The organism is Nostoc sp. ChiSLP03a, assembly GCF_034531215.2.
GTDB lineage: Bacteria > Cyanobacteriota > Cyanobacteriia > Cyanobacteriales > Nostocaceae > Nostoc.
On sequence record NZ_JAVRBQ020000015.1, the window covers coordinates 1 to 46116 of the forward strand.

Sequence of the window (46116 nt, forward strand, 5' to 3'; positions counted from 1 at the left end):
GACACTGTTTGTAGGCGTTTTTTCAGTTCCTCTTCGCTCTCGGCGATCGCAATTTTAAATGGGCGGCTCATGGTTCTGTTAACTTACCTAGTTTGCTTCTCCCCATTATATGCAGATTCATTTTTAATTGGTATAAGGCAATAACTTTCAAGATTAAATCGCAATTTTTTATAAGTGGTTCATACAAATGAACTTGCTCACTATAGTATCCCCAAGTACCTAGCTGATCATGTAATAACTGTTTAGTTGGAGTATCAAGACGAGTTAATAGTACTTTACCAGATGCTTCCCAGTTCTCAACCTTGCCAAGATGGTGAAACGCTTCCAAATAGCGGCGAACTTTCTCTAAGTTGACAGCATCAGGTGGTGGCTCATCCTCAACAGTAAGGTAATATTCTACTGCTGTGTAATCTGCAAGTTGATCAGTTGTTACTTCATCTAAATTTATTTTCAATTGGGTAAAAAGCAATTGACCAATGGTTTGTGAATTAGTTGTCATACTGGTCTACTCTAATGTTTTATGCTTTGCAATAAATTTTTATAGTGTTCCAGTGCCACGCTGCGAACTAAATTATGTTGTCCCAAAACGCGTTTATTATTGTGGTTAACGGATTCTTCAGCTAGAAAACGATTACATAATTCATCTAATGCTCTTTCTTTACGCTCCTCGTTACACTGCTGATCCTCTAAACGCTTGACAAAATTCACCAATTGCATCAGCCACCCTTCTTTTTGCACAGGAGCGCGATACACTGAAGCAGCACAAATCAAAATATAAGCATCTTTGACTTGAGTTTCCAATCGTTCAAAAACAGCTTTTAGTCGTTGTCTATTGACCTCTAACCGAACTCTCTGCGTCAGTTTATGTAATTTCCAATCATCATCTGCTCCCACAATTTTTCTAGCATTTAACTCTGCTTCTGCTAAAGCTTTTTCTACTTCTGCTATTTTGCTGCTCACCTCATTCCAGTAGGCTTGCACATTACTATTAAAAGATTCGCAAATTTCTCCAATAATCACTCGCAAAACTAGAGGATGTCCCTTGTAAGCCTTTCCAATCCGCAACAGTAGGGGTCTATCGGGCGACTCTTGGCTGATATCTAACCCGGTTGTCTCGAATAAGATAATTTGTTCTGATTCATCTAGTCCATAGAGTACTTGACGATGCCAAAAAAGTCCGTAACGGTAGTTAACCAACTTCACTGGCAAATCCTGTGAAGTTACAATTAGTCGACTTTGACAAGATTCTGCTGACAATAAGCTGACAAAGAATTTTCCCCACCACTCATCAGTAAAATCTCCCCAGCCTTCTTCTTCATTTCCCGTCAATAGTGCTTCTAGAGAATCAATCAACACTAGCACCTGATTCTCTTGCAAGTATTTGACTAATCTCCACCACAATCGTTCTGGCTTTTCATCTTCTGCTGAGAGTTTTTCTCCCCACTCCTCTAGCCATTTAGCAGCAACACTAGCAAAATCTTTGGTTTTATTCTCGTTATTAAAATTCGCTCTCCTGAACTTTTTTTTCCAGTCTCCAGAGAACCAGTTTTGTAACTCCACTGCCAATCGTTCAGCCAAAGCTGTTTTACCAATTCCTGTGAGTCCCAAAATTAGCAATAGGCGACACGATCCTCGAAGCTTCTCACTCAGTTCAGTAACTAGCTGTTTTCGACCTACCCAGTTATGGTCATAAGCAAAAAACTCTGGTCTGGAATCTGGCTGCGATGCTGGACTGTTATCAACAATATCTTGCCAATTTATCCCTATAGCTTGACAAATAGAGATAAACGTATCTTTCTGAATAGGCATTCCTCGTCGAAACCGCTTTAAAGTTGCTTCGGAAGTTTGAGCAGCATCACACCAGGCGGCAGCTGTTGCATCCCAGCCTTTGTTTTTTCTTGCTTGATCAACGATTTCTAGCCCTTGTTTAGATGCTCTCAGGGAAACTGCCATATTGAGGTGCGATCGCTTTTGTAGGTAGATATCAATAGCTACCGTTTCCAGACGCCGCTTTCCAGATTTTTGATAGTAGATTTACTTAGCAAATAATCTATTAGTTTTGGCTCACTTTTGGTTCACTTTATGTATTAGCGGCAAAGGTGAGCTAAAAGTGGGGCTTTTGAGCACGGGTATCTCAATGAAACTAAAGACATCAACAGTAAATGAGAAATAACCCACCAAAAAACCTGATTTCTGCATAAGTATCGGAGATATCCAAATTTCAGGAGAATAACCTATGTCTCAATCACAAATCAAGGCTCATACCAGTCAACCAAGCACAACAAGTCTACCGTTTGATCCAATTCCGTTATTGCAAAGCAATAGCCCATCTGGGATTATTCTGAGCATTGCAATTTTACTGTGGGTTTTGCGCCCTGTGATGTTACAGCAAAAGTCGGATACTTCTGAAAAATCAGCTACTTCTGAGAGCAAGCCTACCAATTTTGGCAAAAGAGCGATCGCTTTTCTAATGCAAGTTCTGAAACCAGATAGCTTTGAGTAGTTAAAATACTAATGCTTGTGGGCGATTTGCATTTCTGAGAGCGATCGCCCCTCACCCTATCCTCTCACGTCTAGCGCCGTACCCATATCAACATTACTTTCTAAAAAGTCGTTATCCTTAAGAATCTTATAGAGATTAGTATCTTGCTCTAGCAAGCAAGCGTGTCCACAATTGGGCAACACTACAATCTTGTTATTTGGTAAGATGTTCCCTATGCGGTTGACTTCGCTTACAGAAGGCAAAAGGCGATCGCTAGCACCAGCAATTAACAAAACTGGTTGAGTTAAACGCCTTAACTGTTCCTCATCAACATCAAACTCTCGCAGTAAAGACAACCGCCAAAGAACGGTTTCTGCCGGTACAGAACGCATCGTTTTTAGCAGATCGTGGCGATCGCTGCGAGAAATGCGTGACAAAGATGCTAAAAATGGCAACAAACCTAGTGCGCCAATATCATACAATCCTGATGGCACTAGGTAAGTTAATTGGGATGCCCAACTTAACCAAGGGCGAAGACGAAAAGATGAAGCTGGGTTAATTAGAACAATTCGCTTAAATAAATCGGGTGCTTGGATTGCCACTTTCATTGCCAAGCAACCACCAAAGGACTCACCACACAAGTAAACTGGTCTTTGAGAGCTTTTTTCTAATTCGGCATCGATCAAGTCCAATACACTCTTAGTTAGGACATCCCAGGTGTTAAGGTCTTTGCGGGGGAGCGCCAAACAACGGACATCAAAGCCAGCTTCTAATCCAGCAGTTTGCGATCGCAATAGTTGACCAGTTCCATCCATTCCTGGCAAATATACCAAAAGTGGATACTCTGGCTGTACTCGTTTAGGAGTTAGAAAACAAGGATTTAGCTCAACTTCTGTGATAGTCATTGGTCATTAGTCATTAGTCATTTGTACTGAGTTTCGACTGCGCTCAACTACCGCGTAGTCGTACCCCTCCGGGGAAGCAAGCTACGCGTAGCGTCTCGCAGAGAAGTATTGGTCAATGGTATAAAACTTTTGCACTGTTGATTATTGCTTTCAAGTAAAGTTCGGTGCTTCTTACCTAAAACAAACGTCTTTTTAGAGCAAGACATTGAAAGTCATAAGAACAATCCAAAATCCCAAATCGAATGGCTCTAATAGCAACCTTGACGCAGTAAATTGCTAATTTCGCTCTGACAGTGTTCTGTCAGTTCAGTCACAACAGTTCTGGCTTGTTTGCCATGATATTTTTTATGATGTTGGGGCGTAATCCAATAAGGACGACCGATTAACACCGCAACTCGACGATAAATTACCAAGGGATGCCAACCATTTTGTTTAAATAAAGGTTCTGAAGGGTCGAATACACTTAAAAGTCTTAATGGGAAGCCATTGGTGTTTACTTCTTCTAAGGAAGCGATCGCGATCGGCAAAATAGCTAAATCCTGCACATTTGCTCGCAATGCCAAATGGGCAAATCCCCGCTGAAACTCACCCACCTGGCTTGGCTGAGTAAATTTTACCATCGGTGCAGTCCCTTCTGGAAATACTCCCACCATCTGCTTGGACTGCAATAGCGATTGTGACTGCGAAAAAAAGCTTTGCTGGCGGTTTTGAGTTTCTTCCAAGGGAAAACACCCCAATTGACCGGTGACAATCTCCCGCATGACTGGAACTTGTCCCATGTAGTGATGGCAAGCAAAGCGAATCGGACTCGATAACGCCGCCATTAAAATCAGTGCATCCATAAAGCTGCGGTGATTGCTGACTACCAAAACGCTTGCATCCTGGGGAATGCGGTCTTCGTAATAGCGGAACATTTGCGTTGAGAATGCCGCCACCAAAGCGCGAGAAATCTCTAGGGGGCTATTTCCACTCATACTTAATCAATATATTTTCCGGTAAATATGGCAATTTGTCTGAATTTAATTTTTACATTTCTTTACTATTGCCATGACCGTCTTAAGATAGAAATATCTAATCTCCAAAAGTAATTAGAGTTTCTGTATTCTCGATTATGTATTCTCGATCACAATAATATCTAATATAAACTATTCAAAAAAATTATGATTAGTTAGTTTCCATTTTTTAGGTAAAAATGAGTTTAATTGATGCGTATTAAAAAACAATTCTGGACTTGATAAACTTGCTAGTATGAAGATGTTATTGGAAAAAATGGTAATAATGTTGTATAATTACCTGGTTTTGCCGATAAAAGGTAAGATGTAAAACGTTTTAATAAGCTAATTTTTATTTTGTATGAATCTAGTGAAAAAAAGATGAATAAAAAAGAATTTACATTTGCGCTGACCACACCCCTATATTATGTAAACGATGTCCCTCATATAGGCAGTGCTTACACGACGATCGCAGCCGATGTAGTGGCACGATTTCAGAGATTACTGGGACATCAAGTATTACTAATTACAGGTACAGATGAACATGGGCAAAAAATTCAGCGAACGGCAGAAAGTTTAGGGAAAGCGCCACAAGAATTCTGCGATGAAATTGTCCCTAGTTTCGTGAGTTTATGGCAATTATTAGATATTCAATACGATCGCTTTAGTCGGACTACTGCGCCTCATCATCAAGCGATCGTTAAAGAATTCTTTGAGCGAGTCTGGGAATCTGGTGACATTTACCAGGGACAACAACAAGGCTGGTACTGCGTATCCTGCGAAGAATTCAAAGAAGAACGGGATCTGCTAGAAGGATACCGTTGCCCAATTCATACTAACAAAGAAGTGGAGTGGCGAGACGAACAAAACTATTTTTTCCGCTTATCAAAATATCAAACTAAGCTGACAGAATTTTATCAATCTAAACCGGATTTTATTCAACCAGAAAGTCGGCGCAACGAAGTCCTCAGCTTTGTCAATCAAGGACTGCAAGACTTTTCCATTTCACGAGTGAATTTAGATTGGGGCTTTCCCGTGCCAGTCGATCCCAAGCACACTCTCTATGTCTGGTTTGATGCGCTGCTAGGTTATGTCACAGCATTACTAGAACCAGATGCAGAACCAACTTTAGCAAATGCTTTAGAAACATGGTGGCCAATCAACTTGCATCTAATTGGTAAAGATATTCTGCGCTTTCATGCAGTTTACTGGCCAGCAATGCTGTTATCGGCTGGCTTACCTTTGCCAGAGAGAGTCTTTGGACATGGCTTTTTGACCAAAGATGGTCTCAAGATGGGCAAAAGTCTGGGTAATACCCTTGATCCTGTGGCATTAGTTAAGAGCTATGGTAGTGATGCCGTTCGTTATTACTTCCTTAAGGAAATCGAATTTGGCAAGGATGGAGATTTTAATGAAGTTAGGTTCATTAATTCTCTGAATGCAGATTTAGCAGATAAATTAGGCAATTTGCTCAATCGCACTTTGAGCATGGTGAAAAAATACTGTGCTGAGAATAAAGTACCATCAATCGGCAATGAAGCGATTCCTGACGAAAATCCTTTGAAAGCCATTGGTTTACGTCTAGGGGAACAGGTAAAACAAGCATACCAAGAGCTAGCTTTCAGTCAAGCTTGTGAGGCTATCCTTTCACTGGTGCAAGCCAGTAATAAGTTTATTGATGAACAGGCTCCTTGGTCATTATATAAACAGGGACAGCAGGAGTCGGTGGAAAAGGTTCTCTACGCAGTTCTAGAATCAGTTAGACTAGCAGCTTATCTGCTATCCCCAATTATTCCGAACATTAGTAGCGATATTTATCAGCAGCTAGGCTTCAGAATAAATTTTAACGATCAAAAACAAAGTTCAGTTCATGCTCCTTTTGCCACCCATGCTACATGGGGACTACTATCGAGCAAACAACAGTTGGGTAAACACCAACCGATTTTTAAGCGAATAGAACCCCCGAAAAACGATTAGTCCTTATCAAACTCTGATTTTGTTCAATTTTTTTATTTTCTCACAAAATTTATCGTGGCTCAATTTCAATTAGCCGCGGAACATTATCATAAGCCGCTGTGACTAGCATCTAAAAGTTGGTAATTTGTATCAAAAATAACAGGGATAAAAATTGAGGTATCACAACAATGTTGAATAATTTGGAAAACGATTCAATATTTACGCCAGAACAAGTTTTGGAAAATCGGGGTAGGGTCGCCATATTTATTGATGGCTCAAATTTATTTTACGCTGCATTGCAACTAGGGATTGAAATCGATTACACGAAGCTATTATGTCGATTAACAGGAGGTTCTAGATTACTGCGTTCTTTTTTCTACACTGGTGTAGATCGGACAAACGAGAAGCAACAGGGGTTTCTGCTGTGGATGCGTCGCAATGGCTATCGAGTCATTGCTAAGGATTTAGTCCAGCTACCAGATGGCTCTAAAAAAGCTAACCTGGATGTAGAAATAGCAGTAGACATGATGGCACTTGTAGATTCTTATGATACCGCAGTTTTAGTTAGCGGTGATGGAGATTTAGCTTATGCGGTTAATTCAGTCAGCTATCGTGGCGTGCGGGTAGAAGTTGTGAGCTTGCGTTCCATGACCAGTGACAGCTTAATTAATGTAAGCGATCGCTACATTGATTTAGAAGCCATCAAAGAAGATATTCAAAAAACTCCTCGCCAAAGCTATCCATACCGGCCTTTATCTGGGATCGGTTTTTTGGAAGACCCCAGAAGTAGTGATGGACACCTAGAAATCCAAGAATAATGGCGTATCAATTTCATAAAAGAGGGAGATGGGGAAAGAGAAAAATTCAAAATTTTTCCTCCACTCCCTCCTTTCTTATTTTACCTTTGACCTTTTTATTGGTATTTGGTTTAGTTGGCTGTGGGGGTAAATCCCCGCCAACTTCCCAACAAAATACTGCTGATTCATCTAACAAAGATAGCAATTTGACTTTCTTTGATGTCACTTTAGAACAAGCAGATGAAGTGGGAAGACCTATTTGGAAAGTCAGGGCTAAAACCGCAAAATACACCAAAGAAAAACAAATTGGTCAGGCTGAAAGTCCTTATGGTGAACTATATCAAGATGGAAAAATTGTTTACCAAATCAAGGCAGATGTAGCAGACATTGAACAAGATGGGAAGCAGTTGTTTCTAAAAGGTAAGATATTTGCCACAGATCCTAGTAATGGGATTGTGTTGCAAGGTAATGAATTAGAATGGCGTCCTAAAGAAGATTTGTTGATTGTTCGTAACAAGATTAACGGCAGCCATAAAAAACTACAAGCAGTAGCGCAGGAAGTGCGAGTTAAAACCCGCGAACAACGGATGGAATTTTCTGGAGGAGTAGTAGCAAATTCTATCGATCCCCAGATGCAAGTGAGAACTGAACATTTAATCTGGAATATTAAAGAAGAAAAACTGATTGGCGATCGCCCTCTAGAAATCGATCGCTACAAAGATAATAAAATTAGCGATCGCGGTAAGGGTAATTCTGCCGAAGTCAACTTAAAAACAAAAATTGCCACTGTCCAAAAAAATGCTCAACTAGACTTACTAGACCCACCAATGCAAATCGCTAGTAACTCTATGACCTGGAACATGAACGTAGAAACCGTAACTACAAACTCACCTACGCGAATGTTCCAGCGTGCTGAAAATGTCACAGTGACAGCCAATCAAGGTGAAATGAAAATACCCCAAAAAACCGTTTACTTAAAAGGTAACGTCAACGCCGTTGGTCAGCGTCGCCAGTCTCTAAGATCCAATACATTAACTTGGTATTTAGACAATAAGTTAGTTGAAGCTCAGGGAAATGTTGTTTACCGACAAATTGACCCACCATTAAATTTTGTGGGTGAAACAGCAGTTGGTAATCTGCAAACAGAAAATATTCTTGTCAAAGGTGGCAGTTCTAGCGGTAGGGTAGTAACGGAGATTATTCCTCAAGAAAGAGCCAATCGTCAGCAGTAAAGTTAGGGTGAATAGGGCCTACCTTCACCGAATTTTAGATTTTAAATTTTGGATTTTGGATTGAAGATTCAAAATCCAAAATTTAAAAAGGTTTGAAGCCCACGCCACTTGCTTCTCCTGTCAGAGACGCTACGCGAAAAAGCCAGGAAACCCGTCCAACGCAGTGGCTCCCAAATTTAAACGCGAGAATAAATCTAAAATCCTTGCATCCAAAATTGATTGACAAGCCCCTGACTTGATTGTTGGGGTCAATCTAAAATCTAAAATCTAATCTAAAATCTAAAATCTAAAATCCAAAATTGATTGACCCAGAAATTTTGGGTTGGTCGAGTACTAGACTAGGATCTTAATAATACAAGTCTTTTGATAGCCCATGAATGGATCAAACCGATTAGGTAAGGAATCCTTGCCAACATCCCAGCAAGCAGAACATTCCCACCATCACGATACAGACCACGAGCATACAGATGATACTCATGGAACTGGAGAGTCGGCTCATCCTCACGTCCATAGCGAAGAGTCTTTACGGCGAATTGTCAATCGATTATCGCGCATAGAAGGACATGTTCGAGGTATTAAGTCAATGGTGCAGCAAAGTGCCCCTTGTCCTGATGTTCTACTGCAAATTGCCGCAGTGCGGGGCGCGTTGGATCGGGTAGCGCGAATTGTTTTGGATGAACATTTAACTGAGTGTATTGGTAGAGCTGCACAAGAGGGTAATATTGACATTGAAATTAAACAGTTAAAAGCTGCTTTAGATCGATTTTTACCTTAAAAATTAGAAAAATAAAAAAATAACTAGCACAACAAGATATTTTGTAGAGATACGATATTTGATGTATTGATTCAGGCAGAGGCTTCTTTATGCCAAAATTAACATAAGCGTCTCACAGTCATTCTACTGTGTTTAGCATTATTTACTTTAGCGATCGCAGCAGGGAATAAAGGATTTTTAGCAATTATTGGAGACTAGGTTTAGTGAGGCGCTTGATTTGTCTTTCAAGTTCAGACATAGCCTTTTTACGCGTGCGAGTAGCATTGTAACCAAAATATACGCTAACGACTAATTCCTGTGATAACAATAAAATTCCTGTTTTTTTGGAATAATTTATTTTTTGGAAGTCCCTTAAAGGGAGCGGTAAAAACGTTTTTAATTTGCACAGTAAACATCAATTTAAGTGTTAATTTTTTTTAAAAAATCCTGAAATTAAAATTAACAACTAACTAATTAATTATCATATGTACTTAGATATATCCGCTATTCATAACTTTGTACTGTGTAAATAATATAACATGAATACACTTATAGAATATTACAAGCAACGAGAAAGTCAGCTGAAAAGCCTGCTGAATGAAGCTAATACACCCGGTGAAGTAGTTGAAATAATCCAAAATGAAATTGACAAGTTAGCAGATAATAATGGCGAATATATCAGAGGATTGGCTTTACCACAGATTCGTCGTGTTGCTCGTAAATATTTAATAGAGCTAAAACCAGCCATTAATCTGTTAGCAACGCTTAGACCGGAAGATTCAACTCTAAATGCCGAATTAAATCACTCTACTCAACCGAATTACCATCAAAGTTACCCACTTGTTATAGCTATAGCTGGGACTAGTGGTCTAGCAGTAATTTTAGTAAATATTGTTAGAAGTTTACTTATTAAAGATAAAGAACAACAGTCAATTTTATTGAATGATTTTTCAAACAAACTTCAAAATATTTGTCCACCATTATATCCTAATATAAGTAAACAATTTCCTGATTTTTCTACAAAACTTAGTGATATTTGTACTGAAGTTAATGATCTGCAAATTAAGCTTGATTCATCTAACTTAATTAGTCCATTTTTTATTGGATTAATTTTTGCTTTATTTGCAATAATAACAGCGATATTTTTTCTACGGGCTAAGAAGAAAATACAAACTTCATATAAAACAACTAATTTAGAGGTAAGAAATAATCAAATTAGCTTTAATGGAGTTGATGAAATACTAAATTTTTTACTAGACAAATTTACTACTATTGATAATGAAATTGCTAAAGAATCTAATCAAACTGAATTCAAACCTCCTGTTCCTAAGCTAGAAGACCACTCAGACCTATTAGAATATTTGCAAAATCTTTTAGGAGTAGCCAGTAGAGAACAAACTGAAATTCCCACCTCAACGAACAAGCGAATTGACGAAATACGTGATTTTCTAGATTTTCAAGGTATGAATGTTGAGTTTTATCAGCATGGTGTAAGTGATCCATCTAAATTTCAATTTCTGCCGAGCGGATCTTCTGAAGCTAAAGAATATATAACTTTGAAACCAGCTTTCATCAAAAATGAACAAGTTCTGCTACGAGGACGAGTAGTGAAACCTGAAAGTTGATAAGTATCAAAATTCATCATCAAAAATAATTTATTGTTCTTAAAAGGTAAAGCAATGAGTCAGGAAAAAATCAATCAAATTCAAAGCATTATAAACGAACTTAATGATCGTACATTTGAAATTATTGGATTTGATTTGGGACATGGGAAAACTGCTCTTGCTAAATTAGTGTGTTCAAACACATATTCTAATAATCTAGAACCTGCAATATTAAAAATTCAGGGTCAAACACACATCATGACTGCATTGGCATATGATCAAAAGACAGGAAATGCGGTTATTGGCGAACAAGCTTTCGATTTAGCAACAGAAAATAGTGCTGATGAATTTGAAATTTGCTTTAAATCTAGACCTTCTAATCAACAAGCATTTCCACAAGAAGTTATAAAAAATTTTGTTCAAGAAGTTAAAAACCAAATAAAAACTCAACTAGTTTCATCTGATGGACAGGCAATATTTTTTGTGGGTTGTCCATCAGGGTGGTCTAATCAAGAAGCTGAACTTTACAAACAAATACTTGAGACTTGCCTGGGTCAAGGCAAAGTAGTTGTGATTAAAGAGTCACGCGCTGCTTTTATTCATGCCTGTGAAATTGGAAATATTCAACTAGAAAAACTAAAAGAATATCTTCGGCAGGGTATACTTGTAATAGATATTGGTTCATCAACTACTGATTTTACATTTGTTAAAGACAAAAAAATCAAAGATTTAGGAAGTAATGAATATGATTTGGGTGGCTCATTAATAGATAAAGAAATTTTAAAACATAGTATTACACTTAATAGAGATCAGGAAAAACTAAATATTAAACTACAAAATAAGCGACTGAGGCAAATTTGCGAGATTAGGTGTCGAACCACAAAAGAGCATTATTTTTCGCTCGCCAATAAACAAAATTATCAAAGACGTTATGTATCATCTGTGACTGAAATTCTTGATGATACAAACCTTGAGTTTAGTGCGAAAGTTAACGGAGAAATTATTGATAGAATTATCTCTCAACCTTTAGAAGAATTGGGGAACAGAAGTTGGAAAAACTGTTTTTATAGAGAATTAATTCAAATAAGACAAGACCTTATGAATGATAATGATGAAGAATTTGAACTTAATCAAATACTTCTCACAGGTGGTGGTGCAAATATGGGTTTTATTAAAGAAATATGCAAGGACGTTTTTCCTAAGGGATCTCTAGTATTGGAAAGCGATCATGAAGTTTGCGTTGCTAAAGGATTAGCTCGTTACGGAAGGTACTGTATTGGTGTAATTGGGCTTAAAAATGAAATTGCAAAATTTTTAGATGAAGACTTGGAAAAGCTTATTAAAGAGCAACTATCCGATACTTTTTGGCATGAATTGATAAAATTGCTCCAAGAAGGTTTGATTGAAAAAAGTTTAATTAAAAATTGTTTGATTGCTTGGCGAGATGGAGAAATAGAAACGCTAAATAGTCTTAACCCTTATTTGGTTGAAAAATTTAGTAATAGGCTAAGAGAAGATAAAGCTAAGAAAATCATTAGAAATAAAATGAATCATTTGCTGAATAGGATTAAGAAGAAAGTTTCTAATTTTTCAAGAGGATCATTTAGTGAACTATATCAACATCAACCTGTTGAATTAGAATTAACTTTAGAAAATATTTTCAACCAGCTTGATAGGCTTGAATTTGACTTATTCAACCCTGATCAAGTTAATTTATTAGCTAATATTGCTGGAATTTTTTCTGGAGCTATTTTTGCAATCGGTAGTGGTTTTCTGGGCTGGTTTGCTGCCGTCGAACCCACCAATATAGCGTTACTGGCTGGAATACTATCTTGGAGTGTTGCTCAGTCAGTCACAGCATTAACTAATTGGAGCATAGACGAACACCTTCAAACACTGATAAAAACAGCAAATCTTCCTATAAATCTTCGTCAAGCGTTTTTGTCTGAAGACAGAATGACAACAATAGTAAATAATATCAGGACAGACATAAAAAATCAAATTAATCAAGAAACTATGCAACCGCAAGCATATATATCCTTAAATAAGCAAATAATTAACTTAATAAAGACAAATTTATCAGGTGCGATTAATAAAGAAATAAATGAAGATGATTGGCTACTTTAGTTAGTCATTATAGTTGTCAGACAATTTAAACTTCAATAAGTTGCAAAGGTTAAACAAGTGGTAGAAGATTCTAGTAATATCGGTTCAAATCAAAATTTGGACACAATTAATTTCGATGTAACGAATGCTATCTGTCATTCGTTACTATTCATTTTAGGTCGTCAATATCTAAATGATTCTTTTATATCCAAAGATAATTATATTAAACCTATTAAACAACCAGCATTAGCAGGACAACTACAACTTCTCCAAATAGCATCTTTAGATAATTCAGATATTACATCGGTACAACAAAAATTATTAGCTTTACAAACCATCCTTTCTGCTTGTCATAATGATGAAAATAAAGAGTTAATTTTTCTCACATCAAGTTATAAAGGAGAAAATAAGACCTATTTTGGTACTCGCAGTAAAAATAAAGAATTTTTAGAAGATATGAAATATTTATTAGAAGCAAATTTGCTAAATCTAAAAATAGAAGATTTTGATAAAAATAAAATCAACATTACTAACAAGACATCGCTATTACAAGATTTACAATATGCTACAGCATTGACAGGTATTCCCTCACCTAATTTCGGAATTTATCCTAATTACTCCCCAATTGAACACTTATCTGCTAGTTTACGTGATTCACCTTTTATGTATATGGTAATTGCCAAACCAATTGCTGAAAAACAAGTGAACCAAATTATTGATAACCTATATGAATTAATGGGTCAAGTATATTTTTTAGGTAAGGTAATGCTTGAGCAGAAAATTACAACAGAATTATCTAATAAATCTGAGCAATCTGTAAGTCAAGAAATTGCTAATGAAACAGAAAATGGTACTACTACCGAAAAGTCTTTTGAATCAAGCCTCGGTTTATCTTTACAAGCAGCTATAGAAACAGCTATAGAATTAGGGCTTGGCGAATATTTTAAACCACTTAGTTTAACTGCGAAATTAGAAGGTAAGGCAGAAACTAAAATAAGCACTAATCAAACAAATACAGAAAAAAATGTAATAAAAGACACTATAAAATATGGAAATGTTTCTAATGAAGCCACGGAAGATAAACGAATGACGGAACTAACTTTTAGTCGAGAATATATTAATGTAAGAGCGCAGGAAGCGCAACAACAGATTCAACAATATATTGAAAGGTTTAAAATGTCCCGCGCTTTAGGGTGTTGGAATGTTGGTGTTTATTTTCTAGCTGAAAACCCAAACATTGCTCAACGCGGAGCAAAACAATTACGAGGTTTACTCAGTGGTACTAGAAGTTTACTTGAGCCTATTAGAGTTCATGATCTAGACTCTGTATTAAATATGCCATTTCCTAATGATAAACCTGAAATAAAGTATACTGTTCTCGATGCACTGAAAGATTTTCAACAACCTAATTTAGCCTTAGTTGAGCCAAATAATCCTAACCTAAATCTTCAGCATCCATTAGGTTCTGCTTTCAATGGTCTTACTACCCCTCTTACTACAGAAGAGTTAAGTATGTTGATAAACTTGCCTGGAGCGTTATCTCAGAACAGACAAGCAACCATTCAATAAAACAGTATTCGTCATGAGTATTAGCGCTCTTACATCATTCTAGTACAGGTCGGCAGAAATAAACACACCATATTGGTGGGAGAATAAATAATCAGGTTAAAACCTATGAAACAAATTAACTTTCTTTTGTCTTCTCAAAATCTGCGAACATTCTGCTTTGCTCGACTGATAATAAAAAATTATACCAATTTAAACTTTAGATATCTCCTTTAAAAATGACTTTACAAGAATATAAGTTTAACTATTATTTAAATCTCAATATAAACAAACCTATAATTCTTTTATTGCACGGTTTCATGGGAAACATTAATGAATTTAATGAAGCCATAAAATTACTAGCTGAAGACTTTTCTTATCTTACAGTTGACTTGCCAGGACATGGTAAAACCCAAGTTTTAGCAGGTAATCAATACTATAAAATAAAACCCACTGCTCAAGCAATAATCAATTTATTAGATGAATTAAAAATTTATAAATGCTTTTTAGTTGGTTATTCAATGGGTGGAAGATTGGCTTTATACCTAGCCCTGAATTTTCCAGAACGTTTTTATAAAGTTGTGCTAGAGTCAGCCTCCCCAGGTTTACCAACAGCAACAGAACGATTAGAACGGATTAAACTTGATACACAAATAGGTAGAAAATTAACAAGAGCCTTTGAAAAAAGCGATTTTGCTGCTTTTCTCTCAAATTGGTACAATCAGCCGATTTTTGGCGATATAAAAAATCATCCAGAATACGATCGCATGATTGAAAGCCGATTGCAGAACAATCCACAGGAATTAGATAAATCACTGAGCTTTATGGGTACTGGATGTCAACCACCTTTATGGGAAAATCTACAATACAATACAATTCCCATGCTTTTACTAGTTGGTGAATACGATCAAAAATTTATATCTATTAATACAGAAATGGCTAAAATGTGTGAATTTGCTCAGATAAAAATAATTAGTAATGCTGCACACAATATCCACTTTGAAAATACTTTGGCATTTGTGGAAAATATCAAAAGTTTTTTATCCGCAGCAAGTTAAAAATTACGATAATCTTACTACTTTTTTACTGCCTTCCTAGAAGGAGTTGGGGATGGTGGCAAATTTGGGAGTGTTGGTTGTTTAGCTGCGGTTAATTCTTCTTGCAACATTTTTTGATAAACTTTCGGCAAAGAGCTACTAACAGAATTAGTTTCTATACCATATCCCAAACTTGTCCAAGTGGGAGAGAGCCGCCGCAAAACATCATTTAACTTTCCCTGACGCAACAGTTGCGAAATATTAGTTCCCCAAACTTTAGAATCATTTAACCAACGGTAAACTACGACATCTTGATATTCTGGTTCAAAACTATAAGTAGTCCAAAACATCATTCGCATCGGCTTTGGATGATAAAGAGGGGCTAAACGATACCAAGTAATGTTGATAATTTGATATCTGCCAGCAGCGGTAGAACAATTACCTGTGTTGGGGCCTGTGACAATTGTGACGCATATCTCAGGATGTCGGCTCAGGTCGTTGACTTGCTGTCCACCATATAACAGCGAATAGGGACGGTTTCCACTAGCCTCACTTGCCGAGATAGTTCGCATTAAAGCGCGGATATAAGGGTCGCCCTCTTTCATTACCAAAGGCGCCTGTTTATTTTCAAAGATGGGATCGGAAGGCGATCGCAAGTCTCCAATATACCATTGCAACAAATACACAAAGCCCAAAAGCGCAGCTATTGGGCCGATAAGTTTTTCAGCACCTTTGAATTCAAAGCCTTTCAGAGTCTGACTCCTTCAAATTCACTCTTTTTGCTAACAAAAATCACCGACGAACTGATTCTAGTAAAGTTCACACCTGATTGTTAGTTATTATTTCCGATTTGCTGATTTTTTGAGGAATTAGCAAAAAAGAGTATAAATACAGGAGTTTGCAAGTAACTGAGATACTCCCAAAAATCCCGACCCTGTATAAGCTCAATCACTTTTAGTAGCATCTGCTCTCGGTAATAATTGCTTCCTTGCTCAAATTGGGCGATAAGTCGATACAACCTGATGGCAAAGGTTTAGATTTAAGTTGACACCGATTCACATCTGTGAACCCTTATAAAAGGTCTGTATTAAGACCGATTGAGAACTGCAATCAGGGAGATTGGGTAATTAATCAGTCTGTTCCTCTAGCCCGCATCAACTTCGTATTTTAAAATACCAGGATTTTCCTGAAGACACTGTAGATAACAAATGTTACTGTGGGCTAGTTGAAAACCAAGAGGCAGATAGCCTTTAGCAATATTGAATCTGCTTTGTGTTTTTACACAATAGTCATAGTCATGGGCACAATATTCAAGTAGCTTGAAATATGAAAATCACTCATATTCACCACCAGTTTGAAAAATTATGGTTAACCGTTTTACTTCCGTGAGTACTGCTCTCACACTTAAGGTAGTTGGAATAATCTGCATTTTGTCGTTTTTCGTTGACTTTTTGATTCTGTTATTACCCTTTCAACCCACCGATCGGGTATGGCAAATCAATTTAGGAACAGCGCTCGTCGATCGCGGAATTGTCCCTCTAGTCGGTTTGGGGCTTCTGTTTGCTGCCTATTGGATTGAGAATGCCGATCCAGCAAGCGATCGCCCCCAAGGTATCGATTTAAGATTTCCTGCCGCGATTATCTCCAGTATTTTAGGGTTGATGTTCTTGCTGATTTTTCCCCTGCACCTAAATAACGTCAATCAAGCAAAGGCTCAAACACTCAACCGAATCACCCAAGAAGCAGATCAAGCAGAAACTCAACTGAACACTCGGTTATCGCAATTGCAAGCACAACTGAATACTGAACAAGGAAAAGCGCAACTAGATCAACTGCGAAACCAAACCAAAGCTCAGTTTAGTGAAATCCTCAAAGATGACCAAAAATATAAGCAAGCAATTGAAAGCCCTCAAATTCCCGCAAATATCAAAGAGTTACTGAAGAAGGCTAAAACAAATCCCCAAGTACTTGACAAAGCTATCGAACAACAAACAGATGTTCAAACGCTGCAAACTCAACAACTGAGCCAAGTTCGCCAGCGCCGAGACGAAGCACTGCAACAAGCTAAAGATACTGCTTGGAAATCTGGACTGCGGATTGGTATTAGCAGTTTGCTATTGTCAATTGGTTACATTATCATCGGCTGGACAAGCTTAAGAGGTAGGGGTGCTGTACAAGGTGGTAAACCTAGAACTGCCACACGCTAATCCACTATTGGCATGGCAGTAGGAAGTATCCAAAAATTATTGACGGCTGATACTGCCATGCGTCTAATAGCTAATAACTAATAACAAGACAACGATCGCTGAGTAAAATCGCTATAAAACTTGAGTAATGTTCTCAATTTACATACTGACATATAACGAAGAACTAGATATTGCTGCTTGTATCGAATCAGCGATGTTATCAGATGACATCATTGTTGTGGATTCATGCAGTAGCGATCGCACTGTGGAAATCGCCAGTCGCTATCCCATCCGCGTCGTCCAACACGCTTTTGAAAGCCACGGACGCCAACGCACCTGGATGTTAGAGTCTATCCCTCCGAAGCATCAATGGGTTTACATTCTCGAAGCTGACGAGCGTATGACACCAGAACTATTTGCAGAATGCGAAAAGGCAAGTCAGAATCCAGACTATATCGGTTACTACGTGGCTGAACGCGTCATGTTCATGAATAGTTGGATTCGCTACAGCACACAGTATCCCCGTTACCAAATGCGACTCTTCCGCCACGGTAAAGTATGGTTTACAGACTACGGTCATACTGAGCGAGAAGTTTGTGAGGGTGCAACTAGCTTTTTAAAAGAAACATACCCACACTACACTTGTAGCAAAGGTTTGAGCCGCTGGATTGACAAGCACAACCGTTATTCTACGGATGAAGCTCAAGAAACATTGTATCAGCTAGAACAGGGAAAGGTGAACTGGCAAGATTTATTCTTTGGCAAATCGGAAGTAGAAAGACGGCGTGCCCTGAAGGATTTATCTTTACGTTTGCCCGCCAGACCGTTGCTACGGTTTATATATATGTATTTTATCTTAGGCGGATGCTTAGATGGACGCGCCGGAGTCGCTTGGTGTACATTGCAGGCATTCTATGAATACCTGATTTTGCTCAAAGTCTGGGAAATGAAGTATTTACCAAAACCTAATTTAGATACAACAGCAATTTTGGTACAAGAGAATACACAACAGTTGCAATGCGCGGATTCTGAAACTACACAGGTTGATGCGGCATGAAGAGGGCTGGAGATTAGAAGGATTTTTTGTATAGCGATGCCTACGGCAGTAAACTACGCAAAATTATAGGGCGCACAGATGTGCTAAACAGATCCCTGACTTCGTAAAAGTTGTCGGGGATCTTGTTTTTTATAATTCAAGACTAGATAAAAGAGACTTCTAAATAAAAACATCCCAAATTATTTTGTGGGACGGGTGTCCCCATCTCTTCTATATTCAAGGCGGGCAGAATACTCACCCCACAAGATGGATAATTTCTTTATTGAGAATTCCTAATAAATTAATATTTGTAACAGAATATTTTCATAAAAGCCATCCTTGCTCAAATGTGAGTGACTGACCAGATAAAATAGTTTATTAGCTTATCCTGTAGTACTTTCACAATTATAAGCAGCTTTTGATTAAGCACGATAAATTAATAATACCTCAAAAATTGCAACAATTCTTTACAATTATTATAAAAAAGTAACATCCTCTAAGAATAACCAGTTGCCATCGGATTGGTTAATGTCTATGTGTATGCTTATAGGAAAATAGCTGATTTCCAGCAGCAGGCAACTTGCTAACGTTTTAGACAGTTACTTGCGGCAGAATCTGCCAAAGTTAAAGCCTTCGGAATTTGACGAATCTGCTGGTATGGATACGAATAACAAAAGTTCCTCTAGCTTAAAACAGGAGAATCGGGGCTTGGTAATCAATCGCCTAAAACAGGACTTAAAAAACGACCTGATTGCTGGTTTGTTGGTAGTAATTCCCCTAGCAACCACTATCTGGCTGACAATTACCATTGCGACCTGGGTAATCAACTTCCTCACCCAAATTCCCAAACAATTGAATCCCTTTGATGGATTAAACCCATTTTTAGTAAATATACTTAATTTATTAGTAGGATTGGCTGTACCACTACTAAGTATATTACTGATGGGCTTAATGGCTCGGAATATAGCTGGGCGGTGGTTGTTAGATTTTGGTGAGCGATTATTACAGGCAATTCCTTTAGCCGGACAGGTATACAAAACTCTCAAACAGCTTTTAGAAACAATACTAAAAGATTCTAATGGCAAGTTTCGCCGGGTAATTTTGGTAGAGTATCCTCGCCGAGGAATTTGGGCGATCGCTTTTGTTACTGGTGCAATCAGCAGTGATATCCAAGCCCAGATGTCTCGCCCCGTGTTAAGTGTCTTTATCCCCACCACCCCAAATCCGACTACCGGATGGTACGCAGTCGTTCCTGAAGACGAGGTGGTGAACCTTTCTATGTCGATTGAAGACGCCTTTAAAATAGTTGTATCAGGTGGCATTGTCGCCTCCAATACGCCTTTGGTTTTCTCCAAAGAGTCCACATTGGAAGTGAAACACAAAGAGATTGAGCAGCAGGTTATTCCCGTTGAAGAAACGTGAAGAAGGCAGGAGGCAGAAAGCAGGAGGTTGGAATCAAGAATAGCGGCTCACACTCCATCTAATTCCAAGCCACCAACTCGGAAATTTTAGCGATCTTGATTTAAACTCCAAGAAAAGCTCTGGTTGCGGCAAGAGATATAGGAGTGTATTTCTCTTGCCCTCTGCCTCTTTGGAATCAATCTGGCATAGTCACAAGCAAATGCGTAATGTTGTTGTTTAACTGTGCCAAAATTGATAGGCTTATAAGTTTGTCTTGTCTAATTAATTCAGTTCTCGCACAATCACCCCTCAGTTTTATGCAACCTCGTAAACCCCAGCAAATTGCTCGTGAATTGGCGCTTTTAAGCCTTAGCCAATTGCCGATCAACCCAAAGAAATTAGATAAATTGGAAGACGACCAACTAGTATCCAAGTTGGTGCTAGGAGCAGTACGCACTCTGACCTCAGAAGTACAAGATACACTCGATAATGCCGCAGGTGAGCTGCAACGCAGTAACGATCGCCTCTTAAGCAGCCAAACTCGGGCCTGCGACCTCAATACTGCCAGAACAATGCTTCAAGAAGCGATCGCCTGCACCCAGACAGCAATCAATCAGTTGGGTACAGCAGTTGATTTCCCAGTATTGATTCAATTAGCTAATCAGGACAAGGGAGTTCGGAATTACGCTAAAGAGCTTGTAATCACCGTCAACGAAAATCGAAACATTATAGATGAACTCATATCTGCTGCCTTAGTAGATTGGCAAGTAACTCGTCTCGCCCAAATTGACCGCGATATTTTGCAAATTGCCGTGGCAGAAATGAAGTTCTTGGGAGTTCCAGACAGTATCGCCATCAACGAAGCTGTGGAGCTAGCCAAACGCTACAGTGGAGACGATGGTCATCGGTTTATTAACGGTGTTTTACGCCGAGTCACTGAGCAGAAAAAAACTGCGTAGTACTGCCGCGGAATTCATAATTTCTTTACTGCCGTGGGAAAAAGTCTGTAGCCCCTTCTGCGGCTTCTTCCAAGCGGAACCTCTTCCAAAGGGAGATGCTGCGCAAACAGAGGAAACCTCTTGTTGTAACGATTTTCTTTAAACTGGCGTTGAAAGGTGAGGATAACCCGGAAGTTTTCACCCCAAGAAAAAGTACAAAGTTAAATTAAACTCATAATTTATAACTTAATAACTCATATAACTAATACTGCTGCAATGGTTTTTAATTGGTTCCGTCGTCAACATAACGATTCCTCTAACACTCCCTCTGATAAGAAACAGGAAGAAACTCCTCCTGCAAAAGAACCCCAACCAGAGCCAGCCGAAACCTCAACACCAACTGCTGAAACTACACCAGACACAACGGCAGATTTATTGGCATTTGCGAAAGCTGCTTACAAAAATATTCAGCAAAAACAGCAAGTCGAGGTAGTAGAAACCCCACCCGATCCAGCAGATACCTTAGCACCATCAATACAACCTGAAACCGCAGAAACGGCAACTGCGGAAATAACCGAACCAGAAGCTACTAATACAACCGTAGAAACAGCACAGCCAGAAGTTATCCAAGCTGCTAGTGAGGAAGAAATTACAAAAGATTCTTCAGTGGCAGCAATTGCTGAACAGCCTGATGTTTCCACCACAGAACTCACGGCAAGCGAAGTTGAACCAACACCCACCGAACCACTAGCTACGTTAGAGGCAACACAGCCAACAGCACCAGCTAACTTATCCTTTTTAGAACGGGCGGCGGCAGAACGGCAAGCCAAGCTAGAACAACTAATAGCCACCGCCATTGAAGTTCCAGAACCGGAGGTAGTACAGCCAGTAGCGACAACCTCAGAAACAAAAGAGGAAATTCCCGGATTGGTTTTTGATGATGGGTTTGTCTGGTCAGCGAAAGTTCTAGCAGCTCAAGGTAGGAGTGCAGAAGACGTTTCGATTGAAGAAATTACCTGGCTGAAAAAGCTCCGGCAAGGATTAGACAAAACTCGCCGTAGTATTCTCAACCAACTGAAGGCGATCGTTGGTCAAGGGCCGCTAAATCTTGCTGCTGTGACGGAAATTGAAGCGTTGCTTTTGCAAGCTGATGTTGGTGTAGAGGCGACAGACTTTATTATCAATGCCTTACAGACAAAACTGCGAGAAGAAGTTACCGCACCTGAAGAAGCGATCGCTTTCCTAAAAAAAATCCTCCGGGATATGCTGGATGCACCGAGCAAAACATCCCAGAAAACTACCTTTACCCCAGAAAAAGAAACCTTAAATATTTGGTTAATCACTGGGGTAAATGGTGCCGGTAAAACCACTACCATCGGTAAAATTGCCCACTTGGGACAAAAATCTGGCTATAAATGCTTGATTGGCGCAGCAGACACCTTCCGCGCCGCCGCAGTGGAACAAGTAAAGGTTTGGGGTAGTAGAAGTGGCGTGGATGTAATTTCCAATCCGGGAAAAAATACAGATCCGGCAGCAGTTGTATTTGATGCGATCGCAGCCGCCCAAGCGCGTCAAACCGAATTACTTCTAGTAGATACAGCTGGGCGACTGCAAAACAAGAAAAATTTAATGGACGAACTCGGTAAAATCCGGCGAATTATCGACAAAAAAGCCCCAGATGCCAAAGTAGAATCTCTTTTGGTTCTAGATGCAACTTTAGGTCAAAATGGACTGCGGCAAGCTGAAGTTTTTTCCCAAGCTGCCCAACTCAGTGGTGTTGTCTTAACCAAGCTAGATGGCACTGCCAAAGGCGGCGTTGCCCTTGCCGTTGTACAGCAGCTAGGTTTACCCATTCGCTTTATTGGTGCTGGCGAAGGAATTGAAGACCTACGCCCCTTTTCGAGCTATGAGTTTGTCGAAGCTCTTTTGAGTGGTTAATTGAAAAATTTCGAGTTAAAAATTTTTCTTACCAAACTTAGGACTTACGCAATATTGTATTATTCTCTGGGAAATACTGCGTGTTGGCGTCAGACTCTGACAGAGAAGGAGGTTCGATAAATTAAGCTTTTTAGTTATTTTTGCGTAAGTCTTAAAACTGATAAATTTAGGGATGACCGATCTGGTATTATCACTTGAACTAACTAGAAACAGCTCAAGTCCTAAAATTATGAATTTGTCACAATAAATAGGTGACTTTTGCTAAAATTTCTAGCTAATGCCCTTTTTAAAGTCTGAAATGGGCTTTTTAAATGTAGCAGCACGATATTTAGTTGCGACATACAATAATCCCCTAGATTTTCATCTTGCAGCAATTCAAAAGGGAATCGAGACGCTCATCTCCACCAATACAACTTTATTGTGGGATAGACAGCAGTCCCAATGGTGAGCAGTGCGTTGGGGAACTAGCGCGAGTGATTTCAGCGCTGCGGGAGGTTTATTCCTCCATAGGTGTTTGGTGTTGGCTATGGCTACTTACTCGTGCAACGTCTATCGAAAGGTTGGAATTTTGATGGTTAAACGTAAAGACTCTTTCTGACTTTTGACTTAAAGTTCTTAGAAGATATTTCTTCTATTTTTAGTGTCATTTCTTGTATTCATATCTTACACTTACCAAATAACTTAAGTAAGTCGCTGTGAATATTTATCATCAGGTTCAGGCAGGAGGCAGGAGGCAGAAGGCAGAAGGAAAGAGGGTTTTAGTCCACTTTACTTTTATTAACATAGTTTGATTTTTCCCGCCTGTTCTACTTACCCCTAGAATAAATTACAGGCTAATGGTTTAACTTTGTTACCTCTGACTAAGAAGATAGAGTTACTTCACTTTTATCCAGTTTTGATGGATTTAAATTTTGCGTATTCAGCAACTCAAAATTCACAAAACGAGAAATTAAAAATGGAAAAGCTCAATCTTGGCGATTATCCGAGCATCTATGGTATACAAATTAAATATTTGAAAACTTATTAACATATTCTCAAGTTTGGAAACGAGTGTAGTTCTGTTTTTGAGCAAATCAAGCTCGATTTGAGCGCTTATAGAGCTTTTTACTCAAAAGACTTCTAGTCTTCTAGCTGCTTCTACCCAAAAAGTCCCTCTGAGAGCGTTATAAATTATTTTTTGAATAAAGTATTTTTCTAACTTTAGAGATATGCTTTGGTAATTAAGTTATGAAAAAATGAAAAACTTTCTGATATATCAGCAAAAGTAGTAATTTTTACGGGTAGAATTTGGACTAAAAATACATGATTTAAAATTACTAATAGTCCGTCAGAAATAGAATAAGCAAATAAAATACTTATAAAATTTGCCTGTTACGTCTTTATACTCTTGCTAAAATGGCAAGTCTTGTCTAAATATGGTTTAGCAATGCCAAAGCCAAAAGATTTATAAATAATCTAAAATCTGCCAATATAAAGTGCAATAATACCCGTGCCTGTGTCTCAACTGCCCTCTCAACCCATTGATAATAGTAGTAGTGCCGCGACGGATGTCACACCAGTCGTGGCACTCAAAGAACTCGTGGCAAGGTTACACCGGGAACAGAACAAAATTCAAGATTTGCTAAGTTCTTTAGGATTTGCCCTGAGAAGTTTCAATAATTTGAATCAGTTTTTAGAACTGATTCCGCTGATGGCAACAAGAGTGACAGATGCAGACGGTAGCGCCCTGTTTCTCTACAAACCTAATGGTCAAGTCAGGTTAGAACAGTTACATTGGCAAGATAGTGGCCAGCGCAAAAATATCCGCAAAGCGCTAGAAATAGCCAGTAGTCAAATCACGCTTTTACCCAATGCTGCCCCCCTAGCGAATGCCACAGGGATTTTGGATGACCAGATGCATCGCTATTTGGGGCCAGATGTGCAAATCTTTGGTACGGCGATTCTGGTAAAGCATACAGAACGGGGATGGCTCTATGTCTTGAGCCGCGATCCAGAATATAGTTGGACAGAAACCAGGCAAAAGTTAGTTAGGTTAGTGGCAGACCAAACAGCAGTAGCGATCGAAAACGATGAACTAGCTGTAGAACTAAGAAAAAAAGAACGCTTAGACCAAGAATTAGAAATTGGCGCAGAAATTCAACGGCGACTTCTACCACGTCAATGCCCTACAATTCCCGGTGCAGTCCTGGCTGCACGCTGTAAACCTGCCAATCGCGTCGGCGGAGACTACTACGACTTTATTGCTACCAATCATAATAAGATTCAGCCCAAGATCAAAGGTGGCAGCGAAACTAGCCGCTGGGGTTTGGTTATTGGAGATGTCATGGGCAAAGGTGTCCCCGCTGGGCTGATTATGACGATGATGCGGGGAATGCTACGGGGAGAAGTGCTACATGGTAATTCCCCAGCCGGAATTCTACAAAACTTAAATAGAGTTATGTATGCGGATTTGGAAAATTCCCATCGCTTTGTAACACTATTTTACTCAGAATATAACCCCTACAGCCGAATTCTGTCTTATAGCAATGCGGCACACAATCCTCCTTTATGGTGGCACGCAGCGACAAAAACTGTCACCCGTTTAGATACTTTGGGAATGTTAATCGGTTTGGATGCTAACAGCCAATATGAAGATGCACAGGCACAGTTAGAGCCTGGAGATACAATTATTTACTATACAGATGGCTTAACTGATGCCGCTGCTGCTGGTGGTGATCGCTTCGATGAAGACAATTTTGTTACTGGCTTCAATACTGCTTGTAAATACTGCAATGGGCCAGAGGAGATTGTAGATTACCTATTTGACCAAGTTCAGCAATTCATCGGTGCTGATAAACAAAACACTGATGATATGACACTAGTTGTTTTACAAATCTTATAATCATTGACTATTTATACTCGATCGAGTCCATTAGTCAATGCTTGACTTTATGGTGACAGAGGATTCACCACAGTGATTACACTAAATTTAATTTTTTATTTATTTTTCTTTAAATTTTCGTAGCGATCGCCCAAATGGTTGCACATCAACCTTTTTTGTGAACTTGTTTGTATTTAGCCTTTAGGATAATACATAAAAAATGATCGTTAGAATACTTTTCTGTTCAATTAAAAACTATATATTTTGCACATCTAGCACAGTAGGAAACGCCAAGGGGGAGAGCAGGTAAAAGGTAAAATGTACAAGGTAAAAAGTAAAAGGTAAATTTACTTCTTCATTTTTGCTTTCTTTCTATCCTTGTGACGCAAGCATTTGGTCTGCTCCCTTTTGGCGTTTTAATTTTTCTTTCTCCGCCGTAGCAAGTTCACAACAGCTACGACGGAGTTTTGCTTTCTTTGTTTATTCGTCCTAGATTTGGTTTTTTAAACTTCCTTGATATTTCAGCCAATAAACTTCATTTAATAATTGGTCAAGATATTTCTGAAAAATATTTTAGATGAAGAAATTAAATCGCTATTCTTGCGCCCCAGCTTTTTGCAGACTCCGCACCACATTCTTATAACCATTAAATTCTGCAATCATCAAAGCAGTATAACCGCCCCGGTTTTTCAAATTCACATCTGCCCCAGCTTGGAGTAATAACTGCACAATTTCACCATAACCTGCTGAAGCAGCCCACATCAATGATGTGGCCCTTGCTGAGTCTTGAAAATTCACATCTGCCCCCTTTGCTAGCAGCAAATGTACGATCTCTTTGTGTTGGCGTTCGGTTGCCTTGATCAAAGCAGTTTTGCCATCATCCCCTGGAATATTGACATCAGCACCATAATCTAACAACACTTGCACTGTTTGGGTGTGTCCTTGTGATGCAGCCAACGTCAAAGGTACTTCACCAAGACTTTTCTCATTTATATCTCCGCCAGAACGTACCAGTGCCTCGACAATTTGGCTATGTCCCTGCAATGCTGCTACAAGGAGTGGTGTATCGCCCAGATGGTTGCTAATTTGCACATCTGCACCCCTGTTAAGTAATATTTGCACGACATCAATGTAGCCTTCTACAACGGCAAGGTGTAAGGCAGTTTCTCCATCTCGATCTTGAAGATTAATCTGGGCACCTCGATCTAGTAAAGCTGCTACGATCGCACTGTGTCCAGCCGCTGCTGCTGCCGATAGGGCAGTTCCACCATCAGCGTTTTTCACATTCACATCAGCCCCTGCTGCTAACAGTGCTTCCACAATCTCCAGATGTCCCAAATCTGCCGCTAGCATTAAAAGTGTCTCACCCTCTTCATCTGGGATATTGACATCGATACCAGTTTGGAGAATTGCTTGTAAAACTTCTATTTTTCCCTGCTTAACGGCAAGTTTCAATGCCGTATCATTATCTTTATCAGCAATATTAACTTCGGCACCAGCAGCCAATAAAACTCGCACTACATCGATATAACCTTTGAGGACTGCTGCCATTAATGCTGTACTGCCATCTTCATTAGTGGCATTGACATCTGCACCTTTAGAGAGTAAAAGTTGCAAAATGTCAAGCTGTTTGGCACTAGCCGCCAACATCAAAGCCGTTAAACCATAGAGTTTTCTCGGCAAGTTGATATTTGCCCCAGCATCGAGCAGCGATCGCACAATTTCGGTGTAGCCTAAATTCGCAGCAAACATTAACGCCGTGGTGCCTTGGCGATCGCACGCGTCCACTCTTGCACCAGCAGCCAGTAGCGCACACAGTCCCTTAATATCACCACTTTTAGCAGCTTTGAGCAGCAAAGTATTATTGTTTTCAGTCATGGATGAGATCCCACACAGGGAGTTTTGTTCGTCTACCCTCAAAATTTAGTCTGAGATTGTTTATCCACTTTGGCAAGAGGGCAAAGGAAAATAGTCGGGCGAGTCTCTTTTAATTTGTGCAAATTTAAGCACAGAAAATAGAGTTATGCTAATTTTTATGAAGATTTAATTATTAAGCGAGAACGCGATGAGTCTGGAACTTTCTACATCGGTGAAATATTGGCTGAACTTCTTCCATCCGGTGCTTATGTGGGCGCTATTAGTACTCTCAATTTATGCAGCCTATTTGGGATTGCAATTACAGCGTACCAGAAATGCTCAGGGAGAAGAAAAGAAAGAACTGATTAAAGGTAGATATAACGTCAGACACTACCAAATCGGGTCTATACTCCTAGCTTTGATGGTGACAGGTGCGATTGGTGGGATGGCTGTCACTTACATTAATAACCAAAAGTTATTTGTCGGGCCTCACCTACTAGCAGGACTGGGTATGACAGGTTTGATTGCATTTTCTGCTGCTTTGTCCCCTTATATGCAAAAAGGGGCAAATTGGGCACGTGCAACTCATATTTTGATAAATTTCACCCTTTTGGGACTTTTTGCTTGGCAGGCTGTTACTGGCGTGCAAATTGTCCAAAAAATTCTCACTCAAGCATAGTTAGCAAAGTAGGGTAGCACAGCTGTGCTACCCTACAAACGTACAAATAATTTAGAATTATTGAATTTTTTGAAATCCTATCAACGCTTTTGCTTAAAATTAGCAGGAAACGGTATTCCCAAAGATTTATGAAAATCTTCCTGAACTTTGCGAGTTAAGCGGCGGGAGACTTGGCGGACAATTTGATTAAGTAAGCGATCGCCTGTAGATTGAACTATAGACTTGGGTAATCGCTGAATAAATCGGGGAAAGTGAAGATAAACTATCAAATCCAATTCCCATTCAACTCTTGTAACCTTATCAATGCTAGTGGAAACATCGGTTTCTTTTAACTCTAGAGATGCCCGATAATCTACGTCATAACCAGGCGGTTGGTAGTCAGGAATGGGGATTGTACGGATGCGGTAAATACCCTCCTCTGGGGGCAACAATTCCAAACCTATTTTCGGTTCTACTTCATAACCAAAAGAACCAAAACGACCAATTGTTAAACCATAGCCATTTTCCCCAAGTGATTGTACCTTCATGGGTTCAGCGCAGCGCGAAAACCATGAGGCGTGAGAATTGAGATACTCAGCAACCTTCTCTACTGGGGCAGCCATTTCCATAAAATCTTGATAATGACCGTAAAATTTTGTCAGCGTCGCTACATTTGGTTCTGTTAATGTGTCCTCAGCTTCTTGGGCGGACACTACAGGTAAAACAGCTTCTGTTATTTCCCAGGATTTATATTCGCCTTTTCTTGAAAGCATAAATGCATTACTCTATATTTTGGCGTTAGTCTATATTAATGATTCCCCACACACCTGGGTCATTTCGCATTCAGATCCCATTTTGACCGAAACCTCATTAATCTGCGAGTAACTCCATAGAATTACTAAAATAAAGAACTGAACAAGCACACAATAGTTTCCCAGGATAGCATTTATCATGAAAGCATTTGTAGCAGGGGCAACAGGTGAAACAGGTCGCCGGATTGTGCAAGAATTAATAGCGCGGAATATTCCCGTCCGAGCCTTGGTGCGGGATATAGAGAAAGCTAGGGGTATTCTGTCTCCTGAAGCCGAATTAGTGTTAGGCGATGTATTACAACCAGAAACTTTAACTGCTGCGTTGGCAGATAGCACAGTTCTATTGGTTGCGACTGGGGCAAAACCTAGCTTTGACCCCACTGGCCCCTATAAAGTAGATTTTGAAGGGACTAAAAATTTAGTAGATGCTGCTAAGGCAAAGGGAATTGAGCATCTCATCTTAGTTTCTTCTTTGTGCACTTCCCGGCTTTTCCATCCGCTCAACTTGTTTTGGTTAATTTTGTTGTGGAAAAAACAAGCTGAAGAGTATATTCAGAAAAGTGGTCTTACTTATACGATTGTGCGGCCTGGTGGGTTGAAGAATGAAGACAACTCCGATCGCATCGTGATGCAGAGTGCAGATACGCTGTTTGATGGTAGTATTCCCAGACAGAAAGTCGCCCAAGTTGCTGTTGAGGCGCTGTTTGAAGCAGATGCACGCAATAAAATTGTCGAAATTGTTGCCAAACCTGAAGCAGCCTCAAAAAGCTTTAAGGAGCTATTTCAGCAGTGCTGATATTCCACAGAATTTTATTGCTTCTGTCTCTTAATTCTCATCCCCAAGCTCGTCAGATCGCATCTTTATGAAAAAGTGATTCCTATGGCTCTACCTACGCACTTTTTCAATTCGCTCCTTGATTTTGCTCCTTAAAGCGATCGCTCTATTTTCCCTGCAAGGGCTTGTTCCCAAATTAGCAGATCCTCCGGTCGGTCAACATCAGCTAAGGGCAACAAGTCCACGTATAATAAATTAAGTTTCTGGGCAATATCCACGGTTTTCTGGAATACTTGAGCAGTTCCCCACTCAATGTTAACGAATAGCTCCGGGATGGCTTGGCGCAAACCAATTAAGTAATATCCACCATCGATCGCAGGGCCAAGTACGAGGTCAAAAGCGTGTAACTTCTCGAAGGCTGTTGCTAAAATCTGGGCATTCACTCCAGGGCAATCTGTACCAATGATAATTACTTTTTCTGCACCAGATTGAAAAGCATCAAAAAGCGATCGCGCCATCCGCAAACCTAGATCCCCTTCTCCTTGAGACTGGTAAATCAAATCCAACCCCAGCCAATCTTGCATAAGTTGCAAATCGCCGCCTGCAAACCGCACTTCCACAGATATGTCAATGGCTTTTTGCAATTCTTGAACCTGAAATATTGTATGCTCAGTCATTTCCCGTTGAAGATTGGCAGCACCAACATTTCCCAAAGCAGGTATCAATCGGGTTTTTGTCCTACCTGGTTCTGGATAGCGAGTGAAAATAATCAGGTGCTGTTTTGGGCTTGCTGGTAAGTTCAGCACACAATACCTTGTTTAACAACTAAAAATATCTTAATAGCAATACTTGTCGTTTTCGTTGGCTCTAGTATGATCTTTTCCCGTCCGCATAGCCCCCAAAATGGTAGAAACATAGACACAACGTCTAGCTTTACCACCATTCAAGCTGTAGAAGGTTATCTGTCCTAATCCGCCTACAGTACACTGATTTCCAACTTCAGAGATAGGACAACCGTGATAGTTAAATAAAACTCGCCACATTTGCTGTGAAGGGTGTTTTAGTAAAGTTGTCTCCTTTTTTCCTTTATTGTTTTCCTCTTCATCAATGCGAATGTTTGGCTCAAGATTATGCCATAAGTTGCCATTGTTTTTAACAGTATCAGGATATGAATTGTCCTGCCTCTGCTTGATGAACTGCCCATTGCACGACACCATTTTGTATGCGAAAACTGGTTTGCCTAGTTAATTTATCTTTAGTGGCTTGGCTTTGCGCTTGGCGCATAGCATAATAAACCTCATTTTGACTAGTGTTGAGACGACGAGTCTCCACAAAAGCCAGCCAATTAGATATTCCGAGCGTAGCTAATATACCAATTAATACAATAACTACTAAAATCTCTGGTAAGGTAAAACCACTGTTGGAATGATTATTCTTCAAGAGATTTTTTGCAGAAACGAAAGACGGTAGATGCACCAGGCTATTCATTTTTATTCTGAGAGTTTTTCAGCTACCTAGCTGTTAAACAATTTTCAGTTTTTTTAGCTTTTTACTTCGCGCTGGTTAGTAATATTTTCGAGCAACGTAGGCATTAAAATCATTATGAAAATTTTTAATAATAATTTAAAAGTAAAGTTGATTCGCTGAAATCTTGAAGAATTATTCAGAATATAATTCCATAAGAATTTAGCCGCCGTTAAAGCTTTTTGTCGATTAAACGGCTTTTGTAGGGCTTTGCATGTCAGGTATTTATATAAATTTGTCAGACTTAGATTCCAAGTGTTTTTAAGTGCTAAAGGTCTTTCCTTATATGCTCTATCAAGCACTTGCAAGCAAGCTTTTTCTTGTCTTATAAGATTAGAAGAAACGGAATTAGCACTTATTCTGTATAATATTTGTACAGATGGTACGCATACAAAATCAAACTGACAAGCTAATCGCAACCACATATCCCAATCTTGAGCAGCATTTAGAGATTCATCAAATCCACCTAATTTGATTAAAGCTTCTCTACGAATCAAAGGATTGGAGCCATTCTCTAAAAAGTTTGTCAACAATAACTTTTCATAAACGTCTCCATTGGCTGTAACGTGTGTACCAGAGAGTACTATTTCACCATTTTCATCGATATAATCAGTCCAACTGTAAGCAACTGTCGCAGTAGCATTTTCTTGCAGAGCCTTTAACTGAGACTGAAGTTTATCAGGTGTCCAAAGATCGTCCGCATCTAAGAAACTAACAAATTCTCCAACTGCAAGCTGTAGACCTCGGTTACGACTAACGTTTCCACCAGCATTGGTATAAGAAAATATTTTTATTCGAGGATCTTTAATTTGTGTAACAACATCTAAAGTTGAGTCTTCTGAACCATCATTAATTACAATTAATTCTAGATCGCTCAAACTTTGATTGAGAACAGATTGAATTGTATGATGAATAGTATTCTCACTATTATAAGCGGGGATAATTACAGAAATTTTCGGCAAATCTTGACTATAGTTAATCATTTTATAAGGCTAATGTATTTTTTAATCCTTTGCGCAAATTAGATTTTAAATAGTAAAAAGGACTGATCATGCTAGCCAAGTAAAATTCCATTTCAAAAAGTGCAATTAAATTACTTTTCAATTCTCCTCTATAGTGAATACGGTGCTTTAATACTCGGCGTAAATTCCCTAAAATAGTTCTTATAAACACTATTGGTTTTTGCCAATTTTTAGTATTTATCAAGCTTAACTGGAAAATACACAATCCACAACCGCGTGCCAGAGTTAAGAGATAATCTCTCTCAAGTCGCCAGCATGGTATTTGATGATAAGTGTGCATGGTAGGATTATACCAAATCTGCCAGCCTGCATAATGTATATAAAGCAATGGTTCATAGTCATCACCCTGTACCAAAATACCAGGCAGCTTCCCACTTAAATTAGGCCGCTGTGGTACATTTTCACGCCATACCTGTTTCCGAACAACAAGCGCCGCACCAGGAGGAAGTCTTAAATTATCTGCGTCAAATAAATATGGATTTGAACCATGTTCTCTGATAGCTAAAAAAGCTTGAATTCTTTCAAAATTTTCTGGCGGGTTTACTTCAAAATCACCATGAATCTGTCCACTCCAAGCACCTGCTTGAGGATGCTCTAATCCAAAGGTATATGCTTCTGATAACCAATCAGGAGCAGGTAGATTATCATCATCTAAAAATGCGATTAGCTGTCCTTTCGCTTCACGTACTGCTCGCAATCTTGCAAAAGCTGCTCCCTGTTCGGGTTCTAAAAAATATCTTAAATGACAGTTACCATCATATATTTTTTGGTAATTCTGGATTATTTCAAATGTATTATCAGAACTATTATTATCCACAATAATAATTTCCCAGCTAAGTTGTTCTACTCCTGTCTGGGTTAATAGCTTATCCAAAATTTTAGGTAAACGGGTTGCTCCATTGTATGCAGGAATGGCTACGCTAATATCTAAATTTTCGGCTGTTAATTCAGTCATAATGCCTAATGTTTTAATAATTTATTTTTTAAAGTATCCATTTTTCCAAAGATAAAAAGGACTAATGAAACTACTTAAAAAAAGTTCCATTTCGCAAGCAGCCACCAAATCATCTCTTAGATTAGTTCGATATTTGAGTAAGTGTAACGTGATTTTACGCAAATCATTTATCATATAAGATAAAAGAGCAAATGGTCTATATATTTGTTTTATATTTACCATTCTCGTTACACAACGGCTAAGTCCAATCCCTCGGAAAAATGGAATCAAATAATCTTTTTGCAAACGCAATTTTGGTATTTTGTGTGATATTTCCATTTCTGGGTTGTACCAGATTTGCCATCCTGATTTTTGGATGTAAGACAACATTTCTAAATCTTCACTGGTAAGCATATTGCCTTTAACTCTACCAGTTAAAATAGACTTATCTGGTACACTTTCTAACCATGCTTGTTTACGGACAACAAGTCCGGCAGAAGGGGGTAGTAGTTTTTTAGATGCTTCATATAATAGCGGTAGATTACCACGCTCTGTAATTGCTAAGAATGGAGCAATTCGCCTAAAGTTTTCCGGTGGTTCTACTTCCCAGTCTGGGTGAATTTGGCTGCCATAAGCTCCAGCTTTAGGATATTTTTCACCAAAAGCATAAGCTGCGACTACCCAATTTGATACTGGGTAGTTGTCATCATCTAGAAAACCTATGAATTTACCTTTAGCTTCTGCAACTGCCTTTTTTCGAGCATAAGCTGCGCCTTGTTTTGCTTCAAAGCAATACTTTAAAGGATAAGGACATCGCCAATCTTTTTGATAAGTTTGAACAACTTTAGCTGTATTATCAGTGCTGTTATTGTCTACAACTATAATTTCCCAAGATAAATTTTCGGTCTGAAGTTGGTTTTTTAGTCGTTCTAATAGTTCAGGCAAACGACTTTCACCGTTATAAGTTGGGATAGCTACAGTAAAGTCAAGGTTCTCAGTCATTTTCCGAAAAGTATATTTTGATGATGCTTATTATTATGTTCAGGCAATGGCTAATTTATCAATGGCTCTTAAATGAATCTATCAAATATTAAAACTGCACATGATGTTTCAATTTTGCTATCAACGTGCAGTTTTATGTTCAGCAATATTACGTATTTTTAAACAAATATTGGTATTTAAATTACTTAACTGCAATTATTATCTTTTGCTGTCACCATTGAGCCTAAGAGAGTTTTCACAATGACACATCGCTTTACGCTACTAGGCGATGTAGGATTTGCAGAGCTTGGTACAGCTGCCACTATTTGTAACCCAGATGTTCCAAGACTTGCATTGGGTAAAGTTCCCATATAGTCAAAAGTAATTTTTGCTGATGCATTTAAAGAATAGGATACAGTAGAATCGGCAGTGTTTTCAGTAGTGCTATTTAGATTTGTACCTAGCAAAAATTTATCAGAGCTAACGCCTACATCCGTTCCTAAAGGTTTCCACGTGCTGATTTCAGCTAAAGGCAAATTGCTACCATCGCTCTTTTTGGTAGGAAAAATAGCAACCTCTTGAGTTGTGCTATTTTTCCGAAAACTGACACTGTAGCTAAGTTTTTTGTTTTTAGCTTCGCGCTGTGCTTCTTGCAGTGCTGCGAAAACGGCGTCGTTAAACTTATTGATCCGTTGCCGATTTACAAAGGCAGCCCAACCAGGAGCTGCGATCGCTGCTAAAATTCCTACTAGCAGCAGTACTACTATTAACTCTATAAGACTAAATCCAGCATCTTGTTGCTTGTAGCCATTAGTAGAGGGTCTATTTGCTAAATACTGCCGCTTTAGCTTTGTTTTTTGGCTGTGCAACTGGAAATAATTTAATAGTCTTAAACTAAGAATATTCGCCATACTGTCCTGCTTTTAGTAATATTTGTCAAAGATAGAAGCTATTTGGTAAAGATAAAGCTACTTCCTTGAACCTTAATGTTTGCACTGGGAAAATAACTAGATTTACTCTGCGCGTAACGTGCTTTAGTTTCATCTTGTATTAAACGAGCTTGTGCATTACCTCTTAAATAAACTTCCGCAGCACTCCTATTATCTGTGCTAACTGAATTTATACAAGCATAGAATCCTGTTCTGACAGTAGTTGCTGCTACGGGAACTTGACTAAAGTTAGTAGAGCATGTTGCTGCTGGCGCTCCCTGTGCTATTGTTGTTTGATCTATAAAATCAACTAAAACTAAGGGATCTTGAGTGTAACTCCCCCCTCCTGCCCAGCTATTCATTTTTGCTTGTAATGTTATGCCTTTTTGTGACAAGTCAAATGGTTTAAAACCTTTATCTGGACATGGGAGATATTTTTCGGTGGGAAATCCATCGCAAGCACCTAGTGTAGCAGCAGTATTTGGAACGCCATCTTTAATTTCCCATCTAGCGATGCGTGCAGCGTTAGACCAAGTAGTATTAGTGTCTTTAATTAAATAGTAGGCAACTAATGAGTAAACAAAAGTATCATCTTTTTGAGTACCTGTAATTGTAATTGCTTGATTAATTAATGCTCGTTTCCAAAAAACAAGCACAGGAACTTTATCTGTTCCACTAGGTAGTTGATTCCCAGTTGTACTTGCATTTGGGCAAGTATTAGCGGTACTAGCATCAACAGTACCGCTAAGACAAGCAATTCCAGTAGCATCATATATATATATCGCTTGTTGGAGATCGCGAGTAATATAATCTAGTGCAGCTTTAATTTCTTGCTCAGAGTTCGCTTTGGCTTGTTCCTGACCATCAGTGTTTAAAATACTGATCATAAAACTTAGTAACGGCGTAATTACTAAAAATGCAATGAGCATAGCCACCAATAATTCAATCAGGGTAAAACCACTATTTTTATTTTGCTTGTGAGAGGGTTTTAGCTGAGTACTTAACAGCCACCTCAATATATTCATTTTGCTACAGGTTCTCCTTAATGACCGATACTGAGTTATGAAATTATTTATTGTTTAATGGGTTAATTATGGTTGACAACCACCAAGGCGATCGCACAAAGCGCTATACGAACTTTGACCCCTGACAATTTCAGTTGTCATTTCTACTAGTGGTGCTTTGCGATCGCCTAGTCCCCCTGTGAATGTTGCTGCTGTTTTTCCACTGCTACCCGCAGTTAAAGAACCAAATTCCGCATCTGAACGATATACCCGAACTCCCAAACGATAGCCTTGACCTTTATCAGCGTCGCTACCTGTGACAGCAACGCGAATAGCTTGAATGTAAAATAAATCGCTAGTACAGTCGGGATTAGCAAGGCTGCCATTTTTGTTAAAGCAATACAAACCAGTGCGAGCAGTAGGAGCTGAGGTACTACTCAATAAATAGTCACTGCTTGAACTGGATACATTTCTAGTTGTGCTAGCAGCCAGTGTAACGGTGATTGTCGGATCTGAGATTGTTTTAGACTTGATAGCATCAATGAAGGCTTTAGCCGCTCCTGTTGCCAATTCCACCCGTTTAGCTTGCACGCGAGTTGCTGTTGACATTACTAGGACAGGTGCGATCGCTACTAGCAAAATGGCAACTACGAGGATTGCCACAAGCGACTCAATGATCGTAAAACCAGAATCGTTAGATTGAGCAGATAATTCTTGTAGTTGGCGTGGGTTCATACTCGATTTCTTAATAAGGCTATGTTTTAAAGTAATTTGCGATCGGGTGTAATACATTCTTAACCTCTCTCCAAACCTCTCCCCTACAAGGGGAGAGGCTTTGAATTTTCCCCCTTCCCTATTAGGGAAGGGGGCTAGGGGGTTAGGTCTGTTAACGTGGTCTATTCACCCGAAAAGTGATGTAAAAAATCTCATTCAAACACTTTAGGGTGTGGGTATTATTGGGAGTTTGCAGTCAGCAGGACGTTCAGTTGCAGGTAGTGCAAATTTGAAACCACTGCCAAAGTAAGTAGTGTCCGCAGTCTCAAATCCATCTGATGTTTGAGTTTGTACACCACACAACAGAGTTTTCACCCAAAGATCATCGCGGCCTACTTCTCTGAAGTATTCATTCGGAGGATCTGCTGCTGGAGTTACAAAGCGCTGGGCAAACAAGTCGGGGTTTTGCGCCAATAACGCCACATCAAAACCCCAGTTACGATTAGGAGGCATATAATAAGGCGCTTCACCACTAGGATTAGTAATGTAAGTACTATCTGATGTGTAACCAGGTCTTGCAGAATTCAGAAGTCTGTAAAAGATACTGTTATTATTCAAAAGGTTAGCAGCACTAGTATCATTAGGGTCAGAAGTGGTTGCAGGAGGAGTTGTTGGCCCTGGCCTGACAAGAGCTTGGAATGGTGCAGTAGCATAGATACTGCGTTTAAATTGGATGAACGAACCGTTGATATTGGCATCAACCCCATCCCAGTTTTCTAAGAAGCGCACAAAGTTATGCAAACCCCCATTTATTTCGTAGGTACTTGCACCCACACGAGCCGGAGTATCACCAGCAGCAACTACTAGATTAAAATTTGTTTGGCTTGCCTGAGACAACCATCTAGTGTTTTTAACGACACTAGATGCTCCTGCTAAAGCGGCGTAATTTCTAGTCTCAGATGCTGTTGCTGTTGCGGTTGTTAGTTGTAATTGCAATATAGGTTCAAATAGCGGCTGGTATGTCGCATCTCTGGCGGGTGAAGCAGGGTTGAATAGTGATGCGTCTGTGGCTCCAGGAAAATCCCTAAGCGAACCAGAAGCCGGTAGTTTGGGGTATCTGTAGAATACACGATTAGCGGTGTTGTATTTGATCTCGCTCATTGTGGAGGGTGGTGGGCTATTAGGAGAAGTAGTATTTGTTGTGGTTGCAAACCATAGAGCATTTGTTGCTATGTCAGGTATGCTAAGCGGGTCTAACACACCACCTATGAAATTTAGCGGCAATTCTCTTACTACACCTAATTTAATACCTAGTGGAATGGGATTAGCACTAGTATAATTTATGGCGTTGTTACTAGTATTAACAAGCTTACCAAAATCAACATCACCCGTTGGTGTGTATTTCCGTTTGAACGCAACCCTACGAGCAAATTGAGCAAAATCAGCCCTTGGCGATCGCGCAGTTGTACCAGCTAAGAGTCTGGTAAGATCGGTTACACCAACTACTTCACTAGACCTTTTTAGGATTTCTGTGTTTAGGTCTAAAGCATTACCTGTATCAGTATCACTATCTAAACCTACATACCAGTCACCCGGTTGACACTCTGAAACTGGTATCTTGAAGCACATCTCCATTACATACTCTGGGAAACTTCCTCGACGCTGAATGGGCGTGACGAAGTTGTTCACGTAAGAACTGTTATTGTTTACCGAGTCGGTAGAAGTGGGAGTACCTGTATAGTAGGTATCACCACCAGAGTTAGTCAAGAAATTAGATGAAGTGACAAAGTTGTTATTCCAGAAACCTACCTTCAGTCGACTGAGTACGACGTTAGGATCGCTTCCTTGGTTATTTCGCAAGTCGTAATCACCCTCATTGCGGAAACCTTCACGGAAGTTACCAGAGAGCAAGGTAACAGCATCGGCAATTACTGATGCTGGTCGCCAAGTTTCGCCTGTTGTGCAATTTGGTAGTCTAGGGTCACTAGGCCGACAAGCAAAGTCAGGATCGCGATTTGCCGCAGCACGAGTGTAAAATTTAGTATCGTAGGTAGCAGCGCTGGGAGCAGGTAAAAGATCCGGGGTTTTGAATTCTTGTTTAGTGTGCAGATTAAAATCGCCTTTAACATACACTGGTAGCTCAGTTGCTAAAATTAAGCCTTTTTCTTCTGCTCTGTAATTAGTCTGGCGACTCAAGTTAGTGCCATTAATCAACATAATGGCGTTAGGTCGCCGTTCTGGATCGAGATTGTAGTCACTAGCGCTGATATTTTCACTAGTTGGGTTACTGCGATCTTTTTGAGCATCATCACGAGAGGCATAGATAATGCCGCTATTGGGCAATAGATATTCGTTATCCGATGCAGCGCCGATTGCTTGTGTGCGAAGCTGACCTAAATTTATACTAGTAGCACGAATTTCTAGAGGCTGACGCTGTTCAACTTCTAAATTGTAGTTTCCAGTTAATGTACCACCTTTATCTATAGCTTTAATTTGTCGGGCATCAAGAAATGCAGTTTCTTTGATTGCGCCATCAGGAATGTAGGTAGTACTCCGAGACAGAGTGCCATCAGCAATCTGTATTGCACAGATAGTAGAGTCAATTGCTGATTGCTCAGAGAGAGTGAGTTTACTGGTTGTTGCTTTTGCCAGTGCTTGCCGTAGTAGAGGATTCACAAGGCGGCCATTGGGAAATACCAAGTTAGCTTGATATTTCAAGCGATCTAGCAAAGCTACACCAGTGTTAGTAACATCATCAGCATTAGCCCCAGGTGTTAAAAAACCATAGGCATCTACCGCTTGTCCTCTAGTTATACCATCAGATGCAGTAGCGGGAGCAGCATAAACAATCCCATTGTTAGATGCTGCTGCTGTTGTCGAATTAAGGGGATTATAGGTGTTTGTAGTTGCTGTTGTCTGATTGGTAGGGTTGTAGTAGCTACTTACACAGGCCATGGGTGTTTGATAATCGTCTGGTGTACTCGCCTGAGGACTATAAGAATTAAAATTGTAGTGATACACCACCGTGGCACGCATTACTAAATCACCACGTTTTTGTTTACTTGCATTCAGAGGATCGGTAGGATCGGATACAACCATAGGCATAGTATCTGGCCAGACTACAGTGCCATAACTTTCGTTGACTCCCGACGTGCTTGGGTCGTCAACCAGATCGGGCTTTCCTCCTCGTGTTGGAAGAGTAGGTTGGACGAGTGTTCTTAGTCCAGAACCTGTAGGTGTATATACTCCTGCGCCTGTAATCACCCTCAGTCCACCGACCACATCAAGGGGATTAGATCGCGGTGAAGCGGCTGAAATTTCCCAAAAACCATCACGTCCTGTTACCCCTAAATCTGATAACTGTCTGACGCGAGTGGTACGTGTTCGATCTTTGGTAGTGCTACTTGTCCACCTCACAGCAGGAGTGATGGGTTGGGGATCGTTGTCTCCTACAAAGTCTCCTTTTGTGCTGTCCCAGATAAGTTCAGGCAGATTGTTGCCTAGTACGATGCGATCGCCTAACTCTGTTTCTATTACAGGAGTATTATCTACAACGTCTGGATCTCTAGTAGGTAGTTGCGCTGTATTTAGTGTTAGTGTTGTATTAGTATCTGTTGGATAAATCCAGGCATCCATTGGACGTAGCGTATTAACAGAACCTTGCATAAAGGTTGTTGCATCTGTTATATAGTCGTACTCAGTAGTGCCAGTTTTTATAATAGCAGAAGTACCATAAGGAACTTCTCTAAATGGTACACGCCTAGTACGTTTGCGGAACCAGTTTTCTAATTCTTCCTTACGTACTTTAGTGGAATCTAAGCTTGGATCGTTTAGAGTCCGGTTGGTTATATTAGTTCTGATTTCTTGAGGATCAGTAGTAGCAGCATTGTTAAGTTGTGCTTTCACTAATAAGTCTATGCGTTGAGCATAAGCCTGAGTGTTATAGGCAATGTCATTCGAGTTATTTGAGGTGGTTTTATTAGTAGCTGTTAAAGTTTTATTTGTAGTAGGCGCACCATTTTCTACAAATAAATCTACGTTTGTTCCACCTGTATCACTTGTACTGATTGGACTACCAGTTGCAACATTACCGCCAACAACTATCTTGCTATTTTCTCGTTCGTAGTAACATGAATATCTACTACTGACCTGAAATAGAGTTATATTTTGACTGGTTACAGCAGTAAATAAATTACTGTTGGTAAAGATGCGTCCATTGAGACGGAATCTCGGCCCTGGTGTAATATCTAAGTCATCTTCATACACAACAGCATTATTAGTAATAGAAACTTGACTACGATCTTGTTGCATTTCTAATGCCGAGAAGCCCTTATTACCTCGATACTTCTCATATTTGGTTGTATCAAGAGAAGTAGCTTGAGCAATATCACTAATGGGAACTGTTACTGCATATACGAAAAAGCTTTTTTTCAATTCACCAGTTGGTAGCTTATACCAACCCGAACTACCTACTAAGCTGGCACTAGTATCACCAGCTACATCACAAGCTCCACCTGCCTTAGCTGGTAGCATTGGAGGGGTTCTAGCATCTAATGGGCTTCTATTTCGGAGTGTACCAGTTTGGGGGGGAGTACGGAAGTAGATACCATAGAGAATAAAGCTATCAAATTTACCGTTATTATCTGTATCAGCAGGAAATTTCCAGGCTGTTTGTATTTTCTCTTGATTTTCTAAAGCCATACTACTAGCTGCTTCAATCATCGGAGTTGAAGTACTTTTATTAAGGTTATAAGCCAGGGTTATAGGAGTTTCATCACCAAATGTATAGATAGAAAGTTTATTAACTAAGGTATTGTATAGGGTTAGATTTGATGGGACAGAGCGTGGTAGAGTTGGGTCAGCGAACAGTGCACTTATTTTGGCTTTAGCCCTGTCTAAAGCAGGGGTGGCGGCTTGCATTGTCGCTTCATTTACGCGGACATTACTAGCGTTTTTAGAACGCTCAAAAGACCGAAATAAAATTGCAGTTGTTAACAGCACGACTACCAAAACTACCATCGCTACTGTTGGCAACACAAAGCCAGAATTAACCGAACTGTGTCTTCTTTTAGTACCAGAAATAGTTCGCAAAAGCCAAATGAGTTGCTTATTAATTGCAGATAAAAGTTGCTTGCTAATTTGTCTGAAGGTTTTTTGAATTACCTTGAATAGCCGACGTTTTCTAGACATATCTGCTTCCCGATCGAGTGGATTATAAGGAATTTTCTATTTTGCCAAATTTTTTCTTCATGCCTATCAAGTATTTTTACAGGCATGAGGTGAGACGATATTTATCTAATGAGTACATTTAGCTTTACTAACTTCCAAACTAAAGTAGCTATAAAAAAGATAATTTATTAAAGTTATATCATTTATGAATTGTTCATTTGATCCGGTAAACACTGATTTTTTCAGAATTATTTAGTTCAAGTCCGATCAATAATAAGAGCATTAGTTCACAGTAGATTTGCGTAAATGTGTTTTATTTGAAGACAAATTTATGAAGATGTTGTTAGCAGAGTAGGCTTATAATACCCATCTGTTAAAGGAAAGATATCAATTAGGGGCAAAATAATCGGATGTGCAGCTTAGATTCCCGACTTCTTTAATTAAAAAGTCGGGAATCTTGTTGTTCGCATTGCTTTAATTAATTACTAATTACTCATTAGTAGACCTTGGCGTAAATCCCACTACCACCTTTAAAGACAAGCAAGCTTCTGCCACAAGGTACGCAAAATTAGTACCCTGTGGCAGAAGCTACTAAGTATCATAGATGCAACACGCAGTTACATTAATGTTAAAAGGATGGTTAGAAACCGCAACTATACGAGGTTTACTCACATCCGTGGGTTTCAAACCCTCAATTATTCTTAGATTTTGTTTGTGTATCCGGCGTTACTCAATCAAGGGATGATTATTGTAGGGTGGGTGACACGAGTGCTCTGAAACACAAGGGACGGGCTTTTCGGCCCATCCCACAAAACTAGCAAAATCATCCCGCTTTCTCTGCAACGCCGTTTATCCAAGCCAGTTTGGTCTTCTCTCTACAGCCCTTTGGCTACGTCCCGTTGAGTGAAGGGGAGACGCTAAGTGCTATGTAGCAATTTGTGGTACTGACACCTTCACTAGCACTTTTTTGCTAAAAGACAGACCATTTTCATTTTTGTCAATGATAATCGTGTCTCCAGAGATAAAAGTATTCTCCAATAACTTGGTGGCGAGAGGGTTTTCTACTTCTCGCTGAATTGCCCGTTTGAGTGGGCGGGCACCGTAAACTGGGTCATAGCCTGATTCGACAAGGTGATCGCAGGCTGCTTGGGATATCTCAAAGAAGATTTTTTGCTCGCGCAGGAGATTTTCTACACGTTTGAGTTGAATACGGATGATCTGCCGCATTTCAGTGCGACTGAGGGCATGGAAGAGAATAATATCATCAAGGCGGGTGAGAAATTCTGGGCGGAAATGCGATCGCAAAGCATCCATTACCCGCTTTTGCATTGTTTCATACTTAGAATCATCACCAGATATATCCAAAATATGTTCACTACCAATGTTACTGGTCATCACAATGACGGTATTACGAAAATCTACCGTCCTTCCTTGAGAGTCAGTAACTCTCCCATCATCCAACACCTGCAATAAAATGTTGAACACATCGGGGTGCGCCTTTTCCACTTCATCCAACAGCACCACTGAATAAGGACGGCGGCGAATCGCCTCGGAAAGTTGACCGCCTTCTTCATATCCTATGTATCCTGGAGGCGCACCCACTAAGCGAGAAACTGAGTGTTTTTCCATATACTCAGACATATCCAAGCGCACCAATGCATCATCAGAATCAAAGAGAAACTGAGCTAAAGCACGGGCGAGTTCGGTTTTACCCACACCTGTGGGGCCCATGAACAAAAATGAACCAATGGGACGAGAGGGATCTTTCATCCCCGCACGGGCGCGGCGAATTGCGGCTGCTACTGCTTCTACAGCCTCTTCTTGCCCAATGACTCGTTGATGCAAATGACTTTCTAATTGCAGTAATTTTTGTCGTTCCGATTCCAACAAGCGATTGACGGGGATTCCTGTCCACTTGGCGACGATTTCGGCAATGTCGGCTTCGGTGACTTGTTCTCGCAGCAACGTGGAACCTTGGTTTTGAATTTCTAAAAGGCTCGCTTCTTTAGCTTCACGTTCGTGCTGCACTCCCTCCAATTTGCCATACTTTAGTTGGGCAGCTTTATTTAGATCGTAGGCGCGTTCCGCCTGTTCAATTTGCACTCGCAGCGCATCTTCTTCTTTCTTTAAGGCGCTTATCGCCTCCAATATCTGCTTTTCACCTTGCCATTGATCATTAAATGTTTGCTGTTTTTCCGTCAAATTGGCGATTTCTTGCTCAATTCGCTGCAAACGTTCTTTTGTTTGGAGAGTACCCTTTTCTTCACCAGCTAATGATAGCTTTTCCATTTCTAATTGCATGAGGCGGCGATCGATGGTTTCCAATTCGGCTGGTTTGGAGGTAATCTCCATTTTCAACTGTGCTGCTGCTTCATCCACCAAATCAATAGCTTTATCTGGTAAGAAGCGATCGCTAATATAACGCGCTGACAGGGTTGCTGCTGCTACCAAAGCCGAATCAGAAATTTTGACGTTGTGATGCACTTCATAGCGTTCTTTCAACCCCCGCAGAATCGAAATAGTGTTTTCCACACTTGGCTGATCGACAAAAACTTGCTGAAAGCGGCGTTCTAAGGCAGCATCTTTCTCTATGTGTTTGCGGAACTCATCGAGGGTAGTTGCGCCAATACAACGCAATTCTCCTCGCGCCAGCATTGGTTTGAGCAGATTTCCCGCATCCATTGCCCCTTGTTGGCTGGAACCTGTACCGACTACGGTATGTAGTTCGTCAATAAACAAGACAATTTGACCGTTAGATTCCGTAACTTCCTTGAGGACAGCTTTTAGGCGTTCTTCAAATTCTCCTCGCAATTTTGCCCCAGCAATTAAACTACCGATGTCTAAAGAGATGAGTTGGCGGTTTTTCAAAGATTCAGGAACATCACCGTTTACCATCCGTTGTGCTAATGCTTCGGCGATCGCAGTTTTACCTACCCCAGGTTCGCCAATTAATACAGGGTTGTTTTTGCTACGACGAGACAATACTTGAATTACCCGTCGAATTTCGTCATCCCGCCCAATTACTGGGTCGAGTTTTCCCGCTTTTGCCTGTTCTGTCAAATCTCTGCCAAATTTTTGTAAGGCTTCATAGCGGGATTCTGGGGTTTGATCTGTCACCTTTTGGCTACCGCGAATAGTTTTGATTGTAGCTTCAAGTTTAGGTGCATCCGCATTAAAGCCTTTGAGCATCTTTCGTCCAATGCGATCGTCTTCAGCAAAGGCCAAAAGTATGTGTTCCACAGAAATGTAGGAATCTTTCATCCTAGCTCTAGCTTCCTCGGCTCGGTCTAGTAAAACATCTAAACTGCGGCTAAGATAAAGCTGATCGCTTTTACCAACTTTCGGCTGACGTTGGGTAAAGGCTTCTAGCTGCTGCTGCAAGCGGATTGGATCGACCTCAGATCGAGCTAGGATACGTATTGCTAGACTAGTGGGTTCTTCTAACAGGGCAATAATTAAATGTTCAACATCTAGTTGCTGTTGTTGATAAGCACGGACTATATCCTGAGATTTAACAATTGCTTCCCAGGCTTTATCAGTAAATTTATTGGGATCTGTAGGTTGCATCTTTAGAATTTTAGAATTTGAATTTTTAGTTTAAGGATTGGGGGATTATTAAAGGGAGTAGGGAGTTGGGAGTGGTTATAATCCTACTCCTTAATACCCAGATAATTATCCAAACATTCTGGGCGTATATCCGCGTGTATCTCCGGTGGCAATTTTGGATTGACAATTGATGATAATTTAATCCATTCTCTATTTCCTAATTTAAAACGAAAACACTGTTATGAGCAGACTTTCCCCAATGGTATTGTTGGAGCGAGGGTTATAGCAACCGCCAATGCGGTTAAGCCGCTGTGTGAAGCACAGCTTCCATCGCATCTCTCAGACAGCCAAATTGAATTATTTGCTTACGAATTCGGCTTTTTAACCATGACCAACATCGCTCAATTTTGTTAAGCTCGGGG

35 protein-coding genes and 1 pseudogene are annotated in these 46116 nt (G+C 39.8%); 17 read left to right on the forward strand and 19 right to left on the reverse strand.

Annotated features, from left to right (window positions below):
* Positions 1 to 67: 67 nt before the first annotated feature.
* Both RMY32_RS01965 and RMY32_RS01970 read right to left on the reverse strand, forming a co-directional pair.
* The gene (locus RMY32_RS01965) at positions 68 to 499 is read right to left on the reverse strand and encodes a hypothetical protein (RefSeq protein ID WP_322712721.1); all 432 of its coding nucleotides are present in this window, start codon (positions 497 to 499) and stop codon (positions 68 to 70) included.
* An 11-nt stretch (positions 500 to 510) separates the two neighbouring features.
* Positions 511 to 1953: an AAA family ATPase gene (locus tag RMY32_RS01970; RefSeq protein WP_322712723.1), complete on the reverse strand. Its 1443-nt coding sequence runs from the start codon at positions 1951 to 1953 to the stop codon at positions 511 to 513.
* Between the two features lie 283 nt (positions 1954 to 2236).
* On the opposite strand from RMY32_RS01970, the gene RMY32_RS01975 reads away from it, so the two are divergent.
* A complete protein-coding gene (locus RMY32_RS01975) occupies positions 2237 to 2503 on the forward strand; it encodes a hypothetical protein (RefSeq protein WP_322712724.1) in 267 nt (88 codons plus the stop codon).
* A gap of 56 nt (positions 2504 to 2559) precedes the next feature.
* Here the strand turns inward: RMY32_RS01975 and RMY32_RS01980 are convergent, their stop codons facing one another.
* Both RMY32_RS01980 and RMY32_RS01985 read right to left on the reverse strand, forming a co-directional pair.
* Entirely contained in the window at positions 2560 to 3387 is an 828-nt protein-coding gene (locus tag RMY32_RS01980; protein WP_322712726.1) for an alpha/beta hydrolase, read from the reverse strand.
* Between the two features lie 248 nt (positions 3388 to 3635).
* Positions 3636 to 4361, reverse strand: coding sequence for a 1-acyl-sn-glycerol-3-phosphate acyltransferase (locus RMY32_RS01985; RefSeq protein WP_322712728.1), 726 nt, complete (start codon positions 4359 to 4361; stop codon positions 3636 to 3638).
* A 375-nt stretch (positions 4362 to 4736) separates the two neighbouring features.
* On the opposite strand from RMY32_RS01985, the gene metG reads away from it, so the two are divergent.
* The 8 genes from metG to menH all read left to right on the forward strand — a co-directional run bounded on the left by metG (position 4737) and on the right by menH (position 15431).
* Positions 4737 to 6356: a methionine--tRNA ligase gene (metG, locus tag RMY32_RS01990; RefSeq protein ID WP_322712730.1), complete on the forward strand. Its 1620-nt coding sequence runs from the start codon at positions 4737 to 4739 to the stop codon at positions 6354 to 6356.
* 167 nt (positions 6357 to 6523) lie between these two features.
* The gene (locus tag RMY32_RS01995) at positions 6524 to 7153 is read left to right on the forward strand and encodes an NYN domain-containing protein (protein ID WP_069072029.1); all 630 of its coding nucleotides are present in this window, start codon (positions 6524 to 6526) and stop codon (positions 7151 to 7153) included.
* Positions 7153 to 8364 (forward strand): LPS export ABC transporter periplasmic protein LptC, encoded by a 1212-nt coding sequence (gene lptC / locus RMY32_RS02000; RefSeq protein ID WP_322712733.1) that lies wholly within the window; start codon positions 7153 to 7155, stop codon positions 8362 to 8364. Before RMY32_RS01995 ends, lptC begins: the two co-directional genes overlap by 1 nt.
* Positions 8365 to 8737: 373 nt before the next feature.
* Positions 8738 to 9139, forward strand: a complete 402-nt coding sequence (locus RMY32_RS02005; RefSeq protein ID WP_322712735.1) for a metal-sensitive transcriptional regulator — start codon at positions 8738 to 8740, stop codon at positions 9137 to 9139.
* A gap of 518 nt (positions 9140 to 9657) precedes the next feature.
* A complete protein-coding gene (locus RMY32_RS02010) occupies positions 9658 to 10743 on the forward strand; it encodes a hypothetical protein (RefSeq protein WP_322712736.1) in 1086 nt (361 codons plus the stop codon).
* A gap of 54 nt (positions 10744 to 10797) precedes the next feature.
* The gene (locus tag RMY32_RS02015) at positions 10798 to 12849 is read left to right on the forward strand and encodes a hypothetical protein (RefSeq protein WP_322712737.1); all 2052 of its coding nucleotides are present in this window, start codon (positions 10798 to 10800) and stop codon (positions 12847 to 12849) included.
* A gap of 57 nt (positions 12850 to 12906) precedes the next feature.
* Positions 12907 to 14397 (forward strand): hypothetical protein, encoded by a 1491-nt coding sequence (locus tag RMY32_RS02020; protein ID WP_322712739.1) that lies wholly within the window; start codon positions 12907 to 12909, stop codon positions 14395 to 14397.
* A 215-nt stretch (positions 14398 to 14612) separates the two neighbouring features.
* Positions 14613 to 15431, forward strand: coding sequence for a 2-succinyl-6-hydroxy-2,4-cyclohexadiene-1-carboxylate synthase (gene menH / locus RMY32_RS02025; RefSeq protein ID WP_322712741.1), 819 nt, complete (start codon positions 14613 to 14615; stop codon positions 15429 to 15431).
* A gap of 17 nt (positions 15432 to 15448) precedes the next feature.
* On the opposite strand, the gene RMY32_RS02030 is transcribed toward menH, so the two are convergent.
* Positions 15449 to 16096, reverse strand: coding sequence for a glycoside hydrolase family protein (locus tag RMY32_RS02030; protein ID WP_322712743.1), 648 nt, complete (start codon positions 16094 to 16096; stop codon positions 15449 to 15451).
* 678 nt (positions 16097 to 16774) lie between these two features.
* Between RMY32_RS02030 and RMY32_RS02035 the strand changes: the two genes are divergently transcribed.
* The 6 genes from RMY32_RS02035 to RMY32_RS02060 all read left to right on the forward strand — a co-directional run bounded on the left by RMY32_RS02035 (position 16775) and on the right by RMY32_RS02060 (position 25790).
* Complete coding sequence (locus RMY32_RS02035) at positions 16775 to 17617, forward strand: HpsJ family protein (protein ID WP_322712745.1); 843 nt, start codon at positions 16775 to 16777, stop codon at positions 17615 to 17617.
* A 127-nt stretch (positions 17618 to 17744) separates the two neighbouring features.
* On the forward strand, positions 17745 to 18653 hold the full coding sequence (locus RMY32_RS02040; protein ID WP_322712747.1) for a glycosyltransferase family 2 protein: 909 nt from the start codon (positions 17745 to 17747) through the stop codon (positions 18651 to 18653).
* A gap of 636 nt (positions 18654 to 19289) precedes the next feature.
* Entirely contained in the window at positions 19290 to 20054 is a 765-nt protein-coding gene (locus tag RMY32_RS02045) for a DUF502 domain-containing protein (protein WP_322712749.1), read from the forward strand.
* 296 nt (positions 20055 to 20350) lie between these two features.
* On the forward strand, positions 20351 to 20992 hold the full coding sequence (gene nusB, locus RMY32_RS02050; protein WP_322712750.1) for a transcription antitermination factor NusB: 642 nt from the start codon (positions 20351 to 20353) through the stop codon (positions 20990 to 20992).
* 255 nt (positions 20993 to 21247) lie between these two features.
* On the forward strand, positions 21248 to 22909 hold the full coding sequence (ftsY, locus tag RMY32_RS02055) for a signal recognition particle-docking protein FtsY (protein ID WP_322712752.1): 1662 nt from the start codon (positions 21248 to 21250) through the stop codon (positions 22907 to 22909).
* Positions 22910 to 24398: 1489 nt separating this feature from the next.
* Positions 24399 to 25790 carry a PP2C family protein-serine/threonine phosphatase gene (locus RMY32_RS02060; protein ID WP_322695205.1) on the forward strand — a complete coding sequence of 464 codons (1392 nt, stop codon included), beginning with the start codon at positions 24399 to 24401 and terminating at the stop codon, positions 25788 to 25790.
* A 573-nt stretch (positions 25791 to 26363) separates the two neighbouring features.
* On the opposite strand, the gene RMY32_RS02065 is transcribed toward RMY32_RS02060, so the two are convergent.
* The gene (locus RMY32_RS02065; RefSeq protein ID WP_322712754.1) at positions 26364 to 27647 is read right to left on the reverse strand and encodes an ankyrin repeat domain-containing protein; all 1284 of its coding nucleotides are present in this window, start codon (positions 27645 to 27647) and stop codon (positions 26364 to 26366) included.
* Positions 27648 to 27834: 187 nt separating this feature from the next.
* Between RMY32_RS02065 and RMY32_RS02070 the strand changes: the two genes are divergently transcribed.
* Positions 27835 to 28305 carry a DUF4079 domain-containing protein gene (locus tag RMY32_RS02070; protein WP_322695207.1) on the forward strand — a complete coding sequence of 157 codons (471 nt, stop codon included), beginning with the start codon at positions 27835 to 27837 and terminating at the stop codon, positions 28303 to 28305.
* 80 nt (positions 28306 to 28385) lie between these two features.
* Here the strand turns inward: RMY32_RS02070 and RMY32_RS02075 are convergent, their stop codons facing one another.
* On the reverse strand, positions 28386 to 29057 hold the full coding sequence (locus RMY32_RS02075; RefSeq protein WP_322695208.1) for a DUF1997 domain-containing protein: 672 nt from the start codon (positions 29055 to 29057) through the stop codon (positions 28386 to 28388).
* Positions 29058 to 29235: 178 nt separating this feature from the next.
* Here RMY32_RS02075 and RMY32_RS02080 point away from each other — a divergent pair, with 178 nt between their 5' ends.
* Positions 29236 to 29892: an NAD(P)H-binding protein gene (locus RMY32_RS02080; protein WP_322712756.1), complete on the forward strand. Its 657-nt coding sequence runs from the start codon at positions 29236 to 29238 to the stop codon at positions 29890 to 29892.
* 131 nt (positions 29893 to 30023) lie between these two features.
* On the opposite strand, the gene RMY32_RS02085 is transcribed toward RMY32_RS02080, so the two are convergent.
* The 12 genes and pseudogenes from RMY32_RS02085 to RMY32_RS02140 all read right to left on the reverse strand — a co-directional run.
* Positions 30024 to 30677: a TIGR04282 family arsenosugar biosynthesis glycosyltransferase gene (locus RMY32_RS02085; RefSeq protein WP_322712757.1), complete on the reverse strand. Its 654-nt coding sequence runs from the start codon at positions 30675 to 30677 to the stop codon at positions 30024 to 30026.
* A gap of 30 nt (positions 30678 to 30707) precedes the next feature.
* Positions 30708 to 31088: a hypothetical protein gene (locus RMY32_RS02090; protein WP_409882170.1), complete on the reverse strand. Its 381-nt coding sequence runs from the start codon at positions 31086 to 31088 to the stop codon at positions 30708 to 30710.
* Positions 31033 to 31359 (reverse strand): Tfp pilus assembly protein FimT/FimU, encoded by a 327-nt coding sequence (locus RMY32_RS02095; protein ID WP_409882171.1) that lies wholly within the window; start codon positions 31357 to 31359, stop codon positions 31033 to 31035. Before RMY32_RS02095 ends, RMY32_RS02090 begins: the two co-directional genes overlap by 56 nt.
* Positions 31360 to 31412: 53 nt before the next feature.
* Entirely contained in the window at positions 31413 to 32378 is a 966-nt protein-coding gene (locus tag RMY32_RS02100; protein WP_322712759.1) for a glycosyltransferase, read from the reverse strand.
* A 1-nt stretch (position 32379) separates the two neighbouring features.
* Positions 32380 to 33372, reverse strand: coding sequence for a hormogonium polysaccharide biosynthesis glycosyltransferase HpsE (gene hpsE, locus RMY32_RS02105; RefSeq protein ID WP_322712761.1), 993 nt, complete (start codon positions 33370 to 33372; stop codon positions 32380 to 32382).
* Between the two features lie 21 nt (positions 33373 to 33393).
* Positions 33394 to 34353, reverse strand: coding sequence for a hormogonium polysaccharide biosynthesis glycosyltransferase HpsE (hpsE, locus tag RMY32_RS02110; protein WP_322712762.1), 960 nt, complete (start codon positions 34351 to 34353; stop codon positions 33394 to 33396).
* 185 nt (positions 34354 to 34538) lie between these two features.
* Complete coding sequence (locus RMY32_RS02115; protein ID WP_322712764.1) at positions 34539 to 35243, reverse strand: prepilin-type N-terminal cleavage/methylation domain-containing protein; 705 nt, start codon at positions 35241 to 35243, stop codon at positions 34539 to 34541.
* Positions 35244 to 35281: 38 nt separating this feature from the next.
* Entirely contained in the window at positions 35282 to 36286 is a 1005-nt protein-coding gene (gene hpsC, locus RMY32_RS02120) for a hormogonium polysaccharide secretion pseudopilin HpsC (RefSeq protein ID WP_322712766.1), read from the reverse strand.
* A gap of 66 nt (positions 36287 to 36352) precedes the next feature.
* Positions 36353 to 37000 (reverse strand): hormogonium polysaccharide secretion pseudopilin HpsB, encoded by a 648-nt coding sequence (gene hpsB / locus RMY32_RS02125; RefSeq protein ID WP_322712768.1) that lies wholly within the window; start codon positions 36998 to 37000, stop codon positions 36353 to 36355.
* A gap of 204 nt (positions 37001 to 37204) precedes the next feature.
* Positions 37205 to 42169 (reverse strand): hormogonium polysaccharide biosynthesis protein HpsA, encoded by a 4965-nt coding sequence (hpsA, locus tag RMY32_RS02130; protein ID WP_322712770.1) that lies wholly within the window; start codon positions 42167 to 42169, stop codon positions 37205 to 37207.
* 903 nt (positions 42170 to 43072) lie between these two features.
* Positions 43073 to 45715: an ATP-dependent chaperone ClpB gene (gene clpB, locus RMY32_RS02135; protein ID WP_322712771.1), complete on the reverse strand. Its 2643-nt coding sequence runs from the start codon at positions 45713 to 45715 to the stop codon at positions 43073 to 43075.
* A gap of 280 nt (positions 45716 to 45995) precedes the next feature.
* Positions 45996 to 46116 (reverse strand): annotated as a pseudogene (locus RMY32_RS02140) (IS630 family transposase); the annotation flags it as partial.

What these genes read in the sequence shown, in the direction of transcription:
- RMY32_RS01965 (WP_322712721.1), bottom strand. Translation starts at nt 499, where the DNA reads ATGACAACTAATTCACAAACCATTGGTCAATTGCTTTTTACCCAATTG.
- RMY32_RS01970 (WP_322712723.1), bottom strand. Translation starts at nt 1,953, where the DNA reads ATGGCAGTTTCCCTGAGAGCATCTAAACAAGGGCTAGAAATCGTTGAT.
- RMY32_RS01975 (WP_322712724.1), top strand. Translation starts at nt 2,237, where the DNA reads ATGTCTCAATCACAAATCAAGGCTCATACCAGTCAACCAAGCACAACA.
- RMY32_RS01980 (WP_322712726.1), bottom strand. Translation starts at nt 3,387, where the DNA reads ATGACTATCACAGAAGTTGAGCTAAATCCTTGTTTTCTAACTCCTAAA.
- RMY32_RS01985 (WP_322712728.1), bottom strand. Translation starts at nt 4,361, where the DNA reads ATGAGTGGAAATAGCCCCCTAGAGATTTCTCGCGCTTTGGTGGCGGCA.
- RMY32_RS01995 (WP_069072029.1), top strand. Translation starts at nt 6,524, where the DNA reads ATGTTGAATAATTTGGAAAACGATTCAATATTTACGCCAGAACAAGTT.
- lptC (WP_322712733.1), top strand. Translation starts at nt 7,153, where the DNA reads ATGGCGTATCAATTTCATAAAAGAGGGAGATGGGGAAAGAGAAAAATT.
- RMY32_RS02005 (WP_322712735.1), top strand. Translation starts at nt 8,738, where the DNA reads ATGAATGGATCAAACCGATTAGGTAAGGAATCCTTGCCAACATCCCAG.
- RMY32_RS02010 (WP_322712736.1), top strand. Translation starts at nt 9,658, where the DNA reads ATGAATACACTTATAGAATATTACAAGCAACGAGAAAGTCAGCTGAAA.
- RMY32_RS02015 (WP_322712737.1), top strand. Translation starts at nt 10,798, where the DNA reads ATGAGTCAGGAAAAAATCAATCAAATTCAAAGCATTATAAACGAACTT.
- menH (WP_322712741.1), top strand. Translation starts at nt 14,613, where the DNA reads ATGACTTTACAAGAATATAAGTTTAACTATTATTTAAATCTCAATATA.
- RMY32_RS02035 (WP_322712745.1), top strand. Translation starts at nt 16,775, where the DNA reads ATGGTTAACCGTTTTACTTCCGTGAGTACTGCTCTCACACTTAAGGTA.
- RMY32_RS02040 (WP_322712747.1), top strand. Translation starts at nt 17,745, where the DNA reads ATGTTCTCAATTTACATACTGACATATAACGAAGAACTAGATATTGCT.
- RMY32_RS02045 (WP_322712749.1), top strand. Translation starts at nt 19,290, where the DNA reads ATGGATACGAATAACAAAAGTTCCTCTAGCTTAAAACAGGAGAATCGG.
- nusB (WP_322712750.1), top strand. Translation starts at nt 20,351, where the DNA reads ATGCAACCTCGTAAACCCCAGCAAATTGCTCGTGAATTGGCGCTTTTA.
- ftsY (WP_322712752.1), top strand. Translation starts at nt 21,248, where the DNA reads ATGGTTTTTAATTGGTTCCGTCGTCAACATAACGATTCCTCTAACACT.
- RMY32_RS02065 (WP_322712754.1), bottom strand. Translation starts at nt 27,647, where the DNA reads ATGACTGAAAACAATAATACTTTGCTGCTCAAAGCTGCTAAAAGTGGT.
- RMY32_RS02070 (WP_322695207.1), top strand. Translation starts at nt 27,835, where the DNA reads ATGAGTCTGGAACTTTCTACATCGGTGAAATATTGGCTGAACTTCTTC.
- RMY32_RS02075 (WP_322695208.1), bottom strand. Translation starts at nt 29,057, where the DNA reads ATGCTTTCAAGAAAAGGCGAATATAAATCCTGGGAAATAACAGAAGCT.
- RMY32_RS02080 (WP_322712756.1), top strand. Translation starts at nt 29,236, where the DNA reads ATGAAAGCATTTGTAGCAGGGGCAACAGGTGAAACAGGTCGCCGGATT.
- RMY32_RS02090 (WP_409882170.1), bottom strand. Translation starts at nt 31,088, where the DNA reads ATGGTGTCGTGCAATGGGCAGTTCATCAAGCAGAGGCAGGACAATTCA.
- RMY32_RS02095 (WP_409882171.1), bottom strand. Translation starts at nt 31,359, where the DNA reads ATGAATAGCCTGGTGCATCTACCGTCTTTCGTTTCTGCAAAAAATCTC.
- RMY32_RS02100 (WP_322712759.1), bottom strand. Translation starts at nt 32,378, where the DNA reads ATGATTAACTATAGTCAAGATTTGCCGAAAATTTCTGTAATTATCCCC.
- hpsE (WP_322712761.1), bottom strand. Translation starts at nt 33,372, where the DNA reads ATGACTGAATTAACAGCCGAAAATTTAGATATTAGCGTAGCCATTCCT.
- hpsE (WP_322712762.1), bottom strand. Translation starts at nt 34,353, where the DNA reads ATGACTGAGAACCTTGACTTTACTGTAGCTATCCCAACTTATAACGGT.
- RMY32_RS02115 (WP_322712764.1), bottom strand. Translation starts at nt 35,243, where the DNA reads ATGGCGAATATTCTTAGTTTAAGACTATTAAATTATTTCCAGTTGCAC.
- hpsC (WP_322712766.1), bottom strand. Translation starts at nt 36,286, where the DNA reads ATGAATATATTGAGGTGGCTGTTAAGTACTCAGCTAAAACCCTCTCAC.
- hpsB (WP_322712768.1), bottom strand. Translation starts at nt 37,000, where the DNA reads ATGAACCCACGCCAACTACAAGAATTATCTGCTCAATCTAACGATTCT.
- hpsA (WP_322712770.1), bottom strand. Translation starts at nt 42,169, where the DNA reads ATGTCTAGAAAACGTCGGCTATTCAAGGTAATTCAAAAAACCTTCAGA.
- clpB (WP_322712771.1), bottom strand. Translation starts at nt 45,715, where the DNA reads ATGCAACCTACAGATCCCAATAAATTTACTGATAAAGCCTGGGAAGCA.